This window comes from Clostridium boliviensis (genome assembly GCF_033342255.1).
Classification (GTDB): domain Bacteria; phylum Bacillota; class Clostridia; order Lachnospirales; family Lachnospiraceae; genus Lacrimispora; species Lacrimispora boliviensis.
Map to the genome: position 1 here is coordinate 288,358 of NZ_JAWONS010000240.1, position 57,671 is coordinate 346,028.

At 43.0% G+C, this 57,671-nt stretch carries 51 protein-coding genes (2 of these 51 only partly in view); 4 read left to right on the top strand and 47 right to left on the bottom strand.

Features of this window, described 5'->3' with window-relative positions; translation table 11 throughout:
* The 3 genes from RZO55_RS16135 to RZO55_RS16145 form a co-directional block, all read right to left on the bottom strand.
* Positions 1-1,110, bottom strand: partial view of a TrkH family potassium uptake protein gene (locus tag RZO55_RS16135; RefSeq protein WP_318065271.1) — the 5' portion only. The gene continues 246 nt to the left of window position 1, outside the view; only the first 1,110 of its 1,356 coding nucleotides appear in the window; its start codon is at positions 1,108-1,110; its stop codon lies off the left edge, out of view.
* 105 nt (positions 1,111-1,215) lie between these two features.
* Positions 1,216-2,262, bottom strand: a complete 1,047-nt coding sequence (locus RZO55_RS16140; protein WP_318065272.1) for an LCP family protein — start codon at positions 2,260-2,262, stop codon at positions 1,216-1,218.
* 80 nt (positions 2,263-2,342) lie between these two features.
* Positions 2,343-2,996, bottom strand: a complete 654-nt coding sequence (locus RZO55_RS16145; RefSeq protein ID WP_318065273.1) for an HAD family hydrolase — start codon at positions 2,994-2,996, stop codon at positions 2,343-2,345.
* 141 nt (positions 2,997-3,137) lie between these two features.
* Between RZO55_RS16145 and RZO55_RS16150 the strand changes: the two genes are divergently transcribed.
* Complete coding sequence (locus tag RZO55_RS16150) at positions 3,138-3,323, top strand: hypothetical protein (protein ID WP_318065274.1); 186 nt, start codon at positions 3,138-3,140, stop codon at positions 3,321-3,323.
* A 23-nt stretch (positions 3,324-3,346) separates the two neighbouring features.
* Here the strand turns inward: RZO55_RS16150 and RZO55_RS16155 are convergent, their stop codons facing one another.
* The 39 genes from RZO55_RS16155 to RZO55_RS16345 all read right to left on the bottom strand — a co-directional run bounded on the left by RZO55_RS16155 (position 3,347) and on the right by RZO55_RS16345 (position 49,694).
* A complete protein-coding gene (locus RZO55_RS16155; protein WP_318065275.1) occupies positions 3,347-5,248 on the bottom strand; it encodes a PTS fructose transporter subunit IIABC in 1,902 nt (633 codons plus the stop codon).
* The gene (pfkB, locus tag RZO55_RS16160) at positions 5,248-6,165 is read right to left on the bottom strand and encodes a 1-phosphofructokinase (protein ID WP_318065276.1); all 918 of its coding nucleotides are present in this window, start codon (positions 6,163-6,165) and stop codon (positions 5,248-5,250) included. The genes RZO55_RS16155 and pfkB overlap by 1 nt, the downstream gene beginning before the upstream one ends.
* A 254-nt stretch (positions 6,166-6,419) precedes the next feature.
* Positions 6,420-7,274, bottom strand: a complete 855-nt coding sequence (locus RZO55_RS16165) for a MurR/RpiR family transcriptional regulator (RefSeq protein WP_318065277.1) — start codon at positions 7,272-7,274, stop codon at positions 6,420-6,422.
* A gap of 72 nt (positions 7,275-7,346) precedes the next feature.
* A complete protein-coding gene (locus tag RZO55_RS16170) occupies positions 7,347-8,249 on the bottom strand; it encodes a DMT family transporter (RefSeq protein ID WP_318065278.1) in 903 nt (300 codons plus the stop codon).
* Positions 8,250-8,280: 31 nt separating this feature from the next.
* Entirely contained in the window at positions 8,281-9,450 is a 1,170-nt protein-coding gene (locus RZO55_RS16175) for a class I SAM-dependent methyltransferase (RefSeq protein WP_318065279.1), read from the bottom strand.
* A gap of 28 nt (positions 9,451-9,478) precedes the next feature.
* A complete protein-coding gene (locus tag RZO55_RS16180; protein ID WP_318065280.1) occupies positions 9,479-10,069 on the bottom strand; it encodes a 4'-phosphopantetheinyl transferase family protein in 591 nt (196 codons plus the stop codon).
* Positions 10,070-10,085: 16 nt separating this feature from the next.
* The gene (locus RZO55_RS16185; protein WP_318065281.1) at positions 10,086-10,733 is read right to left on the bottom strand and encodes an MBL fold metallo-hydrolase; all 648 of its coding nucleotides are present in this window, start codon (positions 10,731-10,733) and stop codon (positions 10,086-10,088) included.
* Between the two features lie 195 nt (positions 10,734-10,928).
* Positions 10,929-12,227 (bottom strand): phosphopyruvate hydratase, encoded by a 1,299-nt coding sequence (gene eno, locus RZO55_RS16190; RefSeq protein ID WP_318065383.1) that lies wholly within the window; start codon positions 12,225-12,227, stop codon positions 10,929-10,931.
* A gap of 19 nt (positions 12,228-12,246) precedes the next feature.
* A complete protein-coding gene (locus RZO55_RS16195; protein WP_318065282.1) occupies positions 12,247-13,887 on the bottom strand; it encodes an FAD-dependent oxidoreductase in 1,641 nt (546 codons plus the stop codon).
* Between the two features lie 12 nt (positions 13,888-13,899).
* Entirely contained in the window at positions 13,900-14,463 is a 564-nt protein-coding gene (gene ahpC / locus RZO55_RS16200; RefSeq protein WP_318065283.1) for an alkyl hydroperoxide reductase subunit C, read from the bottom strand.
* 225 nt (positions 14,464-14,688) lie between these two features.
* A complete protein-coding gene (locus RZO55_RS16205; protein WP_318065284.1) occupies positions 14,689-14,931 on the bottom strand; it encodes an RDAC family protein in 243 nt (80 codons plus the stop codon).
* 8 nt (positions 14,932-14,939) lie between these two features.
* Positions 14,940-16,031 (bottom strand): tryptophan--tRNA ligase, encoded by a 1,092-nt coding sequence (gene trpS, locus RZO55_RS16210; RefSeq protein WP_318065285.1) that lies wholly within the window; start codon positions 16,029-16,031, stop codon positions 14,940-14,942.
* 67 nt (positions 16,032-16,098) lie between these two features.
* Positions 16,099-18,510: a homocysteine S-methyltransferase family protein gene (locus tag RZO55_RS16215; protein ID WP_318065286.1), complete on the bottom strand. Its 2,412-nt coding sequence runs from the start codon at positions 18,508-18,510 to the stop codon at positions 16,099-16,101.
* A 25-nt stretch (positions 18,511-18,535) separates the two neighbouring features.
* A complete protein-coding gene (locus tag RZO55_RS16220; protein WP_318065287.1) occupies positions 18,536-19,183 on the bottom strand; it encodes a vitamin B12 dependent-methionine synthase activation domain-containing protein in 648 nt (215 codons plus the stop codon).
* Between the two features lie 72 nt (positions 19,184-19,255).
* The gene (metF, locus tag RZO55_RS16225) at positions 19,256-20,113 is read right to left on the bottom strand and encodes a methylenetetrahydrofolate reductase [NAD(P)H] (RefSeq protein WP_318065288.1); all 858 of its coding nucleotides are present in this window, start codon (positions 20,111-20,113) and stop codon (positions 19,256-19,258) included.
* A gap of 85 nt (positions 20,114-20,198) precedes the next feature.
* On the bottom strand, positions 20,199-21,068 hold the full coding sequence (gene hflC, locus RZO55_RS16230; RefSeq protein WP_318065289.1) for a protease modulator HflC: 870 nt from the start codon (positions 21,066-21,068) through the stop codon (positions 20,199-20,201).
* Positions 21,065-22,042 carry an FtsH protease activity modulator HflK gene (gene hflK, locus RZO55_RS16235; protein WP_318065290.1) on the bottom strand — a complete coding sequence of 326 codons (978 nt, stop codon included), beginning with the start codon at positions 22,040-22,042 and terminating at the stop codon, positions 21,065-21,067. The genes hflC and hflK overlap by 4 nt, the downstream gene beginning before the upstream one ends.
* Positions 22,043-22,267: 225 nt before the next feature.
* Positions 22,268-23,203 (bottom strand): hypothetical protein, encoded by a 936-nt coding sequence (locus tag RZO55_RS16240; protein WP_318065291.1) that lies wholly within the window; start codon positions 23,201-23,203, stop codon positions 22,268-22,270.
* 17 nt (positions 23,204-23,220) lie between these two features.
* Positions 23,221-23,547, bottom strand: coding sequence for a hypothetical protein (locus RZO55_RS16245; RefSeq protein ID WP_318065292.1), 327 nt, complete (start codon positions 23,545-23,547; stop codon positions 23,221-23,223).
* Between the two features lie 57 nt (positions 23,548-23,604).
* Entirely contained in the window at positions 23,605-24,924 is a 1,320-nt protein-coding gene (gene ftsZ, locus RZO55_RS16250; protein ID WP_318065293.1) for a cell division protein FtsZ, read from the bottom strand.
* 118 nt (positions 24,925-25,042) lie between these two features.
* Complete coding sequence (locus RZO55_RS16255) at positions 25,043-25,771, bottom strand: cell division protein FtsQ/DivIB (protein WP_318065295.1); 729 nt, start codon at positions 25,769-25,771, stop codon at positions 25,043-25,045.
* The gene (murA, locus tag RZO55_RS16260; protein ID WP_318065296.1) at positions 25,768-27,018 is read right to left on the bottom strand and encodes a UDP-N-acetylglucosamine 1-carboxyvinyltransferase; all 1,251 of its coding nucleotides are present in this window, start codon (positions 27,016-27,018) and stop codon (positions 25,768-25,770) included. Before murA ends, RZO55_RS16255 begins: the two co-directional genes overlap by 4 nt.
* Before the next feature lie 68 nt (positions 27,019-27,086).
* A complete protein-coding gene (locus RZO55_RS16265) occupies positions 27,087-28,238 on the bottom strand; it encodes an FtsW/RodA/SpoVE family cell cycle protein (protein ID WP_318065297.1) in 1,152 nt (383 codons plus the stop codon).
* 41 nt (positions 28,239-28,279) lie between these two features.
* On the bottom strand, positions 28,280-29,626 hold the full coding sequence (gene murD, locus RZO55_RS16270; protein ID WP_318065298.1) for a UDP-N-acetylmuramoyl-L-alanine--D-glutamate ligase: 1,347 nt from the start codon (positions 29,624-29,626) through the stop codon (positions 28,280-28,282).
* Positions 29,627-29,638: 12 nt separating this feature from the next.
* Positions 29,639-30,607 carry a phospho-N-acetylmuramoyl-pentapeptide-transferase gene (gene mraY, locus RZO55_RS16275; RefSeq protein ID WP_318065299.1) on the bottom strand — a complete coding sequence of 323 codons (969 nt, stop codon included), beginning with the start codon at positions 30,605-30,607 and terminating at the stop codon, positions 29,639-29,641.
* Positions 30,608-30,682: 75 nt separating this feature from the next.
* A complete protein-coding gene (locus RZO55_RS16280) occupies positions 30,683-32,443 on the bottom strand; it encodes a peptidoglycan D,D-transpeptidase FtsI family protein (RefSeq protein ID WP_318065300.1) in 1,761 nt (586 codons plus the stop codon).
* A 73-nt stretch (positions 32,444-32,516) separates the two neighbouring features.
* The gene (locus RZO55_RS16285; RefSeq protein WP_318065301.1) at positions 32,517-34,775 is read right to left on the bottom strand and encodes a peptidoglycan D,D-transpeptidase FtsI family protein; all 2,259 of its coding nucleotides are present in this window, start codon (positions 34,773-34,775) and stop codon (positions 32,517-32,519) included.
* The gene (locus RZO55_RS16290) at positions 34,753-35,232 is read right to left on the bottom strand and encodes a cell division protein FtsL (protein WP_318065302.1); all 480 of its coding nucleotides are present in this window, start codon (positions 35,230-35,232) and stop codon (positions 34,753-34,755) included. The genes RZO55_RS16285 and RZO55_RS16290 overlap by 23 nt, the downstream gene beginning before the upstream one ends.
* 17 nt (positions 35,233-35,249) lie before the next feature.
* Complete coding sequence (rsmH, locus tag RZO55_RS16295; protein ID WP_318065303.1) at positions 35,250-36,188, bottom strand: 16S rRNA (cytosine(1402)-N(4))-methyltransferase RsmH; 939 nt, start codon at positions 36,186-36,188, stop codon at positions 35,250-35,252.
* Positions 36,185-36,610 carry a division/cell wall cluster transcriptional repressor MraZ gene (gene mraZ, locus RZO55_RS16300; protein WP_318065384.1) on the bottom strand — a complete coding sequence of 142 codons (426 nt, stop codon included), beginning with the start codon at positions 36,608-36,610 and terminating at the stop codon, positions 36,185-36,187. The genes rsmH and mraZ overlap by 4 nt, the downstream gene beginning before the upstream one ends.
* Positions 36,611-36,913: 303 nt before the next feature.
* On the bottom strand, positions 36,914-38,503 hold the full coding sequence (locus tag RZO55_RS16305; RefSeq protein ID WP_318065304.1) for a hypothetical protein: 1,590 nt from the start codon (positions 38,501-38,503) through the stop codon (positions 36,914-36,916).
* Entirely contained in the window at positions 38,500-39,789 is a 1,290-nt protein-coding gene (locus tag RZO55_RS16310; RefSeq protein ID WP_439100059.1) for a glycoside hydrolase family 125 protein, read from the bottom strand. The genes RZO55_RS16305 and RZO55_RS16310 overlap by 4 nt, the downstream gene beginning before the upstream one ends.
* Positions 39,790-39,815: 26 nt before the next feature.
* Positions 39,816-42,968: an alpha-mannosidase gene (locus RZO55_RS16315; RefSeq protein WP_318065306.1), complete on the bottom strand. Its 3,153-nt coding sequence runs from the start codon at positions 42,966-42,968 to the stop codon at positions 39,816-39,818.
* Positions 42,934-44,307 carry a family 4 glycosyl hydrolase gene (locus RZO55_RS16320; RefSeq protein ID WP_318065307.1) on the bottom strand — a complete coding sequence of 458 codons (1,374 nt, stop codon included), beginning with the start codon at positions 44,305-44,307 and terminating at the stop codon, positions 42,934-42,936. Before RZO55_RS16320 ends, RZO55_RS16315 begins: the two co-directional genes overlap by 35 nt.
* Positions 44,308-45,258: a carbohydrate kinase family protein gene (locus tag RZO55_RS16325; protein ID WP_318065308.1), complete on the bottom strand. Its 951-nt coding sequence runs from the start codon at positions 45,256-45,258 to the stop codon at positions 44,308-44,310.
* 21 nt (positions 45,259-45,279) lie between these two features.
* Entirely contained in the window at positions 45,280-46,200 is a 921-nt protein-coding gene (locus RZO55_RS16330; RefSeq protein ID WP_318065309.1) for a carbohydrate ABC transporter permease, read from the bottom strand.
* Between the two features lie 34 nt (positions 46,201-46,234).
* Positions 46,235-47,983 (bottom strand): extracellular solute-binding protein, encoded by a 1,749-nt coding sequence (locus RZO55_RS16335; protein WP_318065310.1) that lies wholly within the window; start codon positions 47,981-47,983, stop codon positions 46,235-46,237.
* Between the two features lie 27 nt (positions 47,984-48,010).
* Positions 48,011-48,916: an ABC transporter permease gene (locus tag RZO55_RS16340; protein ID WP_318065311.1), complete on the bottom strand. Its 906-nt coding sequence runs from the start codon at positions 48,914-48,916 to the stop codon at positions 48,011-48,013.
* Between the two features lies 1 nt (position 48,917).
* Positions 48,918-49,694, bottom strand: a complete 777-nt coding sequence (locus RZO55_RS16345; RefSeq protein ID WP_318065312.1) for an endonuclease/exonuclease/phosphatase family protein — start codon at positions 49,692-49,694, stop codon at positions 48,918-48,920.
* A 174-nt stretch (positions 49,695-49,868) separates the two neighbouring features.
* Between RZO55_RS16345 and RZO55_RS16350 the strand changes: the two genes are divergently transcribed.
* Together RZO55_RS16350 and RZO55_RS16355 are read left to right on the top strand one after the other, a co-directional pair.
* Positions 49,869-50,363 carry a DUF6669 family protein gene (locus RZO55_RS16350; RefSeq protein WP_318065313.1) on the top strand — a complete coding sequence of 165 codons (495 nt, stop codon included), beginning with the start codon at positions 49,869-49,871 and terminating at the stop codon, positions 50,361-50,363.
* Complete coding sequence (locus RZO55_RS16355; RefSeq protein ID WP_318065314.1) at positions 50,356-51,300, top strand: CehA/McbA family metallohydrolase; 945 nt, start codon at positions 50,356-50,358, stop codon at positions 51,298-51,300. Before RZO55_RS16350 ends, RZO55_RS16355 begins: the two co-directional genes overlap by 8 nt.
* Before the next feature lie 7 nt (positions 51,301-51,307).
* On the opposite strand, the gene RZO55_RS16360 is transcribed toward RZO55_RS16355, so the two are convergent.
* The 4 genes from RZO55_RS16360 to lgt form a co-directional block, all read right to left on the bottom strand.
* On the bottom strand, positions 51,308-52,912 hold the full coding sequence (locus tag RZO55_RS16360) for a response regulator transcription factor (protein ID WP_318065315.1): 1,605 nt from the start codon (positions 52,910-52,912) through the stop codon (positions 51,308-51,310).
* Positions 52,913-52,923: 11 nt separating this feature from the next.
* Complete coding sequence (locus tag RZO55_RS16365) at positions 52,924-54,690, bottom strand: cache domain-containing sensor histidine kinase (protein WP_318065316.1); 1,767 nt, start codon at positions 54,688-54,690, stop codon at positions 52,924-52,926.
* A gap of 117 nt (positions 54,691-54,807) precedes the next feature.
* The gene (locus RZO55_RS16370) at positions 54,808-54,960 is read right to left on the bottom strand and encodes a Spo0E family sporulation regulatory protein-aspartic acid phosphatase (RefSeq protein ID WP_185140375.1); all 153 of its coding nucleotides are present in this window, start codon (positions 54,958-54,960) and stop codon (positions 54,808-54,810) included.
* A gap of 1 nt (position 54,961) precedes the next feature.
* Positions 54,962-55,840: a prolipoprotein diacylglyceryl transferase gene (lgt, locus tag RZO55_RS16375; RefSeq protein WP_318065317.1), complete on the bottom strand. Its 879-nt coding sequence runs from the start codon at positions 55,838-55,840 to the stop codon at positions 54,962-54,964.
* A 206-nt stretch (positions 55,841-56,046) separates the two neighbouring features.
* On the opposite strand from lgt, the gene ychF reads away from it, so the two are divergent.
* Positions 56,047-57,144, top strand: coding sequence for a redox-regulated ATPase YchF (gene ychF / locus RZO55_RS16380; protein ID WP_318065318.1), 1,098 nt, complete (start codon positions 56,047-56,049; stop codon positions 57,142-57,144).
* A gap of 154 nt (positions 57,145-57,298) precedes the next feature.
* Here the strand turns inward: ychF and RZO55_RS16385 are convergent, their stop codons facing one another.
* Positions 57,299-57,671, bottom strand: partial view of a 2-oxoacid:ferredoxin oxidoreductase subunit beta gene (locus RZO55_RS16385; protein ID WP_318065319.1) — the 3' end only. Its footprint extends 473 nt past the window's final position; the window shows 373 of its 846 coding nt (coding positions 474-846); the start codon falls outside the window, past its right edge; it ends in the stop codon at positions 57,299-57,301.

The window sequence follows — 57,671 nt, forward strand, 5'->3', positions numbered from 1 at the left end:
AGCAAAAAGCGCAAGGAAAAGATTAATGGTCAATATTGTTCCCGCCCGTTTTATTGCCACATCCTGCAGACGCCTGCCAAATACATTCACTCCATAAGACTGTTTAATATTAGAGTGAACACACATAAGAAGTACAAACACGGTAGTCGTTTTAATACCTCCGGCAGTAGAACCCGGACTTCCGCCAATAAACATTAATATGATGGTGAGAAGCTTGCTGCCATCTGTCAAAGCATGTGTATCAGTCGTATTAAATCCCGCCGTTCTGGCAGTAACGGAACTGAACAGAGAGGTAAGTATCTGACCGCTTGTATCCATGCCCACCAAAAGGTTATTTCTTTCCAGCAGATAGAAAAGCATTGCTCCTCCAAACAAAAGAATGGACGTAGTAACCAGTACTATCTTCGTATGGAGCAGGTATTTTCTCACATGAAATCTATTTTTATAGATATCGTCCCATACTATAAAACCAATACCCCCAATAATGACCAGGGACATAATAACCAGATTAACCAGCCAGTCATCATAATAAGAAACGAAAGAATTATAAGGTTCTATGTTTCCCATTAAGTCAAATCCTGCATTACAAAAAGCGGATACGGAATGAAAAATACCATAAAATACGCCTCTTAAAAATCCATACTGTGGAACAAAGCGAATGGCTAGTAAAATAGCACCTGCGCTTTCAAAAATAAAAGTTCCTTTTAATATTCTTTTTGCCAGCCTTACTACTCCTCCAATCTGAAGAGTATTCACGCTTTCCTGCAAAAGGCCTCTCTCTCTGAGACCGATTTTACGCCTCAGAACGATGGAAATAAAAACTCCAACCGTGACAAAACCAAGTCCGCCGATCTGTATCATCGCCATGATTACAATCTGCCCGAACAGGGACCACTGCGTCCAGGTATCCCGAACTACGAGACCTGTAACACAGGAAGCGCTTGTAGCTGTAAACAGGCAATTAATAAAATTCTCCGACTGCCCATCCTTGCTGGAAAAAGGAAGCATCAAAAGAAGTGTTCCTGCCAAAATAATACCTAAGAAACCATAAGCCAGATACTGAGTCTGGCTCACATTCCACGTAAAACGTTTGTTTCGTTTTTTATCCATGATAGTGCTGTTGCCCTTCCCTTTCTTACGGCTAATTCCATCAGCATAGTATAGCACATTTTTTTCTGAAGGAAAAGGTTTGATTTTAACATCCTATAGGTAAATTTATCTCCTGTTTTTCACATTTATCTGAATCTGCCTGCTTGTTTTTTTAACAAGCTCCGACGGTTCATACTGATCTTCATCAAATAAGAACTGATGAAGACGCTTTACATTGTCCTCCAGATTCACGGGTATGACACAGTCTCTCTTGTTAATTCTGGCATCTGCAAGCTTTGAAGGAAATCCTTCTGTATCCGTTAGATGGAATCTCTTTATATTTTTTAAAATAGGAAACATATCCTTCATACCCACGCTGGTGGATATCTGTGGGAGTATGGCATTCGCCAGCCGGTTTAGAGTTGGCAGATCCGCCTCTCTCGCTTTTTTCAGTGCCAGATTGGCAACTTTTCTCTGTCTTTCCGTACGCTTGAAATCAGTATCCATCTTTCTGAGTCTGGCATAGGCAACCGCCTGAACTCCGTCCAGATGATTTGGTCCCTCCTTTTTTAAATGATGGGACCCCACTCCGGTTGATTCTACTGTCTCTGTAATAAATCCATTAATTACATGGAATTCGTCATGGCTGATATCTACATCGATTCCCCCAAGTATATTAATTGCATCTGCAACCGCTTTCCAGGTGAAAGAAGCATAATCATCAATAGTAATATCCAGGTTGTCCGTTAATGCCTTCAGTGCCTGTTCAGGACCTCCGTTAAAATACGCCTCATTAATCTTATCATATCGACCCTTATCATTCACTCTTAAATAAGTATCCCGGTAAACGGAAACTGCCCTTATTTCTCCTGTTCCCAGGTTTATATTAAACAGCATCTGCATATCAGATCTGGTCCCTTTTCCCAATGTTCCATTTCTGGAATCTACGCCAAATACAGCCACAGTCCAGTATCCTTCCATTTTTTCCTGGGTTTCTATGCTGATGTTTGTATTTTGAATTTCAGGCATTTTCACTTCCGGCTTTTCCACTTGGACCATTTGTTTCGGCAAATGAGCCATATTCCATGCATACCCTATCATAGATCCGATTAAGGAAGCCCAGACAGAAGCTATGATTACAAGTCCCCACTTCAATAAATTTGATTTTGCCATGTTTCCTCCATCCTCTTCAAGAAAAAAAAGAAGAGATTCATTTACGTATCTCTCCTTAAATTTTCCATTAAATCGGATTTTTATTCAAAAACATGCCGAATCTCATCCGGGTGGGAAATGATATATTTTGGGTGAAATGCTTCCAGCTCCTGCCGGTCCCTGAATCCCCATGTAACACCTACAGTATCCATACCTGCATTCGTACCGGTCTTCATATCTGTATTGGTATCTCCAAAATAGAGACACTGGGACGGAGACAGCTTAAAACGGTCCGCCATTAAAAAAGCTCCTGCCGGGTCGGGCTTCACTCTAATTCCATTCCCTTCTCCGATAATTTGGTCAAAATAATTCTTTCCGTAGACAGCCTCCACGCATTCTACCGCCCGCTCATGCCCTTTATTGGTCAGCACGCCGATCTTTATTCCTTTATCTTTTAAGAAATTCAAAAATTCAGGCATGCCCTCATATGCCTTTACCTTATAAAGGCAGTTTTCCCGAAACGTCTTTTCATATATCTGAAGCGCTTCCTCATAGTGGACCAGATCTTTGTCTCCAGAATACAGGAGTGCCCTTTCTACCAGCTTACGGTAACCATCTCCTACAAACAGCTTTGTATGGCCTTCATCAAGCGGAGCATATCCAAAACGGCCTACAGTAAGGGTGATGCTGTGAGTCATGGACTGAATGGTATCAATAATGGTTCCGTCTAAATCAAATATACAGCTTTTATACATATTCTGCCTCCTTATCTGCTCTTCCTGTAAAAATTGTACTTCCTGTCTGGATTTTTATCAACACTTTTCGGCATATTTGGTATAACCTGTCTGCATCCGTTCATACTTTTCATATCCAGAACTATAAGACAGGAGCATTTTATGAATAACCATATAAGATACTGGGCAATCGGACTGATTTTAGGATTCGCGATCCTGCTGATTGCCGTTTTTACAGCCGCAAACTGGTATAAAATCAAAAAAGCAGCCCCGGAAAGTCTCCCTTCTGTTGAAGTCAACAGGAATTTAGACAACGTTCTTGCAGAGAATCAAACACCCCTGTCATAATTGGCAGGGGTGTTTTTTATATCTTATGATCCGGATTTTAAATTTTTCTTCAAAGCGGCAAGTACAAAGCAGCCTGCGAAGGAACCAGCAATAATTGCAATCAGATACCCAAATGGATTGCCAATTGTGGGAAGTACAAAGATTCCGCCGTGAGGTGCACGTAATGTACATCCCAGTGCCATGGAAAGCCCGCCTGCTACTGCAGAGCCGATCATACAGGAAGGAATCACACGAAGAGGATCCGCTGCTGCAAAGGGGATTGCGCCCTCAGAGATAAAGGACAGTCCCATAATATAGTTTACCAGTCCTGACTGACGCTCTTTATCCGTAAATTTCTTCTTAAAAAATGTAGTACACAGTGCAATTGCAATAGGAGGGACCATACCGCCTGCCATAACTGCAGCCATAATATCAAAATTGCCTTCTGCCAGCTGAGCCGTACCAAATACATAAGCTGCCTTGTTAACAGGACCGCCCATATCCACAGACATCATGCCGCCGACAACTACACCCAGTATAATTTTGCTGGTACCGCCCATTCCGTTTAACAGACTGGTGATTCCATCATTGATAGCACCTACAAACGGATTAATAAAAGTGGTCACAACTGCAACAAGAAATATACCAATAAGCGGATAAAGAAGAACCGGCTTGATTCCCTCTAAAGACTTGGGAAGCTTTTTAAATGCATTCTTTAAAAACAGTACAATATAACCGCCGATAAAACCAGCAAGGAGTGCTCCTAAAAATCCGGAGTTTACGCTTCCGCCTGCAGGATTTGCAAATGTGGCACCCATCTTTGCAATCAGACCGCCGACAAAGCCCACTGCCAGACCAGGACGGTCAGCAATACTCATGGCAATATAACCTGCCAGTACAGGAAGCATCATGCCAAAGGCCTGTTCACCAATTGTTTTTATATAAGCTGCAAGAGGAGTATTTTTACCAAAATTTGACGGATCAATGGAATAATCATCAAAAAGGAAAGCAAGTGCAATTAAAATACCGCCGCCGATAACGAATGGAAGCATATGAGAAACGCCGTTCATCAGATGTTTGTAAATCGAACGTCCCAGGCCCTCCTGTTTGGAGTCATCCTCAGAAGACGAAGAACCATCATAATGATAGACCGGTGTCTGGCTGCTCACTGCACGTTTAATGAGTTCCTCTCCCTTTTGAATACCTTCAGAAACAGTTGATACAACAACACGCTTTCCGTCAAAGCGGGACATATCTACATTTTTATCCGCTGCAATGATGATGCCGTCAGCTGCGTCGATTTCCGCTTTTGTCAGTGCATTTCCAACACCTTCCGCGCCGTTTGTCTCTGCCTTAAGGGAAATCCCAAGTTTTTTGCCCTTCTGCTCTAAGTTTTCAGCAGCCATAAAGGTATGAGCAATCCCTGTTGGGCAGGCTGTTACTGCCAACACACGGTAGCCGCTTTTTGTTTCCTTCGGTTTTGCCTTTTTACCGGCTTCCTTCTCATCAATCAGGCGTAAAAATTCTTCCTTAGATCCTGCATGAATCAAAGACTCCTTAAAATCAGGGTCCATAAGCAGGGTGGATAATTTTGATAATGCCTCCAGATGGACATCTGCCTCACCATCCGGTGCTGCAATCATAAAAATAATTTTGGATAGAGAACCATCATAGGCTTCATAATCCACACCATCAGGTACCACAACTGCCGCCAGACCAGGCTCCTTTACTGCAGCTACCTTTGCATGGGGAATGGCAATACCATCTCCCACCGCTGTGCTGCCAAGAGCCTCTCTTGCAAGAATCCCCTCTTTGTAGGCGGCTTTGTCTTTCAGTCTGCCGGCAGAATTCATTAAATCCACCAGCCGGTCGATGGCTGCTTCCTTACTGGAAACTTTCACCCCAAGCTCCACACTTTCCTTTTTCAGTAAGTCCGTAATCTTCATCAATACCCCTCCTTTAATAATTCTTCATAAAGCTTCATTATATCTTCCTTCGCTGCAAGACCTTGCGAAAATGCGGTGGCACTTCCTGCAGCGCTTCCAAGGCGCAAAGCGTGTTCATAACTGCCGTTTTCCAGGTAACCTGCAATAAAACCTGCAACCATGGAATCTCCGGCTCCAACAGAATTCTTTACAGTTCCAAAGGGCACTCCCATCTGGAAAACCTCCCCTTTTTCGGAAATTAACACTGCACCGTCTCCTGCCATGGAAATCAGCACATTTTCTGCACCTTTCTCCTGAAGGAGTTTCCCGTAATGAATCATTTCCTCCACAGTTTCCAAAGTCACTCCAAACATCTCCCCTAATTCATGATTGTTAGGCTTTATCAGAAACGGATGATAGGTAAGCACATTCGAAAGCAAATCCCGGGTTGCATCCACAACAATACGGATTCCCTTGTTATCTAAATACTTTATGATTCTTTCGTAAATATCATCATCTAAGGATCTGGGAATACTTCCCGACAGAATTAAGATATCCCCTTTTGTAAGACAGTCAAGTTTTTCATAAAGCAGGTCCACATCTTTTTTTGTTATCTCAGGTCCGATTCCGTTGATCTCTGTCTCTTCCCCGGATTTAAGTTTTACATTAATTCTTGACATTCCATGTTCAACATGGATGAAATCACTTCGAAATCCCAGATTTCCCACTCTGCGTTCTATCTCGTCTCCGGTAAATCCTGCCACAAAACCAAGTGCAGTATTTCCGAATCCAAGCGCTGCCAGAACAGTTGATACATTCAGCCCTTTTCCTCCGCAGAAAATGCTTTCCTGCTCCGTTCTGTTGACTGATCCCAGTGTGAAGTGATCTACTTGAACCACATAATCGAGAGCCGGATTAAATGTTACCGTGTAAATCATATATCACTGCTCCTTCTATATATAAAATTTTATTTCATCCCCTCGTCTATACTATAATACGATTGTTTTATTTCGTCAATACGTTTATACGAGAAATAATATTTCTCCTATCATTTCGTCGCTTTGCACAATTACTCATAAATAAAGCGTATTATCCAGACCGTTTTTTGTACTATATCCCCATATTCCATTATTCCCCAAAGACAACCCAGTCATTCGCCCAAAACATCAAAAAAGAGAACCTACCGGTCCTCCTATTTTTTATCGTCAGAGATTGCAATTTCGTGACGCCGAATATTATCGTGTGAATCCGTTCTGCTGACTGACAGAAAGAGATATAAGATCTCTATCACAGTTGTAGCAGAAACTCTGGAAAAACAAAACTCTCCTAAAAGCAGTTTTTCCCTGGTCGCAGTTGTGATGTGATAATCACATGCCTGTCCCAGCGGAGAGGAAATATTATTTGTAATTGCAATGGTTGGCACATGGTTTTCCTTGGCTACTGCCACAAGAGTCATAAGCCGCTTGGAAAAACCGGAGTTGGATATGATAATAACAGCATCCTCCAGACCCATGTTGCAGGTATATGCCATCTGGGTTTCCCATATTGTCCCTGATACAGTCGCAATTCCCAGTTGATTGAACTTAAAGGCACCATCAAGTGCGACAGGAATGGTATTGCCCACAGCTACCAGCTGAACAGTTCTTGCCTGCTCCACCACGGATAAGATTTTATCAAGTTCATCCGGATCCATCATGGAAATGGTCTGAGTCAGCTCAGTAACCTTGTTGGCCAGAATATTCTGCAGAGACTGGCCGATATTATCCCGGCTGATATCATTGGAAGTCTCAATGGAGTTTCCTCGTTCCTCTGCCACCTCTTTTGCCAGATTAATCTTTAAATGATGAAAACCATTAAATCCGCAACGCCTGCAGAACCTGGAAACCGTCGCATCGCTTGTCCCGCTTGCCAGAGCCAGCTCCGCCACTGTCATGTCAATGATATCACTTTTATTTGAGAGAATAAAATCCGCAATCTTCTTCTCTGCCTCAAAAAAAGAATCATAGGAAGAGCAGAGAACACCGGACACACTTATACTTTCCTGCATATATCGTTACCTCTAATTCATGTAATATTATTTCATAATTATATATGATATGAAATAAAAAGTAAAGCCTGGCTATTCCTTCCCTGATGTCAGCAGAAAAACAGTCGAAATAATACATGCAAATCCAAGCAGATCAAGCATACCGAAACTGACTCCCATAAAAAGAACAGAAAATATGGTAGCCGATACAGGCTCTACTGATGCCAGCAGACTTCCCTTCTTAGGACCTACCCTGTTTACTCCCTCTAAGTAGAAGGCAAATGCGGTCACAGTACCAAACAGGATAATAAATACCATACCAAGAATCGCCTGCGTATCTAAAAGAAGAGTTTTCTCCCACGGGCGGAAAATCAGACTGAGAAGAACTCCACCAATGAACATCCCCCAGCCCGCTATCACCATGGAACCGTACTTTTTAAGAAGCCTGCCCGGCTGGGTAGTATAAACCGCAAGCGCTGCTGCTGAACACAGTCCCCAGAAAAGAGCCTTGTCCGATATAACAAGATTTCCCGGTTTTCCATGAGTTGCCAGTAAAAAAGTTCCTGCCATGGCGAGTATCGCCGCAAGAAGCTCGTATCTGCCTGGTATTTTTCCGGCCCGTGCGGATACATAAAGCATAATGAGAACCGGACCTATGTACTGAAGTACAGTCGCGGTTCCTGCATTGGAATATTCGATAGCCGTAAAATATGTATACTGGCACATGGACATTCCCACCATGCCAAAAATTAATAAGTCAACCCCGTCTTTTTTGTTTTTCAATGGAGCAAAGATTTGATTTCCCTGTTTCATGTAACAGAGAAACAGCAGTAAAACTCCTGCACACAGGAGGCGTACCGGAACCAGCCAGTCAGAAGACAGTCCCTTTACCTGTAAAAGATACTGTCCGCAGGTTCCTGATATTCCCCATAAAATTCCGCCTGATATCGTCAGAACGTTTCCCCGCTTAAGGTGCTGTTTCTCCGTCATATTCATTCCCTTATTCCTCTTTCGTTACTCTTGTAATTTAATACCACCTGGTCAGGGGCAGATCATTTTGAATTCCCTTTGACAAAAGAATCTGATGCAGATCAATAATTCCGTTGTGGAAGGTTGCAGCGCAGGCATTCAGATATAAGTCCCACATTCTCACAAACTCCGTACCCATCTTTTTTTCAATCTGATTCCTGTTTTTATTAAAATTCTGATCCCAGTGTCGCAGTGTTTTATAATAATGCCTCCGGAGACTCTCCACATCCAATGTATAAAACTGATGATCACTCAGCAGATTTATCATTTCTCTAAGACTGGGAACCACTCCTCCAGGAAATATATATTTTTTCATCCACGGGTCTCCCGGATACTCTTTTAATGCACTGATAAAATGCAGAAGAAACAGCCCGCCCGGCACCAGCACAGACTCTGCACTTTTGATAAACAAATCATAATTCTCTCTCCCTACGTGCTCCACCATACCAACACTGACTACCCGGTCAAAGGCTTTTCCATATTGGGGGAGATCCCGGTAATCCATCAGTTCCACCTTAATACGGCCGGACAGACCCAAAATCTCAATTCTTTTTTCAAACTCCTTTTTCTGTTCCATGCTCAGTGTGATTCCCACACCTTTTACACCATATTCCTTTGCTGCACGAATCAGCAGATATCCCCAGCCGCAGCCGATATCTAAAAGTGTCATTCCCTCTTTTAAGTACAGTTTTTTCAGAATACGTTCCACTTTGTTGCACTGAGCATCATAAAGAGTATCCTGGTCCGTTTTAAAATAACCGCATGAATAGCTCATGGTATCGTCAAGCCACAGGCTGTAGAAATCGTTCCCAATGTCATAATGAGAGGCAACTTCTTTTTCCTGGTTCTTTTTGGAAAGAGAAGTAAAAATAAGATTTTTCAGTTTTTTCTGATCTGCTGTAAATACCGCCATCTGCCCCATAAAATGATCCAGTGCCTGAAATAAATCTCCTTCGATATCCAGTGTTCCCTTAATATAAGCCTCACCCAGAGCCAGAGAGGTGCTGGTCATTAAATCCCTGGTATTAATATCCTCTTTCATGCTGACGGTAAATACTGGATGTCCCGCACCGATCAGATATGATGTTCCGTGAAGTCTAACTTCAAACGGATACTGGTTAAATTTCTGTAAGTACGTAATTATCGATTGATCCGATACAAGTTTCATTGGCTTCCTCCATTCCAGTGATAAACACTTAAATAGATTCTTGCCGATTCCAACAGATTTTAGTCTCCTTATAGGTACACAACGATAACATATATTTTTCCCTCAGGCATCGCAAAACCATATGAACGCCCGGAACCGAGCATGTAACAGTTCCATCTTCCAGATAAAAGGAGAAATCCGTAAGGGGTATGGTAATTCCACACCCTTTTGCTTTTACATAACTTTCCTTCAGGGTCCAGATCTTAAAAAAGTAGGCGGTCCGCTCGTCTCCCTTCAGCTTCTCAAACAGCTCCTGTTCCTGGGGTGACATCACTTTTCGTATGATTTTTTCAGAAAACGGACGTATTAGCTCTGTATCAATTCCCACCGGTTCATCACCAAGCGCACATACAGCCAGTCCATCCGTATGGCTGATATTATGGTAAATGTGAGGATACTCCTTTAGTTGAGGCTTTCCTTTCTCGCCTTTAACAACGGGAAGAGGAATATCCTCACCGTAAACGATGCCGTATTCCTTCTTTAAGCCCTCCCGCAGGAGCATCTCGCCCGCCAGATGCTCTTTTTCACGCCTGTTTTCCTCCGCTGATAGTTCAAACTCTTTCAGATAAATGTTTATCATACGCAAATTCCTCTGTTCAATAATCTGTCCGGATCCAGGTTCTGTTATCCGCCGGGTTTCCGTGACAGAAATATATCCTTCTTGCACCAATAGCGCTGATTCTCTCCGCACTTTTTATCATAGCTTCCCGGTCACAGTAAATCATGGGAAGACCGGGGTAAAATAAGTTCATCAAAGCGTCTCCCACAAATATGGCCCGTTTCTCCAGTTCCACCCCGATAGAACCTCTTGTGTGGCCGGGAAGCTCCAGAACCGTTCCGTCAATGCCATATTTATCAAGCCTGTCACCTTCTTTTAAATAAATATCAGGTTTAAAATCTAAAATCACCGAATCCTCAAAATTCTTTACAGCAACTTCCGCAACCACCATACCCAAAAGCCCCTGATAGGAAACCGGCTCCCTGAAATTATCCTTTAAAATTTCCAGATCACTTTTATGAATAGCCAGAGGAGCTTTCAGTTCTTTTGAAAGAAATGCTGCATTCTGCACCTGCTCTATATGACCATGAGTCAGAATAATCAGCTCCACTCTGCTTTTTTTACACTGGTTAAGAATCTTTTCTTCAAAACCTTTTCTTCCGGTATCGATCAGAATGGCTCTGCCTCTTTTCTCTATCAGATAACAGTTCTCGCTTCCGCATCTGATTCTTTTTATCTCCGCCATCTATCCTTCTCCCACTTGCTCCGCGTTAATCACGGGTATCACTGTTTATTCTATTGAAAAAGGACGTCTGATATTCCACCAGTTTCATTAGCATACCATTTATTTTTCCATACATCAAACAGTTTTATCAAAATACGCAAAAAAAGACCTGCAAGGCAGTACATTTTGCCAGGCAGGTCTTCTCTATCTTTTTATTTATGAACGACGGATATGAAATGCATCCATTCCCGGATAAACAGCGCTTTCTCCCAGTTCTTCTTCAATCCGAATCAGCTGGTTGTATTTTGCGACACGCTCACTTCTGCTTGGAGCTCCGGTTTTTATCTGACAGGTATTTAAAGCCACTGCCAGATCCGCAATGGTGGTATCCTCTGTCTCGCCGGAACGATGGGAAGCAATTGCAGTATAGCCGGCCCGGTGAGCCATCTTAATGGCTTCCAGAGTCTCTGATACCGTTCCGATCTGATTCAGTTTTATGAGAATGGAATTTCCACAGCCTTCTGTGATTCCTTTTTTCAGCCGCTCCGTATTGGTTACAAACAAGTCATCACCTACCAGCTGGATTTTGCTTCCAAGCTCTTTTGTAAGTAACTTCCAGCCTTCCCAGTCCTCTTCGTCAAGTGCATCCTCAATGGAATAAATGGGGTATTTGTCACTAAGCTGTTTCCAATGTTCAATTAGTTCCTCTGAGGTATAGTGCTTACCGGATTTAGGAAGAACATACTGTCCTTTCCCTTCTCCCTTCCATTCGCTGGCTGCAGCATCCATGGCAAGTACAAAATCCCGTCCCGGTTCAAAACCCGCTTTTCTTACCGCTTCCAGAATCAGTTCAATGGCTGCATCGTCACTTTCTAAGTTGGGAGCAAATCCGCCTTCGTCTCCAACGGAGGTTGTCAGCCCCTTCGCCTTTAGAATAGATGCAAGACAATGGAACACCTCTGTACACCAGCGCAAACCTTCCTTAAAGCTTGGAGCGCCTGCCGGCATAATCATAAATTCCTGAACATCTACGGTGTTGGCTGCATGAGCACCTCCGTTTAAGATATTCATCATGGGAACAGGAAGACGGTTTCCTGTAATACCGCCTAAGAACCGGTAAAGTGGAATTCCCATGCTGACTGCCGCTGCTCTTGCACAGGCAATGGATACTGCAAGAATGGCATTGGCTCCCAGTCTTGATTTGTCCGGTGTTCCGTCCGCTGTAATCATAGCGTTGTCAATTCCATAGATATCAGATGCATCCATGCCAACCAGAGCATAATGAATCACAGTATTAATGTTGTGAACCGCATTCAATACTCCTTTTCCGCCATAACGGGTCTTATCTGCGTCTCTTAACTCCAGCGCCTCGAATTCGCCGGTAGACGCTCCGCTGGGTGCAACTCCCATAGCAATGGTGCCATCTGCTAAATGAACCTCTGCCTCTACAGTAGGATTCCCTCTTGAGTCAATAATTTCTCTTCCAATGACCTTTTCAATTTCCAGATAATTCATCATGATTTCTCCTTTTCTTTTATATGCTTTCCAGAACGGTCAGAAGCTCCTCTACGGACTTCTTCCCAAATTCTACAATCTCATCGTTTATAATCATGCAGGGAACGCTCATAATCTGATATCGTTTCTTTAATTCCGGATAATAAGCCAGATCATAAGTCCAGGCCTTCACTTTACTGCTGTCAGCCGCAATTCTTCCCGCAGACATAACCGTGGTTGGGCACATGGTACAGGATAATGAAACTGCTATCTTAATAGTAAGCTCTTTCTCTAACCTGTGTATCCGGTCAGTTTCCTCCGAAGAAAGAGACTGTCCCGGTCCCGCTGCATTATATAGACCAATTATAAAGGAATTAAACTCATGGCCGCCGGGAATTCCATAAAATCGGATCCCGGTTTCAGTACCATCTTCTCTTAAAACACAAAGGACCGGAAGCGCCTCATCAGGTTCTGACTTATCCGACGCCCGTTCTGTGATGGTCTCCACTTTGTCCGAAATCCCTGAAAGTTCCTTTAGGAAGGACGCCATCTCGGACGAAAGCCGGCTTTGGTCTAAAAGAGCCTTTACAACAACTTTTGTCTGAAACTTATGAAACAGACCTTCTAACTGCTGTCTCATCTCAGAATTGATAAAATTCTCTTCTCCTGATTCCTCCGGCTGCTTTGTATCCTCATTTCTGTCCTTCACCCCTGGTTCGGACTCCCGTGGGGATAAGTTTAACTTTTCATATACTTCAGCAACATATTTCTCTAAAGATGTTGCTGCAACTGCCCCATCGGAAACAGCTGTAACCACCTGCCTTAAATTTTTAATGCACACATCACCGGCTCCATACACTCCCGGAATACCGGTCATCTGATTGTGGTCCGTGATAAGATATCCATGGCTGTCAAGCTCCAGCTTTCCTTTAACCAGATCTGTATCCGGCACATAGCCTGCGAATACAAAAATACCAAAGGATTCTCCCTCCGGTGCTTTATAGCTCCACTCCCGTCCGGTCTTTCTGTCTTTAAACCGGGCGGATCTTAACAGTCTGTCTCCGGAGGCTTCCACAATCTCAGTCTGATAATGCACTTCAATTTTCTCATGATTCTTAGCCTTATCGGCTACGGAGGCGGCACAGGTAAAATCCTCTTCTCTGACAATAACCGTGACCTTTTTTGCATATTTGGTCAGAAATACAGCTTCCTCTGCCGCTGCAAATCCGCCTCCAATTACAAATACATCCATTCCGGTGAAAAATTCACCGTCACAGGTTGCACAATAAGCCACTCCTCTTCCTTTGTACACTTTCTCTCCTGCAAACCCCAGAGTTCTGGGGTTTGCTCCAAGAGCAAGAACAATTCCAAGTGTCCGATAATCACCTTTATCTGTTTTAACAATCCGGATATCCCCAGAGAAATCAAAGTCTGTTACTTTGGCCATTTGAAATTCCGCGCCAAAGCTCTGAGCCTGGAGGCGCATCTTTTCAGTCAGCTCTGCACCGTCTGTTTTCTCTATTCCGGGGTAATTCACGATTTCCGATGTAATGGTTATCTGTCCGCCGATTTTTTCTTTTTCAAGTACCAGAACTTTAAATCTGGCCCTGGCTGCGTAAATGGCTGCGGAGAGACCTGCAGGACCTGCGCCTACAATAATTACGTCATAAAGTTCAGCCATAGTATCCCGCCTTTACAAAAGCCCAACTAAATCCAGGCTGGGCTTTAATGTTTTTTCTCCTGGTTTCCATTTTGCAGGGCACACCTCATCTCCGTGCTTTGCAACGAACTGGGAAGCCTCCACTCTGCGGAATAATTCCTCTGCATTTCGTCCCACATTGCCGGCGATCACTTCATAAGCCACGATCACGCCTTCCGGATTCACAACAAAGGTTGCCCGTTCCGCCATGCCTGAATCCTCAATCAGTACATCAAAGCTTCTTGCCAGTGCTCCAGTGGGATCTGCAAGCATGGGATACTTAATCTTTTTGATTGTCTTTGAAGCATCATGCCATGCTTTGTGTACAAAATGGGTATCACAGGATACGCTGTAAATTTCACAGCCAGCCTTTTTAAAATCCTCGTATTTATCTGCAAGATCTTCCAGTTCCGTGGGGCAGACAAATGTAAAATCTGCCGGATAGAAAAAGAATACGGACCACTTTCCCAGAACGTCCTTCTTTACAACTTCCTTAAATTCTCCATTTATAAAACTCTGTACTTTAAAATCACTAATCTCTTTTCCAATGAATGACATACCATCTATCTCCTTTCCTGTTGACTATACTCGATTAATATGGCTTGTTTCAGTTAAATTTATGAGTTAGTTATCCCTAATTCACAATACAATCATAGCATAGATTTCCAGAAAATTCAATAAATAATATCGATAATAATTATTATTTTATTTTTAATACAAAAAAGCCGGAGAAGCCGAAAGAATATTCTCTTTGCAGCCACTCCGGCATTCCAGTTTCCGGAGCTAACTCATCCAGAAGTTCTTATTATCCGCACTATATTCCAACTGGAAACGTAAGTTTCCAAAATATGCTTCCAGCATCTTGTAAAGAGCCTGATACTGCTCTGTTCCATTGCTCTCACTCAGAGATTCTATGGAGCAGGACTGTTTCCCGCAGGCATCTCTTAAATGAATCTTAAATTCCAGCCCGCTGTCTTTTAAAAGCCGGTTGCATTCCAGTATTTCACTGATTGATACAATCTTCATGACTGTCTCTATTCCTTCTCCTGAAACCGTCTGGCCTGTTCATCGATCAGTTCCATATCATCAAAATAGTTGATCTTCATAGCTTCCTTCACGTCTTTTAAGGTGTTAGCTGCCACAGCTTCCGCTTTCTGGCTGCCCTCTTTTAAGATCTGATATACGTAAGGAATATCCGCTTCGTATTCTTTTCTTCTTTTTCTGATGGGTTCTAACTCGGCCTGAAGTACGCTGTTTAAAAATCTCTTTACCTTCACATCTCCAAGTCCGCCTCTTTGATAGTGCTCTTTCAGTTCATCAAGATTCTTGTAATCTGGTAAATATTCTTTAAAATCCTCTTCCCTGCTGAATGCGTCCAGATAGGTAAATACCGTATTGCCTTCCACTTTACCAGGATCAGAAACCATAAGGTGGTTAGGATCTGTGTACATGCTCATCACTTTTTTCTTAACCTCTTCCTCTGAATCGGATAAGTAAATGCAGTTTCCAAGGGATTTGCTCATCTTCGCCTTACCATCTGTTCCAGGAAGGCGTAAGCATGCCTGATTATCCGGAAGAAGGATGTCAGGTTCTACCAGAGCATCTCCGTAAACAGAGTTAAATTTGCGCACAATCTCCCTCGTCTGCTCGATCATAGGCTCCTGATCTTCTCCAACCGGGACAGTCGTTGCCTTAAAAGCCGTAATATCGGCCGCCTGGCTGATGGGATACGTAAAGAAGCCCACAGGGATGCTGGTTTCAAAGTTTCTCATGGTAATCTCTGATTTCACGGTAGGATTGCGCTGAAGCCTTGAAACAGTTACCAGATTCATATAATAGAAGCTAAGCTCTGTAAGCTGGGGTATCTGAGACTGGATGAACAACGTACTCTTACTGGGATCCAGTCCGCATGCAAGATAATCCAGCGCCACCTCGATAATGTTCTGACGGACTTTCTCCGGATTGTCTGCATTGTCCGTCAATGCCTGGGCATCCGCAATCATAATAAAAATCTCGTCAAATTCGCCGGAATTTTGCAGTTCCACCCTGCGCCTCAGCGAACCCACATAATGTCCGATGTGAAGCTTTCCGGTGGGTCTGTCTCCCGTTAAAATAATCTTTCCCATTTTGTACCTCCAGATATATTATCAAGTTTTATTGTACCATTCATTCCATATTTGTCAATGAGGCACCTTATTTTACTTCAAATATCTCCTCGGCATAATTGACGGATGCCATGGCATCCCTGCAATACCGGTCCGCACCGATTGTCATGGCATATTCCTTCGTAAGAACCGCACCTCCCACCATCACATTCACAAAGGGCACCTTTTCGCGAAGCTGCCGGATGGTCTCTTCCATGCTTGGGACTGTAGTCGTCATGAGGGCACTTAACCCCACCAGTTTCACATCCCGGTCTGCAGCAGTCTTAACAATGGTTTCAGGAGCAACGTCCTTTCCCAGATCTATCACCTCATAGCTGTAATTTTCCAAAAGCACCTTTACAATATTTTTCCCAATATCGTGGATATCTCCTTTTACAGTAGCCAGTATCACAGTTCCCTTTCTCTTCTCTTCAGCACCACTTTGGGCAAGCCGTTCCTTAATCACCTCAAATGCCGCTTTTGCCGCCTCCGCACTCATCAGAAGCTGGGGGAGAAATACCGTTCCCTTTTCAAACCCTTTTCCAACCTCATTAAGAGCAGGAATCATCTCTTCCTGTATGATCATAAGAGGCTCACTGTGTTCCAGAAGCTCGGTGACAGCTGAAAATGCACGGTCTTTTAATCCCTTTTTAATACTTTCCTGTAAGGAGAGACCGTTTCTGCTTTCCCCTTTTGTTTCCCCTGGAACAGTCACATTACCACTGTAGGTACTGATATAAGTACTGCACTGGGGATCTAAGTCTGCAAGAACACAGTAGCTGTAATACGAGCGCATCATGGCCTCTGAATTAGGGTTGATTATAGCCGCGTTTAACCCGTTCTGCAAAGCCATGGTAAAGAATGCAGCATTGACAATTTCTCTCTGGGGCAGACCAAAGGATATATTGGATACTCCAAGAATGGTCTTCCCTTCCAACTCATCCCTGACACGTCTCACCGTCTCAAGAGTTGTAAGAGCACCTTTGCTGTCTGAGCTGACTGTCATGCATAAAGCATCGATGATAATATCCTCTTTCCCAATACCGTATCCGGCTGCCGTGTCATAGATTTTTTTCGAAACAGCAATTCTGCCTTCCACAGTTTCCGGAATTCCATCCTCATCGAGAGCCAGTGCTACAACAACACCTCCATACCGTTTTACAAGCGGAAAAATGGCGTCCATAGCCTCTTTTTTACCATTGACAGAATTGATCAGCGGCTTGCCGTTATAGATTCTCATCGCCCGTTCCATAGCAGCCATATTGGAGGTATCAATCTGTAACGGAAGGTCAATGATGCTCTGCAGCTCTTTTACCACTTCTTCCATCATTGACGGCTCATCAATTTCAGGAAGTCCTACATTTACATCCAGAACATGAGCCCCATTATCCTGCTGGAGCACTCCTTCCTTTAAGATATACTCCAGGTTGTGATCCTTTAAAGCCTGCTTAAATTTGGATTTTCCAGTAGGATTGATCCGCTCTCCAATGATAACCGGTTTCCGGTCTATCACAACCGCCTGGGCATAGGAGGAAATGACTGTACGGTGCTTTTTCTCAGGAATTCTGACTGGATAATCCTTACACACAGCCACCATCTTTTTAATATGTTCCGGCGTGGTTCCGCAGCAGCCTCCGATGATACAGGCTCCTGCCTCTGTGATAGCCTTCATCGCTCTGGCAAACTGATCCTCATCAATGTCATAGACCGTCTTCCCGCCTTCACTTCTTGGCAGACCTGCATTGGGATTAACAATAACAGGAACAGAGACCACCTTCATGATATCCTCTAAAATTCCCTTCATCTGAACAGGTCCAAGTCCGCAGTTAGTTCCCAGTGCATCCACACCCAGACCTTCTAAAAGGGCCACTGTTGACTCCACATTTCCACCGGTCAGCAGCTTCCCCTTCTCATCAAAAATCATTGTAACAAACACAGGAAGACTGCTGTTCTCTTTTGCTGCAAGAACTGCTGCTTTAGCCTCATAGCTGTCGCTCATGGTTTCAATGAGTATCAGATCCGCGCCTTCCCGGACGCCGATCCTTACGATCTGGGAAAACAACTCATAGGCTTCTTCAAAATCAAGGTCACCCAAAGGCTTTAACAGCTTGCCGGTAGGACCAATATCAAGAGCAACCGCTCCCTTTTTTCTTCCCTCCGGATAAACGGCTGTATCCACCGCCTGCTTTGCATTCCTCATGGCAGCCGTCACAATCTGTTCTAAGTCAAATTCCTTGTTCTGATTAAATTTTAAACCATTTGCCCCGAAAGTATTGGTTTTAATCAGATCCGCGCCGGCTTCCAGATAATCCCTGTGAATCTTTACAATTAAGTCAGAATGAGTTATATTCCAGGTCTCCGGAAGTTCACCGGGTATCAATCCGCTGGCCTGTAAAAGGCTGCCCATTCCACCGTCAAAAAAAAGAATTCTATTTTTCAATTCCTCTAAAATCGCTGTCATACATTCCTCCATCTGCATTCAAATTCTATCCCTGTCTCCGGTATGCACAGTCCTTTTTTCCGCAGGATTCACACCCTTTTATCTCGCACCGGTAAGGCTTTTTGCTGACTCCCATCACCGCAGTTACGGATTTTGAGGGCGTCATGAGCAGGCTTTCCGTAAGCATAATGCCAATCCGTTTCGGCGTTTCCAATACGGTTGTAATCTCTCGTTGGCATTCCAGTGAAAAATCACCATACCCCGGACTGAATCTGGGTCTTAAGTAAAAGCCTTTCGCCTCATATTCCTCTTTAAGCCTGCGGTTTTCTTCATCACAGTATTCTTCAATCACTGCAGCGGCAGCTGCCTGCATGATAACTGCTCTGCTCATCTGAAGTCTGGTATATTTGTGAAGCAGTACATCCACACCGGTACCCAGTGTTGCTGCAAATAACAGGACTTCTTCACAATCCGCCAGATTCTTGCTTAGATTCCGGCTCTTTGTACGGAAAACTGTGAAATCAATTTCATAATCAGGAAGCAGTCTTAAAGGATATGATCGGTAAATGCTCTTCGGTGACGCAGCAGCCAGAAGTTCTTTTAAAACGTCTTCAATTAAAGCATTTACCTGTTCATCGCCTTCCGTGTTCCCATAACCTAAATATCTGAGAATCTCTTTCCGGCTGATCTCCATCCATATCCCTCCCATCATTCCTGATAAAACAGGCCCGAATCTTTAACAGAAACGGACCTGCTGCCTGACGTATTACAGTATCTCCGAAAGATTTTCCTTGATCTTTAATGCCACATCCGGCTTATTCATGGAATAAACATGGATGGCATTGACACCATTTGCAATTAAATCAATGATCTGCTCCGTTGCATACGCGATCCCTGCCTGCTTCATAGCTGCGGGATTCTCCCCGAACCGGTCAACAATAGCTTTAAAGCGGGAGGGCAGATAGGTTCCGGAAAGCTGGCAGCTTCGTATGATCTGCTTCACATTGGTTACAGGCATAATACCTGCAACGACTGGCACCGTAATTCCCTTTTCCCGAATCCGGTATAAGTAGTTATATAAAATATTATTATCGAAAAACATCTGGGTGGTTACGAAATCACAGCCTGCTTCCACCTTCTGCTTTAAATAATCCATATCAATGGTCTTATTTGCCGATTCCACATGGCCCTCCGGATAACAGGCGGCACCGATGCAGAAATCACCAGTCTCCTTTATCTCCCTGATCAGCTCTGATGCATAGCTGTATTCCCGATTCACCGGTGCATCGGCAGGCATATCTCCCCTTAATGCCAGCACATTCTCAATCCCTGCTTCCCTTAACTCTCCCAGAACCTGGCGTACCTTTTCTTTGGTAGAAGATACACAGGTTAAATGTGCCAGAGCCGTAACATGGTAATCATGATGGAGCGCAGAAGCGATATCTACGGTATACTTACTGGTTCCTCCGCCTGCGCCGTAGGTAACGCTCATAAAAGCAGGTTTCAGTTTTGCTATCTCAGCAGCAGCTTTCTCAACAGAATCATACTTATCCTCTGTTTTAGGCGGAAACACTTCAAAAGATAAGGTGGGCTTTCCCTGGCTCAATATATCGGTAATCTTCATTCTGTCAATCTCCTATCCTCTGCTTCTTTTATTTTAACACTTTACCATAAAAAACTTTTTCCCGCAACAGGCAGTATACCTAATTTTACTGTCCTGTAAAAATCCTGGCAAGCGGAGAGCTCTCTGGAAGAATCAACGTATTTCCATTTCCGGAAAGAGAAGTCCTTGCAGCTTCCAAAGACCGCACAAAGGAATAAAAATCTGTTCTTTGAGGATCATGATAAGCTTCCGCCAGAATTCTCATATATTCCCCTTCTCCTTCTGCTGTGATTGATGCAGCCTTTGCCTGGGCATCGGATATGCTGATAGCGATTTCACGGTCAGTTGTATTTTGTATCTTTTTTGCCTCCGCCTGGCCTTCTGCCGTAAATGTAGCTGCAATCTTAGCACGTTCCGAAATCATTCGTTCATAGACAGCTGTCTTATTATCTGCGGGAAGATCCAGCCGTTTTGTTTCCACTGACAGAAGGCGGATGCCGTACTGCACCATATTGTCCCCCGCATTCTCCATAATTGCCTGTGACAGTTCGCCGTCCCGGCCGCTGATGACTTCATTTTGCGCCATACTGCTGATCACATTCTTTACAGAGTTATAAACCACCGTATCAATTCTGCTCTCAGCGCTTATAACTGATGAATTTAATGACTGGGCAAATTTCAGTGGGTCTTCTATCCGCCAGAGGACATAACTATCGCTGAGCATTGTCTTTTTATCCATTGTAATCACATCCGACGCAGCCAGATCATATAGCAGAATCTGCTTTGGCAGAGTATAGGCAGTCTGGACCAGTGGAATTTTAAAAGAAATTCCCGGTGTGCTGATAACACGTTCCACTCTTCCAAACTGGCGGATCAGCTTATATTCATTTTCATTGGTAACCACAACCGACCCTGTCAATACAATAAGGACTGCTGCTGTAATCAATATTCCTATGGCTGTTTTTATCTTTTTCATTCCTTATTCTCCTTCTTCTCACTGGTTTCTCCTCCTGTAAAGCTGTCAAGAGGCAGGATGGTACTGGTCTGGTCCGTACCGTCAATAATCACCTTCATGTTGGGAAGAACATCTTCCATTGTTTCATAGAACATTCGTTTTTTTGTCACTTCCGGATTTTTTATATATTCCTGATACATGGCATTAAATTTCGAAACCTCTGCATTTGCCTCATTGATCCGTTTTGCTTTGGTAGATTCTGCTTCCTGAAGGATCTGATCCGTCTTGGCCGTTGCCTCCGGAAGTTTTTCATTACGGTATTTGTTTGCATTGTTGATGGCCGTTTCTTTCCCCTGTTTGGCTGTCTCAACAGCCTTAAACGCTTCCATTACTTCCTTTGTCGGCGGCTCGGAATCCTGTATGGTAACATTAACCACGGTAAGCCCCACGGTATGCTCCGTCAGCTTTGTGGTAATCATTTCCTTTACCTTGGACTGAATCTCATTTTTTCCATTGGTGAGAACGGAATCTACGTCATAGCTGCCAATGACGGTCCGTATGCTGCTTCTCGTTACATTCTTAAGAATGGTCAGCGGATCCACAGAAGCGTAGATTGCTTTTACCGGATCAGAGACTTTGTATTCCACAAAGAAATCCACGTTCACAAAATTATAATCCCTGGTTATCATAAGGGAGTCTTCTTCCTTGCTTTCATTGTCACTTGGATCATAGCCTATGGCAAATCCCTGGATTGTTGTATTCACTTTTTGCACATTCTGTACAAAAGGGATTTTAAAATGAAGGCCCGGCTCTGCAACCGTTCTGGGAATACCAAGGGTTGTCACTACTGCCTGTTCCTGCTCCTGTACATTGTAAACGGATCCTAATGCTATCACCAGAACCGCTACAGCGATTAGAAGCCCCATTCCGGACTTTTTAAACAGCTTCTGGAAATTTTTAAGCTGTTCCGTTCTTTTTGGGTTAACTGTTTCCATAATTCAAATCCTCTCTTTCTTTTCTTATCACAAAAGAAGTATAAAAAAAGACCTTTGCCAATACCTGACGGTACCAGTAAAAGTCTTGACATTTCATAAGAATGCGGATAAATCTCTTTATCGTACTGACGCACGCTTATCCATCCTTGCGGTGGAAGCTACTCCCTTTTGCGATTGTTATAATTATACCAGATCTATTAATATCTGTCAATAGCAGGGAGCCCGCTAAGTTTCCTGATTTTTAACAGTTTCAGGATTGTTAAATGTCACATAAATCTGCACCCAGTCCTCATCAAAATATAAATTAATATCAAAAATTCCCTCCAGTATATAAGCTCCATCCTCATGGCTGAGTCTTGACTTTACCTGTTCCATAATGGAAGGGATGCTGCTTTGTTCCGCCTTGATTCCGCAAGACTCCTCAGTCAGCCTTAAAAACTGCTCTAAGTAAGCCATCGAGACTTCTGTGTCCTTTAAGTAAGACACATACTGATGCAGCCCGCCTGTCGCCGTATCGTAATTGATATCAACATACTCATACGACGCTTCATACGGTTCTTCATCATCGGTTGCATCCGGTATGAAATAAACACTTTTCACTGTCTCATAATAAGTAACAGGGCCATTGTCCTGTTCGATCTCGTAATTGTATGAGTTAGTCTCTTCGGAACTGATCTTACTGCCATAGTCTCCTTCTTTCATAAACCCGCTCATAGAATCTGCAATGGCTCTTCCGTCTGCATCAAAATGATTATAACCGCTGCATGGTTCACCTGCAGCAATTACATCTGCTTCCTCTAAATCCCGATATCCGGAGTCATCATCTCCAACTGCCGTTTCATAGGAATTATCTAAGGTTACAGCTGTCACAGTATAACTGATAAGAGCACCTGTCATTGAGATAGCAATAAAAAATACAGCCAGTACAACCGGTAAAATATAAGACTTTTTCTTATCACCATCTGACTGATTCATAACAGGTCTCATTGCCACCGGTTGATTTCCGGGCTGTCCCATAACCGGATTTATCTCGATTCTTTTTTCATTTAATAAATAATTCACTTCCCAGTTAACAGGCTTTCTGATCACACGTCTGCACCTGGGGCAATAATTCACCTCATTCACCGGAAGATCGCAGACCGGACAAATCTTTTTCATCATCTTTTGTTCCCCCTCTTTTAACCCAGGACCAAATGAGCTACTGCAATCTCGTCATCCTCCCTGAAGCCCTGTGCACATACCTGGATATCATATACATATTTTTCGTTCAGACCAGTTAAACCGGCAATTGCTTCAATGCTCTTCCCTTCTTTAGCAAGTGCCAGTACCTTATGAACATCTTCTATGGTCTTATTTAGAAGTTCGTCAGACTCCGTGGAATAATTAAGTGAATTCTCAACTAAATCCTGATCCGTTATAAAATCTTCCAGAGAAAGTTTCTTTTCCTCTCCCTGCTCTGAATAATAATCCTCTGAAAGCTCCCAGTCCTTTTCATCCTTTATCATCGTAGCGCTCCTTTCAAAAACAGGCAGGTTCACGGGAACCTGCCTGCTATGTATCTATTATCTTTTATTTCTTAAAAAGTCAGGAATATTAATCTGTACTTCCTTATTCACAGTAGGACGGTAAGGCTGCCCGTTTCCCTGAGGTGCGTTCTGGTTCTGGGGAGTACCTTGTCCGTAGTTTGGCTGTTTATTGTAATTAGGATTGCTGTAGTTCTGCCCGTTGTAATTTCCGCCATTCTGATTGTTTGGGTAAGGCTGTCCGGAATAATTATTGGCATTGCTGTAGTTCTGGTTAAAGTTTTGATTGTAACCAGGATTTGGTGCGGTTGCCGCTGCTTCCTGGTTACCAGGCTGAGGTGCTGCCTTCGGCTGCTTATAGTTTGGATTTGAGAAATTATTCATAACCTTGGAAACAGGTGTTTCATGCTGCATATCAAGTCCAGTTGCAATGACCGTAATGCTTGCTTCATCCTGAGCATTCTCATCATACATGGCACCGAATATAATATTCGCATCATCTCCTGCCATCTCCTGAACATAGCTGGCTGCTTCATTGGCCTCAATCAGGCTGATGTCGCCGGAGATATTAATAATTACATGAGTTGCACCCTCGATGGTAGTCTCAAGAAGCGGACTGGATACAGCCTGTTTTACTGCCTCTATTGCCTTTTCATCACCTTTTGCACGGCCAATACCAATGTGTGCAATGCCTTTATCTGTCATAACAGTCTGAACATCTGCAAAATCCAGATTGATTAACCCTGGTACATTAATCAGGTCTGTAATTCCCTGAACTGCCTGCTGAAGCACTTCGTCCGCTTTTTTCAGAGCATCCGGCATCGTAGTGCGTCTGTCCACAATTTCAAGAAGACGGTCATTGGGGATAACAATCAGAGTGTCCACACTTTCCTTTAAACGCTCAATACCGGATGTTGCATTGCTCATACGTGTCTTAGCTTCAAAACGGAACGGTTTTGTTACAACACCCACTGTTAAGATTCCCATATCCTTTGCAATCTTAGCTACTACAGGAGCTGCTCCGGTTCCGGTTCCGCCTCCCATACCACATGTAACAAATACCATATCTGCACCCTTCATGACCTGAGCCAGCTCGTCCGCATTCTCTTCCGCTGCCTTTTCGCCAATCTCAGGTTTAGCACCTGCACCAAGACCCTTAGTCAGTTTTTCACCGATCTGCATGGCAGTAGGAGCCTTGCAAAACTGCAATGCCTGCTTGTCCGTATTAATTCCAAGAAATTCCACACCAGCTATATTCTCATCAATCATGCGGTTAACCGCATTGTTTCCGGCACCGCCTACACCGATTACCAGAATTCTTGCAGCATTATCCGCCTCATTTATCTTAATCTCTAACAAGATTATATCCTCCTTTAACCATATACAGCTTACTGTATAAACCTATTTATTATAATATTTTATTTTGTAAAAAATATCAACCATTTTTTTAACAAAATTCCATGCAAAATATGTAAATTCACTTATCTTTCATAAAACGGTAAGATGTGACAGTTTCCGCTTCGTCATATGTATCCAGATAAAGAGTGCCGGATAAGCCGCCCAGAACAGGCAGCTGATCACTCAGTTCTGAGATCTTTCCGCTCATCTGGTCATTGCTTCCAAGATACACCCGGATGGTTCCCATGACCAGTGTAGCATTCCCCTGGGAATCGTATTTGATCTCATCAACCGGAATCTGATGAGTAGAAAGAAGCTGGGTAAGGGTTAATATCCGGTCAAAGACTTTGGCATCCTCCACGGGGAGGGGCTGGTGCAGAGCAATATGCCCATACGAAAGCCCCGTAATCCATGGAATTCCTGTCAGTTTTCCGCTGGAACTCTCCACAATAATTCCGTCTTTATCAAAATACATATAGCTGCCCATATAGGAAACATAACCGACCACGGATTTTTCATAAACGATCACTTCAACGCTCACAGGGTTCTGGAATACAATTTTGTAATCTTCCACGAAAGGAATCTGTTCGTGTTTCTGAAAGTGGTCCTTATAAATACAAAAAATCGCATTCCGATCCCAGCCCTCCTTAAATAATAAGTCTACGATCTGATCGGATGTATATTTTTTGTTGCCGGTTACAGTAATATTTCTGATCTGAAGCGACAGGAAAACCGCCGCCCCAGCCAGAAGGAATACTGCTATGATTGCAACTGTCAACTTTCTTCTGCTCTTTTTGAATTTTTTCATTCCTTACCTCTGATTACAGCTCCAACACTGCTTAAATCGCGGCAGACATCTTCATACCCCCGCTCAATGTGGTGGCAATCCAAAATCTCCGTAACACCTTCTCCTGCAAGCCCTGCTACAACAAGTGCAGCTCCGCCTCTTAAATCAGGTGCAGTTACGTAATTTCCTTTTAGCGGATACAGCCCGTGTACAATCGCCCTTTTTCCTTCTATGACGATATCTGCTCCCAGCTTCTTAAGTTCATTGGCTGCACCGAACCTGCCTTCAAAGATTGTCTCCTCCACTCTTCCCCAGCCCGTTCCTGATGCCATCACTGCCATCACCTGGGACTGAAGATCTGTTGGAAATCCCGGATAGGGTTCGGTTGTAACATTGACACAGTCAGGGCGTCCTTTCATGGAAACCTCCAGATGGTCTGTATACCGTTTTAACTCTGCTCCCATTTTTTCTGCCAATAAAAGAGCAGAAGTAAGATGATCCGGCTGGATTCCTTTTAAGAGCACATCCCCTTCGGCTGCCATAACTGCTGTTAAATAAGTACCTGCTACAATCCGGTCTCCTGACACAATAAATTCAGAATCATGTAAATCTTTAACTCCTGTCACGGCAAGTCTGGAAGTTCCGGTACCCTGAATTCTCGCGCCCATGTTGTTTAAGAATTCACAGAGTGAAATGATCTCCGGTTCTTTCGCCGCTCCATGTATCACAGTAATTCCTTTTGCGTAAACAGCCGCCATCAGGGCGTTTTCCGTAGCTCCCACACTGGGAAACGGGAAATAAATATCCGCGCCCACAAGGGTTTTGGCAGAGGCACACAGCTTCTCCTCTTTCTCCTCGATTACGGCACCAAGCGTACGGAATGCTGCCAGATGAATATCGATGGGTCTTAGTCCGATGGAACAGCCTCCCGGAAAACTGGTAACAGCATAACCCAGCCTTCCCAGAAGGGGACCTGACAGGATAATGGAGGAACGCATGCTTTTTATATACTCTTCCGGAATCTCTGCGCAGTTGATATCAGAAGCATCAATGGTCAGCGTATGTCCGTCAAGAATGTAGTTGCACCCGATACGCTCAAGTATCCCCAGCATACAGAACACATCCTGTATCCTGGGGACATTGTGAATCACTGTAGTACCTTTATGGAGAACCGCCGCTGCCATAATTGGCAGAACAGCATTTTTGGAACCCTGAATTTTTATCTCACCTCTTAAGGATCGTAACCCCTGGACCTGTATGACTGACAAACCGGTACCTCCCATGGTTTCTTATATACTATCCTATGTTATAAGTGAGAGAATGGTTTCATATCCAGCTATTTTTCCAGTTTAATCTGGTTGGAAACACTTAAAACCATGCCCATCTCAACCATGAGAAACAAAACGGAGGTCCCCCCGTAACTGATAAAGGGCAGGGTAATTCCTGTATTCGGTATGGTATTGGTAACTACGGCAATGTTTAAAATTACCTGAATGGCAATATGTCCCATAACCCCTACCACCAAAAGTGCGCCGAACAGATCCGGTGCATTATCTGCGATCAGCATAAAACGATATATCATGAAGAGGAATATAAGAATTACGGATACCGCACCAAAAAGTCCCAGTTCTTCACAGATAATGGAAAAAATCATATCATTCTGTGCCTCCGGCACAAACCCCATCTTCTGTATGCTCTCACCCAGACCTCTTCCTACCAGTCCCCCGGAGCCAATGGCATACAGTCCCTGCAAAACCTGATAACCACCCGTAGAAGGGAATGCCTCCGGTTCCAGCCAGACGAGAATCCTTCCCAGCTGGTAATCATGAAGAATATTTAGCTTCTCAAGAACCGTGGCGATAGGACCGGCAAACGCCAATAGCCCTACGCCTGCAAAACCGCAGGCAAAAAACGGCCATTTCTTTTTACATGCCACAAACAGCATAACAAACGCAATTCCAACAATGATAATACCAGAACTTAAATTGTTTGCAGCAACAATCCCGGCAATGGGGAGAGTGGTGACAATGATAAGCCCTGCTCCGTTTTTTGTATTGATATTTCTGCCCATCTGCACAATCATAATTGCCAGCATAACTATGAGAGCGATCTTTACAAACTCTGTGGGCTGAAACGTCAGACTTCCCACGCCCAGCCATCTACGTTTTCCATTCAGCTTCTTACCGAACAGAGAAACAGCAATCATCAGAATATAAGATAGTACATAGGCTAACACTGCGAATTTCCCATACCAATGGTAATCCATCTTCGAAATCACAATCATCACCACAAACCCGCCCAGAGCAATCTTAGCCTGCTTTATCATAAAGAAGGACGCATTGCCGAACTTCAGCTGGGCAGCGTAAGAACTGGAGCTGTAAATCATAACAAGACCAAAGACAGATAGAAATATAACAGTGAACAGCAGACTGTAGTCATAAAAACGGCGCGGCCTGTTTTTTTTCACTACTGGCCTTTTTTCTGCCATACCATTCCTCCTCGCCATTCAAATTACAATGCCCGATCATACTAAAGGTTGCGGACACATTCTTTAAAAATCTCCCCACGCTCTTCATAGCACCGGAACATTCCCCAGCTTGCACATGCCGGAGAAAGCAGCACATAATCTCCTCTGTTGGCATAGGAGGCACATACACTTACGGCTTCCTGCATATCTTCCGCATACATTACATTGGTAAACCCATGCCTTGCTGCGCATTCCGCTATTTTTTCCCTGGTCTGACCAAGAAGCACCATGTATTTCACTTTTCCGTCAAAGGATTCAATCCACTCATCGTATTCGGAATTTTTATCGTATCCTCCTGCAATCAGGATTGTGGCCCCCGGCATAGCCTTCACTGCCTGGATAGCCGCATCCGGATTGGTTCCCTTTGAATCATTGTAATACTTTACTCCTGCTTTTTCAGCAACAAACTCAATTCTGTGCTCTACTGCCTGAAACTCACAGACAGCCTTTTTAATCACTTCCATGGGAACCTTTAACTCCGCCGCAATGGCAATTGCAGCCATCACATTCTCATGGTTATGGCGGCCAAGAAGCTTTAATTCATGGATATTAACAATCTCTTCCCGGATGCCGTTCTGATTGCGGATAATCATATCTCCATCTATACAGTACCCCTCTTTTAAAGGCGTTCTGCTGCTGAAATAAACAGCACGGGGTTTCACTGATTCCCCGAACAGGCGAAGCACCGGATCATCATAGTTTAAAACACAGCAATCCTGTTCCGTCTGGTTCGCGGTGATGCTTTCTTTCACTTTTATGTAGCATTCCATAGTTTTATGACGATTTAAATGATCAGGAGTGATATTTAATATCGCACTGACTTCAGGCCGGAAGTCGGTAATGGTTTCCAGCTGAAAGCTGCTGACTTCGGCTACTGTCACCGAATCCTCTGTCATATTCAATGCTTCCTGTGTATACGGTATTCCGATGTTTCCCACGATGTAAACGTGATCGTAATACGCTTTTAAGATCTCGCCGGTTAACGCAGTAGTGGTTGTCTTTCCATTAGTTCCCGTAATGGCAGCAAGCTTTCCTTTCGCATGATGGTATGCCAGCTGTATTTCACTCCATATGGGAATATTCTCCTCCTTTAAAACCGATACGAAAGGTGCATCAAGTCCGATGCCTGGGCTGATTACGCAAAAGGAGATATCCTTTAAGTCCTCTTTTTTCAACTCTCCGAGAATCACGGAGATTTCATCCTTTTCCTCAAACTGGCTTAACAGCTCATCCTCTTTTAAAGCATCATTGCTGTCATATAAAACAGCTTCATCACCAGTTTTTAATATCATCCTGGAGGCGGCGATCCCACTTTTTCCACTTCCTGCAACTAAAATTTTATGACTCATATGGTTTCTCTCCTATAATCCAAGATATGCAAGCAGGCAAAGAACCGCAGTAACAATTGCAAATACAGCCACCACCCTCGTTTCAGACCACCCGCAAAGCTCAAAATGGTGGTGAATGGGAGCCATTTTAAAAAACCGCTTCCCGCCTGTTCGTTTAAAGTATGTTACTTGGATAATCACAGATAACACCTCAAGCAGATAGATAAATCCAATAATTGCTATGAATATCGGCATCTGCATCATAAAGGCACTGGAGGCAACAAAGCCCCCCAGGCCCAGCGAACCGGTATCCCCCATAAACACCCGGGCAGGGTAAACATTAAAGAGAAGAAACCCTAACAGGCTGCCTACAACTGCACCGGTTATAGGGCTGATGCCGGTTCTTTCTCCTATGGCAACTACCGTTAAGAATGTGGCTACCAATATGGTTACGCTGGTGCACAGTCCGTCAAGACCATCTGTAAAGTTCACCCCATTATCGGTTCCAATAACGATAAAAAATACTGCCGGTACAAATAAAATACCAAAATTCAGATAGATACCGCTTTTAAATCCTCCGGTAAACGGGACCAGCATTGCGGTTCCAACATCTTTGGAATGAATTAAATAAAATGCAAAAATCCCTGTTATGATCAGCTGACCCGCCATCTTCTGTGCAGGAGTCAGCCCTTCCGACCTTTTCATTACGATTTTAATGTAATCATCCAGAAAGCCAACAATACCAAATCCCACCGTTACAAACAAAACCGGTATAATCTTTGGATAGTCCTTTACGTAAAACAAAGATGTAATAATAATACTGGTTAATATAATCAGGCCTCCCATAGTGGGGGTACCCTGCTTTTTCAAATGGCTCTCCGGTCCTTCCCTGCGGATTTCCTGGCCAAATTTTAATCTGTGGAGAAACGGTATTACTATGGGACACAGCATTGCGCTGATGGCGAAAGCTATGATGATTGCCAAAATCGTTTCGTTAATCATGTCACACCTCAATCGTTTATGTATTTGTATATCAAAAGTACACAATTAGTAGTATACGTCTTTTTGCCTGAATAATCAACCACTGATTCGAAACGCAGAAACAGTACTTTCCTCTGTTGGCTCGATTCCCAGATAAGGAAAAATGTTCTTGAATATATCGGCAATTACAGGTGCAGCAATGGTTCCGCCATAGTAAATACCCTGCGGTTCATCAATGGTAATAAGGGCAATTACCTGCGGATTATCAGCCGGAGCAAATCCCACAAAAGATGAAATATACTTTTTCAAACTTCTTGGCAGCTTCTCAGAGGTGGCTGTTTTTCCTCCGATCCGGTAACCTTCAATCTTCGCTCTTTTTCCGCTTCCCTCAGAAACAACCTGTTCCAGAATGTAACGCATGGTTTCACTGGTCTCCTTTGATACAATTCCTTCCTTTACCGGATAGGTAAAGTCGTGTACTGCTTTTCCGTCTGAGCTGACAGCTTTCACTCCGAAATGTGGTGTGATGCGGTTTCCTCCGTTAATAAGAGAAGAAGCCGTGGTAATCAGCTGCATAGGTGTAATCTGAAACGACTGGCCAAATGATACGGTTGCCAGCTCCACCAGCCCCATATCCTCTTTCTTATGCATAATTGTCGAAGCTTCCCCGGGCAGATCAATTCCTGTCTTTCCCTTTAAACCAAACTGGACAAAATATTTGTAATAGTTATCCACTCCAAGGCGCTGCCCCACATCAATGAGAACAGGATTACAGGAATTCATCATGCCCTGTAAAAATGTTTCCGATCCATGTCCGCCCACTTTATGGCATCTGATTTTTCTGTCTTCCACCACCCGGAACCCAGGGCAGGAAAACTGATCGGTGAGTTTTACAACACCGGCCTCCAGACCAGCTGCTGCAGTTACAATCTTAAAAGTGGACCCCGGCTCATACGTATCATTGATACACGGATTTCTCCACATCTTATTTAACAGATCCTGTTTCTCTTTTTCATTTGCAGGAATGGCAGTTTCACTATTCAGTGTAAACGGATCATTCAAATTAAATTCAGGTGCATTGACCATTGCCATTATTTCCCCATTTTGGGGATTCATGATAATAATTGATACCCGTTTTGCACCCTTTTTCTCCATTACCTGATAGGCTGCCTGTTCACAGTAACGCTGAATATTTACATCCAGACTGATATACAAATCCTGGCCTGCAATTGGTTCAATCCGGTCTTCTGCTGCATTTTGAATCTCAATGCCAGCTGCATCTGACATGGTTAAAATCTTACCGTTCAATCCTTTTAAATACTGCTCGTACTTTACCTCCAGGCCGATGATTCCCTGGTTATCTCCTCCTGTAAATCCAAGCACTGTGGAAGCAAGGGTATCGTAAGGGTAATACCGTTTATAATCTTCATCCACCTTAACCCCTGCCAGATGATAAGCGCGGATCTGGTCTCCCAAAGCCTTGTCTACATTTGTCTTAATAATCTCCCTGGAACTGTACTTTTCCACTTTCTTGCGAATATCTTCTTCATTGAGACCTAATTCCTTTGAAAGAACCGCAACCACTTCATCTGCCTGTTTCACCTGATTGTGGATGACCGATATGGTGCATACAGTGCGGTTTGTTGCAATGACAGTTCCTTTCGCATCGATAATATTTCCTCTTGCAGCTTTTATGGTTCTCTCCCGCTCATGAAGATCAGAAGCCATGGCGCTGTAGTGTTCCGAGCGAAAGATCATTAGAAAAATAAGCCGTCCCATCAGTCCTGTCATGGCCAGAAACAACAGGAAAAACAGGAGGGCTATTTTCTCTCTGTGATGTGTTTTATTCGAATTCATAAGCTGCTCCATCGTCATCATTGTTACAGTATATGAAATCCGCTTTTTTTTATGAGTCTCTTTCCGTTAAAGTTCATTCTGAAGTCTGTGTTTCCTCTGCGCCTTCAGTATCTTCGGAAGTCTCACCGCCATTATCTGGAAGCGCATCCGGCAGATCCTTACCCTCCCCGTTCTCCTGACGGTTCACATATTCTTCATCCGGATTTAAGTATTCTTCTGGTACCGGTTCTCCATTTTCCATTGTAGGAACCACTTTAGCAGGCTCTTGCGCTGTTGTTTCTTTAGCAGGTTCTTCACCCTCAGATGTTTCCTGGGTTTCACTGGTAATGCCCTCCTGCTGCGGAAGTGTTGCAGCATCCTCCGAAGAAAGTGTTCCCGCCTCATCGGTATCCGGAAATACATTTAAATAAGGAAGAATCTCTGTCATGATTTTCTGGAAAATCTGGCTGGCGTAGGTACTGTGAGGCTGGTCCTCAACATGAGGTTCATCCACAACCACATAAACCAGAACCTGAGGATTATCCGAAGGAGCATAGCCGCAGAAGGATACTACATAATTTGTTTTATCACGGGGAATCTTCTCCGCAGTTCCAGTTTTACCGGCCACCTTATATCCGGTTATCCTGGCAGCGCCTCCTGTTCCTCCTGGTGCATTGACTGTCTTAAACAACGCTTCATTAATAAACTTTGTGGTTGATTCAGAAACTGTTTCTCTCACCAGAATCGGATCCACCTTTTTCATAACAGAACCCTGTTCATTTAGAATCTGCTTCACTACATGGGGCTCGTAATAGGATCCGCCGTTTATAACGGAGCCGTAGGCTGCAGCCATCTGGATCATGGTACACTTAAAATTCTGTCCAAAGGAGTTGGTTGCCAGATCCGTTGGCCCAGCTTTATCAGCAGTATACACCAGTGTTTTGTTATCTGCTTCTCCCGGCAGATCAATACCAGTCTTGGATCCGAATCCAAAAATCTTCTGGTATTTATAGAATTTCTCTTTTCCCATCTGCTGGGCAATCCGCATCATGACCACATTACAGGACTTCATAAGTCCTTCTTCCACGGTAATAAGTCCATGACCGTATCTGCTGACACAGTTGATTTTATATCCGCCTACTTCCAGGAATTTATTACACTCATACGTCTCTTTGCCTGTAATGGCCCCTTCTTCCAAAGCTGCAGAGACTGTAAATATCTTTTCTGTGGAGCCAGGCTCATAGCCGTCGCTGATACAAAAGTTACGCCAGGTCTGATTCCATGCCACCTGGGTGCCAAAGGATATGATTTTGTCATCAGTATAATGCTCAGAAACTGTCTCCGGAGTCAGAGGCTCTGCCCCCTTATTCTTCCTTTTAAAATCATCTATGGCTTCCTTTGTGCCCAGCTGTCTTAAAACATCTGTCGTGTATTCGGGACGCAGCTCACGGGGATTATTTAAGTCAAAGTTTTTGTCATCAGCCATGGCAAGGACTTCCCCATTATTGGGATCCATTACAACCACGCCTACCGTCTTGCTTCCTGTCTGCTGTTCCCACTCTGCAATGTATTTTTCCACAATTTTCTGTATATTTACATCAATGGTGGAAACAACGGTATTGCCGTTGGAAGCAGGTTTGATGACTCGCTCTAAATTGGAATCATCATTTAAGTAGCCGTATTCTCTGCCATTGACCCCCATCAGAGTTGAGTTATAAAACTGTTCAATCCCTCCGGTTCCAGCCATACCGTCTCCATTGGCGAATCCGATCATCTTGCTTCCCAGAGAATTGTAAGGGTATACTCTCTTGTATTCGTCTTCAAACCAGATTCCTTTTATGGATTTTCTTTCTTTTTTCAGCTCTTCTGATTTATCTTTTATATATTTTTCAAATTTAGCTTTGTCATCATAGGTCAGCTGTTTTGCATAGCGGATATACTGCTTATCCTTTTTTTCCTGAATGAGATTCGTAATTTCAGTCCGGTCGTATCCAAAGCATTCGGTCAGAGCATTGATGGTGGGTTCCAGGAATAAATCCGGATCACTCATAATCTGTCTGGGATCAAGAATTAAGTTATACACCTTTTCACTGGTTGCCAGATAAGTACCGTTGCGGTCCAGCACATCTCCCCTTTTAAAAGGAATTACTCTGCTGTCATATTCCTGCTGGGACAGCACAATCTGATTGAAATCTTCTTTCTTCTTTGTCATTAAGTTATACAGAACCATGACCAATGCAAACAAAGCCAGCGTAATTACCAAAACCGTAATCGCCAGCTTTTCCTGCATATAACGAGGAAATACTTTATTTCTTTTGTTCCTGTTTTTGTTATTGTTTCGGAATATCCTCATTCTGCCTTACATACTCACTTTCCGTTTTATCATAGTGAAGGATCTGATCCTTATTCGCATAGACCATCCCAAGTTCCTCAGTAGCAACCTTATACACATGATCAAGATCAACGGAAGTTTTAATGTTCATTTCCAGTGCATTATTTTCTGTCTTCAACTTTTCTAACTCTGCTTCCCGAGTTTCAATTCCATGAATACTGGTCGTAATAGAGGACTGCAAATGCAGGTAATTGACACACAAACAAAGGGTAATGACTGCAGCAATTGTCAGCACTATTACATAAGGCAGATCCATCTGTAATGCTTTCTCACGATTCCGTCTTACCTGGTGAGGCACGGGACGGCGAATTTCATCCGGTGTAGAAACCGGTTTTCTTACCGGCATGGTTTTTCGGACAGTATTCCCCTGCACATAGGCAGAGTTCCCATAGGAATGCACAGTTCTTTTTGCAGCCACTCTTTTTTTCCTCCCTTTTAAATTCGTTCAAACACACGGAGTTTGGAACTCTTTGCGCGTTTGTTTTCCGATATTTCTTCTTCTGTTGGTATCACAGGCTTTCTTGTTATAACCTTCCCCATGCTTTTTCTTCCACATACGCAGACTGGAAAGCCAGGCGGACAGATACAGGGATTTTCATTGTCTCTGAATCTTGTTTTTACAATACGGTCTTCCAGAGAGTGAAATGTGATGACAGAAAGCCTTCCCCCTGGATTTAGCAGACTAATCATGGTATCAAGAGAATTTTTCAATACATCCAGCTCATGGTTCAGTTCGATTCTGATGGCCTGGTAGGTCCGCTTTGACGGGTGTCCTCCAACCGCTCTTATCTTTGCAGGAATCGCTCCTTTAATGATTTCATTAAGCGCTCCCGTAGTTTCAATGGACTTGATCTCTCTGGCTTTCACAATATGTTTTGCAATGTTCTTTGCAAATTTGTCTTCTCCGTAATCCCGTATAATCCGGTATAAATCAAATTCACTGTATTGATTTACAATATCGGCAGCAGTCTGAGGATTTCTCTGATCCATTCTCATATCCAGAGGAGCATCCTCTTCCCGATAGGTAAACCCTCTCTCCGGTACATCCAGCTGATAAGAGGACACTCCCAGATCCAGATAAATACCATCCACCTTTTCAATTCCCAGTTCTTTTAAAACTCCATGTATATTTTCGTAATTGCTTCTGACTATAGTTACCTTATCCTTAAATTCCTTCAGCCGCTGTGTTGCAGCTGCAATGGCATCCGAGTCCTGGTCAATCCCGATTAATCTTCCGTGCTCCCCCAGGCGTGTACAGACTTCCAAAGCATGTCCGCCGCCTCCTAAGGTTCCATCCACATAAATTCCATCTGGTTTCATATTCAGGCTGTCAATGGTTTCATATAGCAGCACTGATTTGTGTTCAAACATCATATACCTAGTCCTTCCATAGCTTCCGCGATTTCTTCCATATCATCATAGGTATTGGCTGCTGTCCATGTATCCCTGTTCCAGATTTCAATCCTGCTTCCAACTCCTACTAATACTGCCTCTTTATCAATCCCGGCATGTTCTCTTAAAACTGCCGGAAGCAGAATTCTCCCCTGCTTGTCCACTTCACAGGAGCTTGCTCCTGCCAGAAAAAATCTGGAAAACTTTCTGGCATTGGTGTTCGTCAGCGGCAGACTTTTTAGTTTTTCCTCCAGGGCACTCCACTCATCATTATCATACACAAATAAACAGCCGTCCAAACCCTTCGTCACGACGAATTCTTCTCCCAGCTGTTCTCTGAATTTTGATGGGACAATAAGACGTCCCTTCGCATCGACCGTATGATTGTATTCGCCCATGAACATACTAATCACCTGCTTGTACTTCGGCATGGGGAAAACAGACCACTTTCCCACCATTTTCTACCACTTCGTACCACTTTCCACCACTTGTACTCTAATTCTAGTACATTTACTCCAAAAAGGCAAGTTTTATTTAGAATAATTTTTATTTTAATTTGGCTTATTTACTGGGGTTGCAGGGCTTTTTCCATAATATCCCATATACCGACAAAAAAGGTAATTGCACTAACCACTGCTGTTTTACAGGGTCTATACAATTACCTTTTTTAATTACAAACTAGATTTATGCTGATTTTTACCACTTTTTTACGTAACTCTTTTCATGGCTGCCATTGGGGATTTCCATTGTTTGACAGTAACAATATGATCCATAAAATGAAACATAAAACAAACAACTGTATTATCGTTTATAACTGTAAAATAATCTTTATTGGATGAGCCGCTTCTTGGATAAGTATCATGACTGTACGTAGCGGACAGTGTTCCGTAAGTTGATATTGCATAATCGTATTTACCAGCAAAAGGAATCACAACACTAAGCGCATAGGTATTATCTCCGATATAATACATCCGGGTGACTTCGCTGTTGGAATCATTCTTCACTGCTCCCGCATATGGCTGGAAGCTTCCATAAACAACCACTCTCTCCGGAAGTTTCATTCCAGTTAAATCATCATACACATCCTTCGCCCCGTAATCGGCAGCATTTACCGGATTTGCTGCTATTTCCTTTAATTCTTCCTCTGATTCCCATATTCTTTTTATAGTATCCTCCTGACTAAATCCCATTGGGCAGTCAGGACTTTTGTGATTGATCTGGTAATAGTCCTGAACATCCATCTGACCGTTATCTTCCCGCTTCATGGTAATAGCTGCAGTATCTAATGAACGGCGGAAGGGTATTTCAAAAAAAGCGTGATGAATGGCAGACCACAAAGCTGTGTATTCCAGAAATTTACGCTGGGCATCAGATGGCTGGTTGGCAAACCAGCCAATCTGATCATACCCCCACCAGTCTTTCCATGCCCGTTCCTCTTTCGTCACGCCGGAAAAGTCTTTTATCACCTTTCCTCCCCAGTTGTCATACTCCATGAGATATGGCATGGAACTTAAGCGGAATCCATTGGGATTTAATCCGCCTTCACTAAACCCTTCCCTCACAAGTACCAGTCTGTCCCCCTCCCGGTCTGTCACCGGATATCTGGTGTAGGGCATGGCGTGATAATCCAGAAGTAATTTTCCTCTTATGCTGATTCCATGGCTGTGTGCATCCATTAACACAAGGTGCCTTCTGGCATTTTCCCTGGCGTACAGGCGGATCTTTTCCATCAATTCACCCATTTTTACCATTCCATGGTCATCTGCTGTGTATAAATGAATCTGACCTAAATGAAGCGCTTCATAGCCTGCATCAATGTAGCGTACTGCACGGTAATAAAACCACAGCCTCGTCTCCATCTGTGTAATATCCGGAAGGGCCCCATCTTCTCCCCACCAGAACCCGTCCGGAGCATTTGGGAAACGCATCTGTTCAAAAGAGAAGCATCTGTTTTCAGGTGTCATGCCAAAAGCTTCAAATACAAAGGCCGGAATGTCGATCTTGTTTACGGGCCTGTAAACTGCCTCAAAAATGCAGGCCTGTAAAACAATCTCCCGATCAACCTCATGAACTTTCCTGGCCAGCTCCTCTGACTGTTTAAAATGAACTTCATCATCCGGATCCGGGTACCAGATCCCTGACGCCCTGCCAAGAAACTTGATTCCCAGATTTTTAATTGCTCTCAGATCATCATTTATGGTTTTGGTATGTATCATGAATGCTGCAGAAGCCGCTCTGGAAAGATAATTTTTGAGTACTTCTATATCTATTGTAGTGTCAAAGGTATAGTTTTTCATAGTTCCACCCTAAAGTTCTTCATAATAAACAGCGCAAAAAGTGAATCTGCCCAGGCAAACCAGTCTCTGGTAAATTCAGAGGGATTATCACAAAAGAAGCTCTCATGCATAACCTGGGTTCCACCACGGGTACTTAAAATATAGGAAAGAAGGGCATCTCTTTTTACGGGATCTTTTTCAGTGAGACCTTCCATAATTAATGCAATGTGCCAGATATAGCGGTCAGGAGTATGAGGACTTCCCACCCCCTGCCCATACTTTCCTTTAAAATAATACGGATTCCTGCTGCTTAAAAGAAACCTTCTTGTATTCTCATAAATTTTATTTTCACCACTGTCATACTTAAGCCACGGAATGGAAAGAAGACTTGGAACATTGGCATCATCCATCAGGTTATAGTTTCCATACCCATCTGTCTCATATGCATAAATATCACCAAATTCAGGATCTTTCACTATCCCGTATATACGTATTCCCTCTTCAATTTCCTTTCTAAGTCCTTGGGCAGACTCTGCAAGGGCACGATCCTGATAGAAGTTCAAAGCATACTCCTCGACATATTTCAATACGACACAAGCAAACATATTGGAGGGAATTAAATAGCCATACCTGCACGCATCATCACTGGGGCGAAAGCCCGACCAGGTCATTCCAGTATATGCCACAGGCGTTCCTTTCCCTCCTTCCGGCAGTGTATCGGAAGGAGGACAGTGTCTTCGCTCAAAGCGGTAAACCGAATCTCTGTCATGATTCTGTTCTCTTTTCCATAAGTTAACAATCTTTAAAAGCACCTGCTTTGCCTCTTCTGAAAAGATCTTTTCATCTCCTGTCATCTCAAAGTATTCATGCAACAGCCATATCGGATAACAGAGGGAATCCACTTCATACTTTCTTTCCCAGTTCCAGGGAGTGGTATCGGTAATATCCACCTCCTGGCAGTTCCCATTTGCTTCTTCATTAAATGCGTTGGCATAGGGGTCAATGAGAATATAACGAAACTGTCTTTTTATGAGCCCTCCGACCAGTTCTTTCAGTATGAGGTATTTCTTTAAAAACGGCAGATAGTGGATCACCTGAGCAGAAGAGTCCCGAAGCCACATTGCGTGAATGTCTCCGGTAATTAAGAATACCTCTCCGTTTTCTAAGAATTTGGCCGTAGTTTTTGCCGTAGTTTGAAAACATTTTTCGAAAGTCGCAAGTAAATCCTGATTCTTTGGTAGCTGCTTTATGATTTTGCCGGCAATATCTTCCACCGCTTTATTTAGTTCTCTCTGTTTTTCTTCCAGCCTCATACTGCCTCCTGTCTAAGCCATTAATTAAATCTGACCAGAATAGTTTTTATCTCATAAGGTGTAAATTCCAGTTTTACCGGTCCGCATTTAAAGTTTTCAGACGGACGCTCTATTAAATCGCACAAGCACCAGGACGAAATATTTAAGGCGCTCTTAAGGATAGTATTCACTCTTGATCCGGCAAATTCATGGAACCTGAGCACAGTATCCTCAGAATGTTCCGCCTGTTTGATGCAATCTACTGAAATATAATTACTATCAAAATCAAACAGACTTCCTTCTGTGATTCTGGGTGCACCGGAAACTGCTGTGACCGGATTATTTAAGTCAAAGGCCTCCTGTTCCAGACCGGAATCATACCATTCTTCCGAATGAGGATAGAGGGAGTAGGTAAATTCATGGAGTCCTAAATCTGCGGCATAGTCGGGATCTGCTGCCGATTTAAGCAGTGTTAAACGCATGGTATCCTCATAGATATCGTGACCATACTTGCAATCGTTTAAAAGCGCCACACCATATCCCGTTTCACTGAAATCTACCCACTTATGAGCAACCACCTCAAATCTGGCGGCTTCCCAGCTGTCATTTCTTGTTATTCTGCGTCTGATATTTCCGTACTGAATATCAAATCTGGCATCAATACTCCTGATCCCCACAGGAAAAGCAGCCTTTAAAAGCTTCTGGCGTTCTTCCCATATGATCCGGGTCTTAAAATCAATCCTTTTCTTATCATGATAGAGACACAGAGTCTGGGAGATTGTGGACTTATGATAGCTCCAGTAAAACGTAACCCAGATTCCCAGGGGATTTACTTCTGCACAAACCTCCTTTAGATCCCTGATCTCTTCCATTTTATTTCCATACGTAGGTTCCAGCTCCCAGGCATCAAAGCATCTTGGCTTATCTTCGAATACCTGTAAAACATTGCCTCTTTTCCCCTTTGAAAGAACATCTCTGTGTGCTTCCTTATCATAAATTTCAGTCAGCTGCCCCCATTTATTCCAGGCTATGCGGTAAAATCCTGTTTCAGCCTGACCCGTATTATCATCTGTGTTAATCTGGCTGAAATCCTGATCGCAGTGATCCACTTTCAAGGAAGCTGTTTCCCTGTACAAAGTTACAAATGAGAACGGAGCCATATCCTTAACCAGAACCTGTGAAACACCGTCTTTTGTAACATGATCAAGGATCTGTCCCTTTTCATCCCGGAAGCAATCGCTGTCTGTGGTATTAAGTATTCTGACAACAGACGTTCTCTTCCAGTTTGAATTATTCCATACCGTATAGACGCCCTTTTTTTCCTCATAGATTCCCTTGTTAATCTGATCCCATACCTCAGAAAGAAGCTGGCAGGCCTTGTCATATTCCACATGGCTGTCCTCATACACTTCACGAATGGAAGAACCCGGCAGAATATCATGGAATTGCTGGCAGAGTACAATTTTCCAGGCTTTTAGCAGCCTTTCTCTGTCATAAGGAATCCCACCCCACTTCTGTGCAAGAACAGAGAGTATCTCCGTGTCCCGAAGGTTAAATTCCATCTTCCGGTTCATTTTCTTATTGTATGCCTGGGAGGTGTAGGTTCCTCTGTGAAACTCCAGATAAAGTTCCCCATCCCAGACCGGAAGGTATCCTTCCATTTCATTTTCTTTTACATTTTCTCTCAGCCTTCTGAAATACTCCGTAGCGCTCTCAAACTGCACTCTGGGAAGTCCGGGAATTTTGTTTAAGTGTTTCAGGGTCTCAATCATATCACGGTTTGGTCCCCCTCCGCCATCTCCATATCCATATGAAATAAGAAGATCACGGTTTATATCCTTGTTTTTGTAGTTATCCCATACCCCTTTGACCGCGTAGGGTCTGGTATCTCCATTGTACGTATAGGAATCAGAATCCTGGTCTGTAGTGGTGATGAAATGGGCGGTGATTTCCGTCCCGTCAATTCCCTTCCATAGGAAGGTATCAAACGGCAGACGGTTGGTATCATTCCAGCTGATCTTGGTCGTCATAAAAGCCTCCACCCCTGCCTTTTTTAAGATCTGGGGAAGCGCACAGGAGTATCCGAACACATCAGGCAGCCATAGAAACTCACTCTCGTACCCAAATTCTTCCTGAAAAAAATTTTTACCGACAAGAATCTGTCTTACAATGGACTCTCCGCCTGCCAGGTTGCAGTCACATTCCACCCACATGGCTCCAGCCGGTTCCCATTTACCTTCTCTTACACGCTTTTTGATGGATTCATAAATATCCGGATAATCCTCTTTTATAAATTCATAAAGCTGGGCCTGGGACTGCAGAAAATGATAATGATCATAGCGTTCCATCATTCTGTTTACTGTAGAAAATGATCTGGCTGCTTTTTCTCTTGTATGGCGAAGCCTCCACAGCCATGCAACATCGATGTGGGTATGTCCCAGCATGCTTACCTGTATGTCCGGCTTTCCCTGCCCCTTCATCTTCATATTTAAATATTCATATGCCTTTTTTATGCTTTCATAGAAGAATTCCGTACCTGGCTCTGTATAATCAACAAAGCCAAACGCCTTTACAAGCATACTTAGCATCCATTCTCTATATTCGTTGCCAGAATCCAGAATATCATAGGTTTCCAGCACATTTCTCGCCAGAAAATAAAAATCATCAGCAGTTTGGTCCAGTATCCCATATTGGGCGCGGACCAGTTCCATAACCATATCCTTTGGGACTCCGCCGCCGTTTAAGCCGGACCACAGACGAAATTTCAAATCCAGCAAAGGGCCGTTTTTTTTCACCTCAAGAAATACCTCTTTGTGGTTTCCGTCCACTCCCTGATAAGGCCTGCCATTTAAATAAAGAAGACTTTCAAAATGGCTGTTATTTCCGGTTCCTTCCGGAACACCAAAATCAAAAATCCCGACTACATCTTCCTCCATAAGCTCCGCCGGTACAGAAAGTCTGGTACAAAGCCAGTTGTACTGATCCCAGCCTTTCCACCGAAATCCCTGCTCAATTTCCATCGGTTCGCCCGCAGGCATTCTGTTTCCCACTGCACCATTGTCCTCATACCAGAAAAAATGTTCAAAGCTGCGCAGATTTTTATATCTTAACTCTGCCAGTTCTTCAATAAGATGACAGATCCGATCTCTGTTGTGTAAGTCAAATACCATGGCAGCCTCCCAGTATCCCTCCATAAGCAGAGTCGTATTCCTCCACCAGTTTTTTTGCCAGTGAATAGGAATTAACCAGCGGATGCAACGTCAATGCTTTGACTGCAGTTTCCTTTGAGTGGTTTTCAACCGCTTCTACAGTAAGTTTTTCATACATTTTAATCAGCCTGATAAGTAAATAGCAATGCTCCGGAACCTTACCCACAGGCACTGGCACGATTCCATTCTTTGATACATAACATGTCACCTCAATGACATCCTGATCTTCCAGTCCCTCTATGCAGCCATCATTTTGGACAGATAATACCAGTTCCTTTCTCTCTTCACTCTGAAGGCCTTCGATACAGTCCAGCATGACGCCTGCATATCCCATACCATCCGGTACTTCCAGCTCTCCTTTTTTAATGGTTTCTTTTTTATCATGTCCGGTTTCAATGCTCATGTAAGATTCTTCCCGCAGTGCCATGTAGTAAAGGAATACCTGAAGCGCCGCCTCCGGCTCCTCTTCTATATCCATCCGCTTTAGCTCTTCCATCATCCGGCAGTTTACCAATTCAATTACTTTTCCTCTTGTCTCCCCAGACTTGTTAATATTATTAAGAGCCTTTTCCCTATGATAATAATAATAAAGGTATTCATTGGGCAGATATCCAAGTGATTTTAAAAGCTCCGGATCAAATACAGAAAACTCCTGTACGCTCTTTAAAAATGATTTATCAGACAGCAGTTCCTTAAGAATCTCCCGGCCTTCCAATTTCACACTCTGGATCCAGGATAAATGATTCAGTCCGAAAAATTCCACAGAAAGCTGTTCCTGTGACACACCCAGATGCTTTGCCATGCGGTATTTTGTGCTGCTGGGAGCATCACAGATTCCTATGATCCGTTCATAACCTGCGCTTTTTAAGGCCTGTGTCACCAGGCCGGAGGGATTGGTAAAATTAAAGATCCATGCATGAGGAGCATGGGTTTTTATCAGTTCACAATATTCCATTAAAACAGGAATGGTACGGACAGCCATGGAAAAGCCGCCTGCTCCCGTTGTTTCCTGACCAATGACTCCGGCATTTAAGGCGATTTCCTCATCAATAACCCGGGAATGATCTCCCCCTGCCCGGATTGTGGTTACAATATAATCCGCCCCTGATATTGCCTCTGCCGCATCAAAAGAAGTACGGACATTTAAATCATATCCTCCTCTTGCTACAACATGACGGCACAGGCGGCTTATAATTTCCAGCTTTTCCCGGTCAATATCATATAGCACTACTTCATCTATATTTAATTTCTTATAACGGTTAAGAAGGCCGTTGATAAAAATGACTGTTCTTACTCCTGCTCCGCCGATTACTGTGATCTTCATTTAACCTTCCTGCCTTTCGTTCTGTAGTTTTAAAAAATGATACAGCTCCTCATTCGAAGGAAAGGCTGTATTACCTCCATATGCAGTGACTGACATGGCACCGCAGGCATTGGCGAGTATTAAACACTGTTTCATGGTATCGCCTTTTAAAAATCCGTATACAAAGCCTGCATTAAAGGAATCTCCGGCTCCGGTAGTATCAACTGCATTTACTGTATAGGGGCCAGACTGTGTAAGTGTACCGTCCTTAGCGCCAATGGATCCCTTCTTTCCCAGCTTGATCACTGCCATGGCACAATGCTTTGAAAATTCCAGTGCGGCCTCTTTGGCGCTCAGCCCTCTTGTGTAATGAACTGCTTCCGCTTCATTCATAAACAGGATATCGATGAAGGGAAGCAATTCATAAATGCCCTCATACCACTCCCCTGTTTCATCCCAGCCCACATCAAAACTGACTGTAGCAGAACTGATTTCCCTGATTTTTTTAAGAACCTTTTTAAATGAATGGTGATTGCGGCTGCCGGCATAAGAAGTCAGATGAATATGCCCCGAATTTTTTACTCCGTCAAAATCAATCTCTTCTAAGTTCCATTCCTCATTGGTTCCCCGGTATGTGAGAAAGGAACGGTCTTTTTCATTGGTAAAACTCAGGGATATTCCTGTTTTACTTTTTAGTGAGGTACGCAGAAATGTACAGTCTACGTGACTGCGCATTAGTTCCTCACGCAGCCACGTTCCATGGCAGTCCGCTCCCACACTTCCCTGAAAAGCCGGGGTTAACCCCAGCTTTCCAAGTCCTAAAGAAAAAAGTGCTGCACCGCCGCCCGGATAGACACTCATATCCTCTATAACATGCTCCTGACCGGCTCCGGGTAACTGTTCTACTCCTGGTATTACAATATCAATATTAATATCTCCATATATAAATACATCCCACTTTTTTCCTGTCATTGAAACCTCCGTCTGCCTGATTTACTCTTTAACCGCTCCAATCATTGCTCCTTTTGTAAAATACTTCTGCACAAACGGATACACGCATAAAATAGGAACTGTTGTTATAACAACTGCAGCCATCTTAAGAGAATCCGAGGTGACAGAATTGGTATTCTGGGCAATGGCCTGCGCTACAGAGGTTACCTCCTTATTTGCCATCGCCCTGGTCAGCATTTGCTGTAAAACAGTCTGCACCGGCCACAGCCGGCTGCTTCTCATGTAGAATGCACCGGAAAACCAGTCATTCCAGTGATTGACTGCTGTATATAATCCCACTACAGCAATAACTGGCTTGCTTAAAGGCAGAACAATTCTTAAGAAGATTCCAAAATAGCCGCAGCCATCAAGCTTTGCCGACTCTTCCAGACTCTCTGGTATGCTCTCAAAAAAGGTTCTCATCATCAGTAAATAGGTAACACTTACCAGACCTGGTACAACATAAACACTAAAATGATCTACCAGTCCCAGCTTATTGTACTGAATATAAGTAGGAATCATCCCACCGCCAAACAGCATGGTAAAGGTAATCAGCATCGTAAGAATTTTTCTGCCCGGCAGCTCCTTCTCTTTTAAGGCATAAGCAGCAAAGGAGGTCACTGTCAGGCTGGCCGCTGTACCAAGCACAGTCCTTGCTATGGTAATCATATAGGCCCTGGTTATTGTTCCATCCCGAAATACCTGTTTATAATTATCCAGAGTGAACATTCTGGGCCAGAAATAGATTCCTCCTTTTGCCGCGTCCTTACCGTCATTAAAAGACAGAGCTGCAATATTGAAACAGGGCAGAATGATGGCAAGACATAGTCCAATGACCACGCAATAAATTAAAACCTGTATTACCTGTTCCGATCTGCCTGATTTTATTTTACTGCGTCCGCTCACTGCCCTTTTTGCTTTCATATCTGAGCACCCTGCCCTTTCTTTCTCATACAGTTTATTTTTTATCAAAGTCGATGGAGGATGGATCTTTTTTATAAAGCTCTGTTAAATACTCCACAAATTTGTCATTTCCAGCTGCCTTTAACTGCTGGCGGAAGGATTCAACAATTTTTTTTGCCTCATCATCCGTTCCTGCATAAACCGCCTGGACGATCATTTCCTTATAGTTAAGCAGAGACATCTGCGCTTTTACATCTGCCATGGAGTCGGCTGATAAATATCCGGTTGCATCTAATCCGGGAACCAGTCTGTAGGTGATTGGATAATCCTTTGCTACCTCAACGGCCCGTTTAAAGGTCGTGCTGGAATTTGCTCCCGGGCGGTTTTCCCCAAAATTATTCATGTTATCTAAATTGGTAAGGGCAAAGCTGAAGAAGATACAGCCTGTATAGCCAAAACCTGCACCGATATTATTAACCAGATAGTCCTTATCACCTTCGTTTAATTTTTTTAATGTCTCATCAGTCAGTACCGGCTTTCCGTCCTTCATCTCATAGCTTTTTCCCTCTACACCATACTGGCAGAGAAGCTGGCCTTCCAGTGTGGATAAATAATCAAAGAAATTTAATATCTCTTCCGGTTTCTTTGCATCTGCAGAAATAGCCCACACGCCGTTCTGTTTTTTTCCATGCACCACCATGGCATTATTTCCCGTAATATCATCTAACGGTCCAAGGGGCACCCAGTCTTCGGAGGCATATATAATATCCTGATAATTGTGTACATCTGCCATAATTGCAGAGTTATGGGATCTGGATACTTCTTCCGCACGGGTGGCATCCATGGTAAAGAACTCCGGATTCATCAGCCCTTCTGAAAGCAGCTTTCTTAAGTAATTGATCTTCTCAAACACGTAATCGGTGTCTGCTTCATGCATGATAATTCCGTCGCTGTTTAAATTATAGCCGTCGCTGACACCCCAGTTAAAGCCAGGTACAATGTATTTCAGCGTATCCGGAGATCCTCCCCAGTATTTCGGTCCCAGGGGATAAACCGAATTGCCGTTGTCGTCTTTAAAATCTCCATTTTTAATCTGTACCAGCAGGTCATAAAACTGATCCTGTGTTCTGATCTTCGCCGGATCAATCCCAAGCTTATCTGCAATGGCCTTTTGGATGTACATCCCGCCTCTGTATGCAGTCTGTGGATCATAGATTAAAGATCTGTCTTCGGAATCAACGGATAAAGGCAGAATATAAGCGGCTCCATTAAAATCCTCCCGGAAGGTAATATTTTTCTTTGAATCGTCGGGTAAATAATTATCTTCCAGATAACGGCTGTAAACTTTTGTATCTTTTAACAATCCGGATACATCGGCAAACATTCCTTCCTTAGCTGCCTTTAAAAGAATAGGAAATTCTTTTCTTGTGGAATCATCCATGTAAGAAAAAATCACATCCGGAATGGTTCCTGATGCCAGCTGTGCTGCCATAACATTAGAATCCTTGTCTCCCGGAGTATACTGGATGTCAAGTTTAATACCAGTGCGCTTCGTCAGTTCCTTCATAACCTCTGTATTTGCCAGATCCTTTGGCAGGCTGTTTCCGATATCATCCACATAAGCCTGCACCGTAATGGTACGGTCTGCAATCCAGGTATCCGGTTTCCCCGAATTGTCCATAGATGCGCTCTCCCCGCCATTTGCCCCCTCATTTGCCTTTGAGCTGCAGCCTGTCATACCAGCTGCCCCCACTGCGACCACTAAAACTCCTGCAAGCAGCCGTTTCCTGATACTTTTCTTCATAAAAATACCTCCTCTTTCATCTTTTATTTACCAGAGACTGACTCCTGTAAATCGTTTTGATAACCGGTTGCATATTATTACCAGAATAAGTCCTACAATTCCCTGAATGAGCCCCACTGCCGTTGCGTAGCCAAACTGCCCGTTCATAAGCCCCATCTGGAGAACAAAGGTATCAAGCGTATCTGCAACCGACATGTTTCCCGGAGTCCGCAGTAAGTAAATCTGTTCAAAACCCGTGGATAAAAGTCCTCCCACTCCCATAATGAAAAGCAAACCAATTGTTCCCCGAATTCCAGGTAGTGTAATATACCAGACCTTTTTCAGTCTGGAGCAGCCGTCGATACTTGCCGCCTCATAAAGAGCTGCATCTACGCCGCTGATTGCCGCCAGATATATGATGGAATCCCAGCCTATATTTCTCCATAAATCCATAGAGAATAACAGCTGAAAGAAATATTTTGGTTCCATTAAGAAAAATGTACCGGAATCCCCTCCCAGCTTTCCTATAAACTGGTTCAGTACACCGATATCAGGCGCCAGGATTCTCTGAAGCATGGTCACAATGATAACTGTTGATAAAAAGTGGGGCAGATACGTGATGGTCTGGCTGATCTTTTTAAATTTATCATTCTTAAACTCATTGAGCAAAAGTGCAAGAATTATTGCAAAAGGAAATTCCAGAATGCATTTAATAAATCCTACAACAAGCGTGTTTCTTAATAATCTGGGGAAATCATAACTGGTAAAAAACATGCGGAAATAACGCAATCCCACCCAGGGACTTCCCCATATCCCTTTTCGGAAGGAATAATCTTTAAAAGCCAGTAAAATCCCCCCCATTGGAACATAACAGATGAGAACATAATAAATGATACAGGGCACCAGCATAAGATACAAAGGCCAGAACCGGATCAACTTCTTTGTAATGGACATATTAACTCTCTCCTTTATCTTCTGCCGCAAATTTGAGTCTTACACAAACCGGGTAATGATCGGATAGATAAACTCCTTTCCACGATTCATCCCAGATGGTTACTTCCTGGCAGATCAATACACTGTCCCCATAAATATAGTCGATCTTTTCTGCCTTCTGTCTTCCATAATCATGAAAGGTTCCATCTGTCCCCCCTGTTAAATCAACAAATTCCCCGGCAGCATTCATGACTTTCATTTCCGGCGAATCCGGACAGGCATTAAAATCTCCTGCAATTACAGCAGGGGCGTCGTAACTGCACCTGTCATCTCTGACTGTTTTAAGGATCTGCCTGAGAGCTGACTTCCTCGCATCTTTGCTTTCATGATCCAGATGGGTATTATAAATGCGGATCAGCCTTTTGTCCTCAAAACTCCATAAAAATACTTTTGTACATGTTCTGGGACAAATGCTCTGATTCTCATAACGGGAGCCAAATACTCCGGGAGTCTTCGAAAGCCAGAACACGAGAAACCCCAGGAGATCAAATTTTACCTTTCTGTAGGCAACTGCAGTCTGTTCATCATTAAGGTCTTTTCCTCTACCGCAGCCAACGACGTTATAATCCGTTAGATTTTCTTTCAGCCACAGCGCCACGTGGGGCAGGACTTCCTGAAAACAGATTATATCAGGAGATTCCTTTACTATTTTCTGTAAAATATACGGCTTGCGGTAACAGAAGCTGTTTTCTTCGTCCTGCTCATAATCACACCGAATATTAAAAGTAACCACTTTCACTTAAGAACCCTCCCTTTCTTATCTGTAATATAAGGATATCGGATAATACAATTCTCCACAATGGACATTTCTACGCATATCAGTGGATAATTGTTAAACATTAAGAACCTCTATTGCTTCCTTATAGCAGCGGTAGTATAGTGGCTTTAACACAGAAGAATATGGAGGTTTTTTATGGAATTAATCTATGAGACCGGAGGGGTTTTAAACGAAGGCTTTGTGGGACAGATCTCTTATACTATCTGCCTTGACAGAGTTTACGATGCAATGGATATTGAATTTACTTTTGACAAACAGCGTTATAATGAGATCACAAAAGAGATGACAGAAAAGATAAGAAAGTCCTGCAGCGGACTGCCGGAATATGAACATGCTTCCGACGAGGAAATCATGGATGTCATGAGAGGAATGAAAACAGAAATACACACAATTGTTACAATGAATGATACCTTTATCGGAGGAGTCCACAAACAGCTCATTACGAGAAACATGGTTTTTACAAAGGATTTTACCAGCGACGGCTGCATTCCGCAGGATTGTATTTCCGGAGTAATTAAAGTGACTCTTGCAGTCTTTAATGTGCTTCTTGACGGAACAAACTACCGCCTGACTTTATCCGCAGGAAACCAGGAAAAGCAGGTTATCACAGATGGAGGTGCCTATGTATAAGCGACTGGAACTTCATAATCACACCACAGAATCAGACGGCGCACTGACCCCCTCCCAGCTCATCCAATTTATGGAGGAGGATCTTGTGGACGGATTTGCTATCACAGACCACAATACCATTTCCGGGCACAGAAAAATCAAAGAACTTCTGGAGCAGAAAAAAAGCAGAATTGCTGCCATATACGGAATGGAGTATACGACCTATTATGGCCATATCCTGTGCCTGAATTTAAAAGAATACCTTTCCTGGGAATCCATTGATTTACACAGACCTGAACTGTTGTTTCACAGACTGAAAGAAAAAGGAGCCCTGGTGGGGATTGCCCATCCATATTCCTATGGACACCCCTTTGCCAGAGGCTGCCGGTTCGACATGACGATTACAGATTTTACATCCTTTGATTTTCTAGAAATCTTTAACAACCCCGAACCGCTTCACCAGGTAAATGAACCGGCACTTTTGTGGTGGGAAGACCTTGTTTTAAAAGGTTACTCTCTGGCTGTTACCTGCGGTATGGATTTACACGGCAGTTGGGATATGAAAGATCAATATGCCACATTCATCGAAGGCGTAAACGGCGGCGATGTGGAAAAAGAACTGGAGCATGCTATCCATCACCAGAAAACCTGGGTATCCAGAGGACCTATCCTTGAGGTCCAATATAACAGCAAAGAGCAGACAATCTTATTTACCATCTGCGATACAAAAAAACCGGGATTCAGCCACACCGGCAATGACCCTTACATTCTCACTGTACGCAGTACGGCAAAAACCTGTGTAAAAGAATTCTCTGACTGCCGGTCTCTGGTAATTCCGTATAATGAGTTGTATCCGGATTCAGATCCCGAGTCTATTCTCATTCCAAAGCTGTATCAAACTAATACTGAAATTGAAAATCTGGTGGCAGTCGCGCCTGTTATCCTGCCACACAGATAATGAATCATTATTTACGGTGGGCTTTGCGGTACTCCAACGGAGTCAGGCCAGTTGTCTTTTTAAAGACACGGAAGAAATACTGGCTGTCCTCATAGCCCACCTCTTTGGATATATCTGCAATACTCTTTCCAGAATTCACCAGATAATCACAGGCTTTATTCAGGCGCAGCTCTTTGATATAATTTACCGTTGTCTGCCCTGTCTCCCGTTTGAATATAGTAGAATAGTAATTGGGACTTAAGGAATACTTTTCAGCCAGTTCATTGACTGAAATATCCCTGTTGTAATTATCCCTGATGTATTTGATGCTTAATTTAATTTTATTTTTTGCATTCCCATCCGGATCGGCATCTGCGCTCATACAGTCCATAATCAGAAGGTAAAGATGTCTGCGCAAATCCTCCAGCGATTGAAAGGAGGATAAAAACTCCGGCTTCATAACCAGTTTCTCAATCTTTTCCGGATCAATGGCTGCTGAACTGGAAAGGCTTAATATCATATTTGTTATTCTGGTCCAGAGGATCCGCACATAGGAAGTATTGTATTTCTTTATATTCTCATCTGAAAATATATCCTGTATCATAACTTCAATATGCTCTGCATCATGCCGTTCAATATACCTGCGCAGCATATTCAGTTCCGATACCGGAATCTGGTCCGCAGACAAAATTCTGATATCATCAAAAAAATACAGATTGGAATTCCCATGGATTACTCTTTGCATAAGGCTTTCCCTCGCCTCTTCGGCACCGTTTTTTACAGTTTCCATAAGAGCTGTACTGACACCGACTGTAAGGGAGACATGAAGCTTTTTACGCATTACATTTAAAAATATAGTCAGAAGTCTTTCTGTCTCAAGGCGAAGCTGGTTTTTGTTTTTATGACTGGTCAACGCATAAAGCTGGTTTTTGTTGCTTAAATTACTTACAATTAACTTGCCGCAAGAGGAGGAAAGCTCCATAAATACATTTTTGATGGAAAACTGGATTAAATCAATATCTTTGCATTCGAAATAATTCTGTTCATAGCTGACTCCGTCAATATGTATCATGCTCACCATCACATAGCGGTTAAGAAGAGGAAACTTCTGATACACAGTGGTTTCGGCAGTACTGCCGCTGCCAGAGGTTTCCTGGCTTAGAAGCAGGTCATTCATTGTCTTTTCAAAGAGATAGGTACGATTTTCCTCCATGGAGCGGATTCCCTTTCGTATCATCTGCTTATCCTTCTTCTTTTCATCAATACGTTCTGCCACATCTTCCACCGCTTTTTTCAGGGCATCATTGGATATGGGCTTTAAAAGATAGGCCGTTACCCCTAGCCGGATCGCCTTTTCCGCATACTCAAATTCCGCGTAGCCGCTTATAATAATAAACTGGATATCAGGTAAAAATAATTTTACTGTGCGAATCAGGGTCAACCCATCCATATCCGCCATACGGATATCTGTAATTACAATATCAACCGGTTGATTTTTAAGTATTTCAATTGCCGCAAGTCCGCTTTCTGCCTCATACATTGCCACAGGTTTCAGATTCAAATACTGAAGTCTGGCAATCATCCCCTGTCTGATTAAGTCCTCATCATCTACAATTAAAACCCTTTTATCCATTTATGCCCCTCCTATTGCATGAAAGGCAGACATATGGTGAAAATGCTGCCCTTATTTTCCCCGCTTTCAATGGTGATTCCATATTCCTCTCCATAAGTAAGCTTAATCCTTTGATTTACATTCTGTATCCCGATGCTCTGCTTTTTTCGCTCCTCATTGCCCCTGATTTCTATATGATCCCTGATCTCCTCCACCATTTCCTCTGACATACCGATTCCATCATCTGCAATCTTTATCATCAGAAAATCATCTTCCTGATAGATGGATATTTCTAATGTTCCAGGCTTCTCCATGACACTCAGCCCGTGAACAATGGCATTTTCTACAATGGGCTGTAAAATAAACCTTAAAACCAGATTTTTCTCCAGCCCTGGCTCCACATTGTAATACGCTTCAAATTTATTCCCAAAACGGGTTTTTTGTATGTAAATATAATTTTGAGTATGGGATAACTCCTGTTTCACAGTTACAAATTCCCCATAATTTCTGCCCAGACTGTACCGGAAATTCTCACCCAGCTTTTCGCAGAGATCACAGATAAGAAAAACTCCGTTTACAGCAGCAATTGAGCTTATGGTTTCCAGGGTATTATATAAAAAATGAGGATTGATCTGAAGCTGAAGATTTCGGACCTGGCTTTCCTTATTTTCCAGCTGCTGAACGTAATTTTTCTTAATCAGCCGGTCTAATTTTAAAAGCATCTGATTAAACTGCTTATCAAGAACAGCGATTTCGTCACTTCCCTTTATCTCCTCATTAATGGTGAGATCTCCTGTTTCCGCTACTTTTATCTTATCAATTAATCTGGATACCCGCCTGGCAAAGCTTCTGGTAAATAAAAATGCAGTGAGTGCAATGACCAACATAACCAAAACGATTACGGGTAAAATGGAATTTTGTATTTCCAGCTTTTTACGGTCCAGCTGGCTGTTGTTAAACAGAAAAATCAGCTTCAGTCCATAATAATCCTCAAAACTGGTACCAATCATGGTATCTTTCCCATATTTTCTCTTATCCTTCAGCTCCTCAAAAGATTGTTCCTGTATGATGCCATTGTACGATGGATTGGAAGAATATACAATCTGATTTTGCCTGTCCAGTACAATGACGTCATAGGCATAAGAATAATCTTCTCCAATTGCCGGTTCAAACAGCTTTTTCGTATATAAATCCAGCTTGACAAATCCCACATAATTGCTCTTATAACTGTTTACATCAACATCGATAATGTTTTTAATCAGTGACAGCACCTTACTTCTCTTACCATCTCCCGTGGAATAAATAAAATAATACTGGCTGGCCGCTTCTTTGCTTAAATACCAGATTTCCCTGCTGGCCTCTGTGATCATTGCAACTCTGGTACCATATATTTTTGTTTCCAGGTTGTTTGAATAAATCATACAATTCCGGACTTCATATCCATCCAGATGAAAGGATTTATTTACCTCTATGCTGACATCATTCCCCAAAATATAGGGGTTTTTGTCCTTTGTTCTTCCCTGGAGAGTGTTTAAAACAATGGTATTATTTGACAACTGCTTTAAACTGTACTGATACTGGTCTAATTTACCCTCTAGAGACGTTGTGTACTGTGCAACCAGCTGATTATGGGATGCCATCAGCTCCTCTGTTATCATATCACCGATCTTTCGAAGCATCAGTGAGCTGATAAAGACAATGGGAACAATGCTGACGACAGCTGTAAAAGTAACCAGCTGGGTAAAAATGGTGCCGGAATGAAATATGTGTCGAATGACGCTTTTAAGCCTGTTTTTCATATTCTACCTCATTTAATTGATGAAAAGCTATAAGCCAAAAAAGAACAGGATATGTATCTCTACACATTCTGTTCTCCAAAAACACTCGATTTAGAACAATTGCTTTCGTTTCGTTTTTTAATACCCTGCTTCAATATATTGTTCAATTAATTTATCCAACTCCACACTTCTAAGATAAATCACTTCTCCGTCTTCGTGGTCAATGCTTTTATTTAATCTTTCCCTTGCTACTTCGATATTCTGTATTAACTCTTCTTTTGACATTATCATATCATGTTTCTCCTTTGCTCTTTATTCGTATCTGTCTGTGTTTGCAGAAGAGCACAAGAGTAGATATCACTACCAAAATCAATGACAGCGCCTGAGACACCGGTATGCCAGTACTAAAAAAGATCAGTTGATCCGTACGGAGTCCTTCGATCCATACTCGTCCCAATCCATAGCCCAGCAGGTAGATCAGAAGCATTTCCCCATCGAATTTTTTTCGTTTCCGATACCAAAGCATAAATATCAAAACGCATAAATTCCAGACCGATTCATAAAGAAACGTGGGATGTACCTGAATAAACTCCACGCCGTCTTTTACAATCAAATGGTTTAATAACTCCTTAGATATCATATTCTCATTAACAAGCGCCCTTCTGATTCTCATAGCAAACAGGCCGTCTGTATATCCGCCAAAAGCCTCGCAATTAAAGAAGTTTCCCCATCTTCCTATAATTTGCCCGGTTATCAGACCTAAGCAACCAGTATCCGCCAAAGAAAAGAAGGAAAGTTTCTTCACTCTGGTGTAAACCGTAAGGGTAATGACAGCTCCAATGACGCCACCGTAGATTGCCAGCCCCCCTGCCCTGGTATTGAATATCTGAAGCAGATCATCCTTATAATTGGCCCAGTCAAAAATTACATAATAAATCCTGGCTCCCATAATAGAAAAAATGATTGCATACAGTGCAAAATCCAGATAAATATCCGGGTCCTGCCCTCTGCGCTTTGCATCGCCTGCTGCAACCCAAAGACCTGTTAAGATTCCAATCCCTATGATAATACCGTAAAATGCAATGCGGAATCCAAATATCGAGATACTGTTTTGCAAATGGTCAATGGTAATTCCTAAATGCACAAAACTAATATCTGCCGTATTTGCCATTCGTCTTCTCCTTTCGATGTTTTCTTTATTTTACCCCGCTAAAACACAAAAATCAAACATATTCGCCCGACATATTCAACTATATTTCGACATAGGCTTCGTTCTTTTTGTTTTTCTCTTTTAATTTTGTGGATAATATGATATTCTATATTAGTTGTAGATAAAAATCAACCATGAATATAAACAATATTAGGAAGGTATTTGATATGAAATTAGGTATTGTCGGCTTGCCGAACGTAGGGAAAAGCACTCTGTTTAATTCACTCACAAAGGCCGGGGCAGAATCTGCCAACTATCCTTTCTGTACCATTGATCCAAATGTAGGAGTTGTTCCTGTTCCGGATGTACGTTTAGGACAACTGGCTGCATTGTATGATTCCGCCAAAATCACACCTGCTGTCATTGAATTCGTAGACATCGCAGGTCTTGTTAAAGGGGCTTCCAAGGGTGAAGGTCTGGGAAACCAGTTTCTTTCCAACATCCGCGAGGTAGATGCCATCGTTCATGTGGTACGCTGCTTTGAAGATCCCAATGTCATTCACGTAGACGGTAGCGTAGATCCGCTTAGGGATATTGAGACCATTGATCTGGAACTTATCTTCTCTGATTTAGAGATTCTGGACCGCAGAATTTCTAAAACATCCAAAGGTGCCATGAATGATAAGTCCCTTGCAAAGGAATTAACCATTTTAAAGAAAATCAAAGCACACTTAGAAGATGGCAAACTTGCCAGAAGTATGGAAGCAGACGATGAAGATGAGGCAGCATTTTTGTCCACTCTTAATCTTCTTACTTATAAACCGGTTATCTTTGCCGCCAATGTCTGTGAGGACGACCTTGCCGATGATGGAGCTTCCAATGCTTATGTAGAAAAGGTCCGTTCCTTTGCAAAAGAAAATAACAGTGAAGTTTTTGTTATCTGTGCTCAGATCGAACAGGAAATTGCAGAGCTGGAAGAAGATGAGAAAAAGATGTTTCTGGAAGACTTAGGACTTACCGAATCCGGTCTTGAGAAACTGATCGCAGCCAGCTACCACTTACTTGGTCTGATCAGCTACTTAACAGCCGGACCAACAGAAACCAGAGCATGGACCATAAAAGAAGGAACAAAGGCACCGGGTGCAGCAGGAAAGATACACACCGATTTTGAACGTGGTTTTATCCGTGCGGAGGTAGTCCATTATCAGGATCTGCTGGACTGCAAGACCTACAACGCTGCTAAGGAAAAAGGCCTGGTACGATTAGAGGGTAAAGAATATGTAGTAAAAGACGGAGATGTAATTTTATTCCGTTTTAATGTATAATATTATTCTGCCGCCGGTTACATAGCCGGCGGTATTTTTGTGCAGATTTTGATAATTTTTGTCAAAAGGCTTATCCAACAGATTTAAAATTTTAAAGGAGCCGTTGCAAACGGCTCCTTTATATTATTGTTGTTATGTATGAAAAAGTTTCATTTTATATAAAGCTGTTAATGAGTTCCCTAAGAACGCCAGCCTCTGTATTTTGTTCAATCAGCGGATGTCCGTCTTTTAAAATTCTGTTTTTTCTGTGAAACTCTGTTTTTTCTTCCCTATATAGTATTCCAGTGGGGATTTTCTCATCTACTTCCATAGACATTCTAATGGCTTCCAGCCGGTTCGTCGGATCATAGTCCTCTGGAAGAGGCGTCGCCATATTTTTATAATAAGCGAAGGTATTGATTTTGTTAAAGGTGATACAAGGCTGCAGGATATCCACAAACGCATATCCCGGATAAAGAATTGCCTCCTTCATAATGTTTACCAGCTGTTTTAAATCCCCGCTGAAACCTCTTGCAACAAATCCGGCA

Bases quoted from the DNA above. Each gene is read 5' to 3' on its own strand.
- RZO55_RS16140 (WP_318065272.1), bottom strand. From the start codon at position 2,262: ATGGCAAAATCAAATTTATTGAAGTGGGGACTTGTAATCATAGCTTCT.
- RZO55_RS16145 (WP_318065273.1), bottom strand. From the start codon at position 2,996: ATGTATAAAAGCTGTATATTTGATTTAGACGGAACCATTATTGATACC.
- RZO55_RS16150 (WP_318065274.1), top strand. From the start codon at position 3,138: ATGAATAACCATATAAGATACTGGGCAATCGGACTGATTTTAGGATTC.
- RZO55_RS16155 (WP_318065275.1), bottom strand. From the start codon at position 5,248: ATGAAGATTACGGACTTACTGAAAAAGGAAAGTGTGGAGCTTGGGGTG.
- pfkB (WP_318065276.1), bottom strand. From the start codon at position 6,165: ATGATTTACACGGTAACATTTAATCCGGCTCTCGATTATGTGGTTCAA.
- RZO55_RS16165 (WP_318065277.1), bottom strand. From the start codon at position 7,274: ATGCAGGAAAGTATAAGTGTGTCCGGTGTTCTCTGCTCTTCCTATGAT.
- RZO55_RS16170 (WP_318065278.1), bottom strand. From the start codon at position 8,249: ATGAATATGACGGAGAAACAGCACCTTAAGCGGGGAAACGTTCTGACG.
- RZO55_RS16175 (WP_318065279.1), bottom strand. From the start codon at position 9,450: ATGAAACTTGTATCGGATCAATCGATAATTACGTACTTACAGAAATTT.
- RZO55_RS16180 (WP_318065280.1), bottom strand. From the start codon at position 10,069: ATGATAAACATTTATCTGAAAGAGTTTGAACTATCAGCGGAGGAAAAC.
- RZO55_RS16185 (WP_318065281.1), bottom strand. From the start codon at position 10,733: ATGGCGGAGATAAAAAGAATCAGATGCGGAAGCGAGAACTGTTATCTG.
- eno (WP_318065383.1), bottom strand. From the start codon at position 12,227: ATGAATTATCTGGAAATTGAAAAGGTCATTGGAAGAGAAATTATTGAC.
- RZO55_RS16195 (WP_318065282.1), bottom strand. From the start codon at position 13,887: ATGGCTGAACTTTATGACGTAATTATTGTAGGCGCAGGTCCTGCAGGT.
- ahpC (WP_318065283.1), bottom strand. From the start codon at position 14,463: ATGTCATTCATTGGAAAAGAGATTAGTGATTTTAAAGTACAGAGTTTT.
- RZO55_RS16205 (WP_318065284.1), bottom strand. From the start codon at position 14,931: ATGAAGATTGTATCAATCAGTGAAATACTGGAATGCAACCGGCTTTTA.
- trpS (WP_318065285.1), bottom strand. From the start codon at position 16,031: ATGGGAAAGATTATTTTAACGGGAGACAGACCCACCGGAAAGCTTCAC.
- RZO55_RS16215 (WP_318065286.1), bottom strand. From the start codon at position 18,510: ATGACAGCGATTTTAGAGGAATTGAAAAATAGAATTCTTTTTTTTGAC.
- RZO55_RS16220 (WP_318065287.1), bottom strand. From the start codon at position 19,183: ATGGAGATCAGCCGGAAAGAGATTCTCAGATATTTAGGTTATGGGAAC.
- metF (WP_318065288.1), bottom strand. From the start codon at position 20,113: ATGAAGATTACCGATATATTGAGCCAGGGAAAGCCCACCTTATCTTTT.
- hflC (WP_318065289.1), bottom strand. From the start codon at position 21,068: ATGAAAAAGATAAAAACAGCCATAGGAATATTGATTACAGCAGCAGTC.
- hflK (WP_318065290.1), bottom strand. From the start codon at position 22,042: ATGGAAACAGTTAACCCAAAAAGAACGGAACAGCTTAAAAATTTCCAG.
- RZO55_RS16240 (WP_318065291.1), bottom strand. From the start codon at position 23,203: ATGATGAAAAAGATTTGTCCGGTCTGCGATCTTCCGGTGAATGAGGTG.
- RZO55_RS16245 (WP_318065292.1), bottom strand. From the start codon at position 23,547: ATGATAAAGGATGAAAAGGACTGGGAGCTTTCAGAGGATTATTATTCA.
- RZO55_RS16255 (WP_318065295.1), bottom strand. From the start codon at position 25,771: ATGAAAAAATTCAAAAAGAGCAGAAGAAAGTTGACAGTTGCAATCATA.
- RZO55_RS16265 (WP_318065297.1), bottom strand. From the start codon at position 28,238: ATGGCAGAAAAAAGGCCAGTAGTGAAAAAAAACAGGCCGCGCCGTTTT.
- murD (WP_318065298.1), bottom strand. From the start codon at position 29,626: ATGAGTCATAAAATTTTAGTTGCAGGAAGTGGAAAAAGTGGGATCGCC.
- mraY (WP_318065299.1), bottom strand. From the start codon at position 30,607: ATGATTAACGAAACGATTTTGGCAATCATCATAGCTTTCGCCATCAGC.
- RZO55_RS16280 (WP_318065300.1), bottom strand. From the start codon at position 32,443: ATGAATTCGAATAAAACACATCACAGAGAGAAAATAGCCCTCCTGTTT.
- RZO55_RS16285 (WP_318065301.1), bottom strand. From the start codon at position 34,775: ATGAGGATATTCCGAAACAATAACAAAAACAGGAACAAAAGAAATAAA.
- rsmH (WP_318065303.1), bottom strand. From the start codon at position 36,188: ATGATGTTTGAACACAAATCAGTGCTGCTATATGAAACCATTGACAGC.
- mraZ (WP_318065384.1), bottom strand. From the start codon at position 36,610: ATGTTCATGGGCGAATACAATCATACGGTCGATGCGAAGGGACGTCTT.
- RZO55_RS16305 (WP_318065304.1), bottom strand. From the start codon at position 38,503: ATGAAAAACTATACCTTTGACACTACAATAGATATAGAAGTACTCAAA.
- RZO55_RS16315 (WP_318065306.1), bottom strand. From the start codon at position 42,968: ATGGAGGGATACTGGGAGGCTGCCATGGTATTTGACTTACACAACAGA.
- RZO55_RS16320 (WP_318065307.1), bottom strand. From the start codon at position 44,307: ATGAAGATCACAGTAATCGGCGGAGCAGGAGTAAGAACAGTCATTTTT.
- RZO55_RS16325 (WP_318065308.1), bottom strand. From the start codon at position 45,258: ATGACAGGAAAAAAGTGGGATGTATTTATATATGGAGATATTAATATT.
- RZO55_RS16330 (WP_318065309.1), bottom strand. From the start codon at position 46,200: ATGAAAGCAAAAAGGGCAGTGAGCGGACGCAGTAAAATAAAATCAGGC.
- RZO55_RS16335 (WP_318065310.1), bottom strand. From the start codon at position 47,983: ATGAAGAAAAGTATCAGGAAACGGCTGCTTGCAGGAGTTTTAGTGGTC.
- RZO55_RS16340 (WP_318065311.1), bottom strand. From the start codon at position 48,916: ATGTCCATTACAAAGAAGTTGATCCGGTTCTGGCCTTTGTATCTTATG.
- RZO55_RS16350 (WP_318065313.1), top strand. From the start codon at position 49,869: ATGGAATTAATCTATGAGACCGGAGGGGTTTTAAACGAAGGCTTTGTG.
- RZO55_RS16355 (WP_318065314.1), top strand. From the start codon at position 50,356: ATGTATAAGCGACTGGAACTTCATAATCACACCACAGAATCAGACGGC.
- RZO55_RS16360 (WP_318065315.1), bottom strand. From the start codon at position 52,912: ATGGATAAAAGGGTTTTAATTGTAGATGATGAGGACTTAATCAGACAG.
- RZO55_RS16365 (WP_318065316.1), bottom strand. From the start codon at position 54,690: ATGAAAAACAGGCTTAAAAGCGTCATTCGACACATATTTCATTCCGGC.
- RZO55_RS16370 (WP_185140375.1), bottom strand. From the start codon at position 54,960: ATGATAATGTCAAAAGAAGAGTTAATACAGAATATCGAAGTAGCAAGG.
- lgt (WP_318065317.1), bottom strand. From the start codon at position 55,840: ATGGCAAATACGGCAGATATTAGTTTTGTGCATTTAGGAATTACCATT.
- ychF (WP_318065318.1), top strand. From the start codon at position 56,047: ATGAAATTAGGTATTGTCGGCTTGCCGAACGTAGGGAAAAGCACTCTG.